Genomic DNA, 57,671 nt, shown 5'->3' on the forward strand with positions numbered 1-57,671 from the left:
CTGACTTCCATGCCGAACTCAGAAGTGAAACGAAATAGCGCCGATGGTAGTGTGGGGCTTCCCCATGTGAGAGTAGGACATCGCCAGGCTTTAAATTTTGGACACTTGCTGATTACAAGCGAGTGATACCACTGCGGAGTGGTAGTTCAGTTGGTTAGAATACCGGCCTGTCACGCCGGGGGTCGCGGGTTCGAGTCCCGTCCACTCCGCCACTTATTTGAGAGTCGTCTCATTAAACACGAACTGCAGGGGTGTAGCTCCAATTGGCAGAGCAGCGGATTCCAAATCCGCGTGTTGGGAGTTCGAATCTCTCCACCCCTGCCATATATCAAGGCTCTGACTTAGGTCAGAGCCTTTTTCGTTTCTAGCGAATAGTTGTCGACATCTGATGCACATTGATCTTAAGAGCATATTACATCGGTGACTTAAGCCATTCTATTTTCCATTGCAATAGATTGCGTCACTAAGCTTCGGTGTATCGTTTTACCCTTTCTTACTTCTCTTCATACTCCCATTATTCTTCGTTAGTGAGCTAGTTGATTTACTACTTGATCTATATGACGTGTATAGAAAAAGTTAGTGGTTACATTGGCTTGGATGATTACTGACTTGGTTCCTGTTATTATCATGAGTTAATGCTAATAATTAGGAAGTAAGTTTATGCCACATTTTCGATTCCGTGCTGTAGAGCCGCAAGCTGTTCAGGCACTATCAAAGCCTCTGACGGATGAACTTCAGCCTCTGATGGACTGTCCGCGTGAGGATTTTACTTTTGAGTATATCTACACTACGTTTTTCAATGAGGGCGAGGTGAGTGCTGCATATCCTTTTGTCGAAGTGCTTTGGTTTGATCGTGGTCAGGAAGTACAAGATAAAGTTGCTAAGCTTATTACACAGCAAGTTCGTGGTATTGCTGGTGCGGATATTGATGTTGCAGTTATCTTTTCAGCTTTATCCCCTAAAGCTTATTACGATAATGGCGAACACTACTAAAGGCTAAAAGCTATGAAGCTGAGTTTCATTGTATCTTTGGGTTTATGTTTCTCAGCTTCTGTATACTCTACTCCTTGGGAGTCTGTTGCTAACCCTACCCGAAACTCTTCTTCCTCTATTGGTAGTTATGCCAACGGTTGTTTGGATGGCGCATTACCTTTGCCTCTTGATGGCGTTGGTTATCAAGTTTTACGCAGTAAAACGAAACGCTACTATGGGCACCCTAAAACGATAGAGTTTATTGAAAACCTAGCGCTTCAAGCTCATCAAAATCTCAACACAACGCTGCTTATAGGTGACCTGTCTTTACCACGAGGAGGAAGGTTTTCTTCTGGCCATTCTAGTCACCAAACTGGGTTAGATATTGATATCTGGTTAAGACTCGCTGACCAACCGCTTTCTTATAACGAATTACAACTCCCTAAGCCAATGAGTGTGGTGGACTTAAAAGGGTATTCCATACTTAACCATCGCTGGGAAGATAGGCACTTTAGGCTGATTCGATATGCTGCACAGAGTGAGGATGTTGCACGAATTTTTGTACATCCTGTCATTAAGGAGCAGCTTTGCTCGCAAGAAGAAGGCAAAGAACGTTCTTGGTTACGTAAAGTTCGCCCTTGGTGGGGGCATCATTACCACTTCCACGTCAGGTTATCTTGTCCTGAGTCGAGTGGCTATTGTGTTGAACAAGCTCTGCCTCCCGCTGGTGATGGTTGTGGGGTAGAGCTTGCTAGTTGGGGACCGAAAGTTAAGCCTATCGATAAGCCTCCGTCTGCGAAAGTTATTGCTAAGCCCAAGCGAAAAAAAGCGATTCCACCGCAATGCCAATCACTTATCTCTACTAACTAGAGTGACTCTACAGGTTTATATTCCCTTACGTATCTCTTTTATGAAACTGGAGAAACATCATACTTTTGTCTACAGTGAATAATACCAATACAAAAACTAACCTAATTAGTTTTGGTGACATAATATAGAAATCTAAATTAAACAAAGAGTTGTAGTATAGATAAGTCGTAACTTCTCTGTTTAGAAAGATCTTTCGTCACGATACTTTGGTTTCTTAGCAATATGTCTGTCAGTTGGCTAGCGAAGCAATAACAAGGCAGACAAGTGTGTGAGGCGGGAATGGATACTTCTCCTGCTAGAAGAGTAAATCAAGGATAAAACCATGACTATGATTTGTGCAAAAGAATTTGCAGAGTGGTTAAGACACAGATTTAGCAGTGAAACGAAAGGGGTCTTATTGACTCGGGTTGATGTAAACCACCTGACAGGACGTCAGCGTCTTGATCCCGGATTTGTTAATGATGTGCATTACGAGCTGATGCAATATGGAATGGCTTTCGTTACGGACACGAGCCGAGAAAACTTTTATCTTGTGCCGGTTTCCCAAGCTGAAAATTGGCGAGATCGGTTAGAGTCTCATTTTGAAAAAGAGTTGTTTTGTAATATCTATCCTATTGAAAAGTCGGGTTAAAAAAAGGTTCAACTTTGTCTCCAAAGTTGAACCTACTTGTTCTTATGCTAACCCTTGAATAATCACGAATTTCTCCAGTAACTGCTCTTCTGTTTCTACATGCTCCGGGTCTGTGATAATGCATTTTGTAATCGGGCATACTGACTGACAGGTCGGCTTTTCGTAATGTCCCTTACACTCTGTACATAGAGCTGGGTCAATTTCGAAAATGCTTTCTCCCATGCTGATTGCCCCATTGGGGCATTCGGGATCACACATGTCGCAGTTAATGCATTTGTCAGTAATGAGCAAAGCCATGATTACTTACCAGTCGGGTTACGGGTGTCCTGCCCTGAGTTTAAGTTACGCATCAATAGACCGTATTCTAAATCTAGATCTGCTGGTACTGGAATGAAGACGAAGTGACCATTCCCTTTGGCATCCTCGATAGACTCTGACTTACGGTTTTCCATTGCTTCTAGCGTGAAAACAACATTACCTTTTGGCGTCATTAGCTCAAGACTATCACCGACAAGGAACTTATTTTTCACTTCTACTTCAGCCATATCGCCACGACGTTTACCAGTGAACTCACCGACAAACTGTTGAGCATCAGAGACTGAGTAGCCGTAATCGTAATTCTGGTAGGTGTCGTGAGTATGACGACGTAGGAAGCCTTCGGTATAGCCACGGTGAGCTAGGCTCTCTAGTGTGCCCATTAGGCTTTCATCAAATGGTCGGCCTGCTACAGCGTCATCAATTGCTTTGCGGTAAACCTGTGCAGTACGAGCACAGTAATAGAATGATTTAGTACGACCTTCGATTTTCAGCGAGTGCACACCCATCTTGGTTAGGCGCTCAACATGCTGTACCGCTCGCAGGTCTTTAGAGTTCATGATGTAAGTACCATGTTCATCTTCGTACGCTGCCATTTTTTCTTCTGGACGGTGCGCTTCAGAAAGTAGAACGACTTCATCCGTTGGTTTACCACGGCCAATTGTGGTTTCAGGGCGTTCGTCTTGTACTTCGACAGGCTGTGCTTCAGATGGGTCAAATTTCTCTACGATATCACCAGCGTCGTTTTCTTTGCCTTCTTCCACTTTGTATTCCCAACGGCACGCGTTAGTGCAAGTGCCTTGGTTAGGATCACGTTTGTTGATGTAACCAGAAAGTAGGCAACGACCAGAATAAGCCATGCATAATGCACCGTGAACGAATACTTCAAGTTCAGTTTCAGGACAATGCTCACGAATTTCTTCGATTTCTTCTAAAGATAGTTCGCGAGAAACGATCACACGTTCCACGCCATTCGCTGCCCAGAACTTAACAGTCGCCCAGTTTACAGCGTTTGCTTGTACAGAAAGGTGAATTGGCATTTCTGGGAAAGCTTCACGAACCATCATGATTAGGCCTGGATCTGACATGATCAATGCGTCAGGACCCATTTCTACGATTGGTTTAAGATCACGGATGAAGGTTTTTAGCTTCGAGTTGTGTGGTTGAATGTTACATACCACATAAAGCTTTTTGCCTAGAGCATGCGCTTCATCGATACCGATTTTTAGGTTTTCGTGGTTAAACTCATTGTTACGTACGCGGAGGCTGTAGCGAGGTTGGCCAGCGTAAACTGCATCTGCGCCGTAGGCGAATGCGTAACGCATGTTTTTCAGGCTTCCCGCAGGAGACAGTAGCTCAGGTACGAATGCTTTCTCAGTTGTCATTGCTCAATTCTCTTTTATCTGATCACAAGTCAGGCCAATTCCACCTAATGGAAATGGGGCGCAAATTTTACGTCAAAATGTGAACTGTGACTAGGGTAATTGTGCTTCAGATAGAAAAACGCCCTCAAAAAAAGTGAGGGCGTTATGGTTGACCTTTATACAATATTAAGCGTTGGGATTTGGTAAGCCGCCTAGCGCATCGTATAGGTTGGGTAGGAAAGCACTGAACTCCCCACACATCAGAGAGAAGTCTGCATCAAATCGAGCTGCTTGATCTTCACGTGGAATATCGTCATTTTGATCTTTCAATTCATCAGAGAATTTTAGACGCTTAATACCCGCATCTTCTGTCATGATGAATTCAATACGATCTTGCCAATTAAGTGCAAGCTTCGTTACGACTTTATCTGCTGCGATGTGGTTGCGGATTTCATCTGTGGTCAGCTCTTGCTTCTTACAACGAATCACGCCACCTTCTTCAAGCACGGATTTTAGCTCAGCTTCGTCCATCATGGTGATACCTTGAGGTGTGTCGCCCGTTTTCACCCACTCGGTTAGCGTTGTTTCAATCGCTAGTTCTGGAATGGCAGGAACAACAGGTAAACTACCCATGGTTTTACGAAGTAGTGCTAATACGTCTTCCGCTTTTTTGTAGCTGCTTGCGTCAACAAGAATGAACCCTTCTTTTGGCATGATGAGCACGTGAGTGTGGCTGCTGCGGCTAAATGCGCGAGGCAGTAAATCCATTACGATGTCATCTTTCAGGTTGTCTTTCTCTTTCTTCTTCAGAGGACGACCTTCTTGCGCTTCCATTGCTTCTACTTTTGCATTCAATGACTCTTTGATCACTGAGGCAGGTAGCATTTTCTCTTCTTTCTTGGCGCAAATCAGAATGCGGTTTTCTGACACGTGAGTCATCATGTCGCCATGTCTACCCATTGCACTGACCCAGCCAAATTTCTGTTTATCTTGACTGCCACATGGGGTGAATCGGAATTCAGACAGTTGAGTTTCTAGTTGTTCGGCGTTGAAAGTAACCTCGCGGTTAACGCGGTATACCAGACAGTTTTTAAACCACATAAATCTTCTCTAGGCTTGATGACAAGGGACTAATCATAGGGAATTTTTGTGCTGATGTCTTAATAGAAATGAAAAATATCCGAATGAACCTCAAAAGAAAGTTATATGAAAATTTGTTTTCAAAGGTCACAAAAGTGTCATAATTGGTAGTGATAATGCTTATGCATAGAGGGGCGCTTTGTCTCTTAAATTCATTAGCTCAACGAACATAAGGTTACTCAATTATGTCTAGAAGGATTCTGGTTGTTGAAGACGAAGCTCCTATTCGCGAAATGCTGTGCTTCGTACTTGAGCAGAAAGGTTACCAAGCGGTAGAAGCGGAAGATTACGATACTGCAGTAACCAAACTGGCTGAACCCTTCCCTGATTTAGTTTTACTGGATTGGATGTTACCAGGAGGCAGCGGCATTAACTTCATCAAGCATATGAAGCGAGAGGAATTAACGCGCAACATTCCAGTTGTGATGCTTACCGCTCGTGGTGAAGAAGAAGATAAAGTGCGCGGTTTAGAAGTCGGTGCGGATGACTACATTACTAAGCCATTTTCTCCTAAAGAGTTGGTTGCCCGTTTAAAAGCGGTGATTCGTCGTGTAACCCCGACCGCACTGGAAGACGTAATTGATGTGCAGGGATTGAAGCTTGATCCTGTATCACACCGTGTCACGGCTAATGATGCACCATTAGATATGGGCCCAACAGAGTTTAAAATGCTACATTTTTTCATGACGCATCAAGAGCGTGTGTATAGCCGTGAGCAGCTATTAAACAATGTTTGGGGTACTAACGTGTATGTTGAAGATCGTACGGTCGATGTTCATATTCGCCGCCTGCGTAAAGCATTGGAAGCCGCAGGTCATGATAAGCTGATCCAAACTGTTCGTGGTGCTGGATACCGCTTCTCGACAAAAGCATAAATTAACACGCAGCTTATCGGTACCATTTCTGGAGTTATGAGTGGTTGAAAGATTAACGTGGAAAAAGCTGGCCTGGGAGCTGGCTTTTTTTTACACCCCATGGGTGATAGTAGGTTGGATATTCGGTTATATGCCGTGGTTGCTTCTGGCAGCTACGGCATTGCAGCTTGTGTGGCATTTGCATAACCAAGTACGTTTATCTTCTTGGTTATGGGATGAAAAGCGCCTCACGCCACCGTCTGGTAGCGGTAACTGGGAATCTTTGTTCAATGGCTTGTATCGCTTACAGCAGCGCCAACGTCGTAAACGCAAAGAGCTTACTAATCTCATTCGCCGATTCAGAAATGGTGCGGAATCGTTACCCGATGCCGTCGTGGTGTTCCGTGCTGAAGGCAATATCGTTTGGTGTAACAAACTGGCTCAACACTTATTGGGTTTCCATTGGCCGGAAGACTCTGGTCAACCTATCTCCAACCTCATCCGTACGCCTGACTTTATCAAGTACCTCAACAAGAAAGACTTCTCTGAGCCATTGGAAATGCGTTCACCACTCAATGTCGAACGCATGCTAGAACTACGTATCGTACCGTATACCGAAGGTGAACATTTGATGGTGGTGCGTGATGTTAGCCAGTTAAAACAACTTGAGGGAATGCGCCGCAACTTCTTTGCTAACGTTTCTCATGAACTTCGTACACCAATGACGGTGCTGCAAGGTTATTTGGAGATGACAGAAGATCCTGACATGGTTGTGGGCCCAATGTGGAGCAAAGCGCATGGTGTTATGACGGAGCAGCTCAACCGCATGAACAGTTTGGTGAACCAACTACTGACGCTATCTAAAATTGAAGCGGCACCTATGCATGAGCTTGAAGAAGTCGTGAATGTACCTGCGATGCTCGAAGTACTAGAAAAAGAGGCGGTCAGCCTTAGCGGGGACAACCAACATAAATTGAAATTTGATGTTGATGCTAGCCTACGAGTACTGGGCGATGATGACCAGTTACGTAGTGCTATCTCTAACCTCGTTTATAATGCTGTCAAATACACACCGCCTGGCGCGAACATTAATGTTCGTTGGTTCCAGACATCTCAAGGCGCATGCTTAGAGGTGGAGGATAGTGGTGATGGTATAGAGCCTCAGCACCTCCATCGACTTACTGAGCGTTTTTATCGCGTCGATAAAGCAAGATCACGCGATACCGGAGGGAGTGGGTTAGGGTTGGCTATTGTGAAACATGCGCTGAGCCACCATGATTCTCATTTGGAAATTCACAGTGAAGTGGGCGTGGGCAGTAAGTTTTCTTTTGTATTGCCTGAACGTTTGGTGGTGAAATAATGGCATTAAGAGTCGCAAAAGTGTTCAGTCTACTGGCTCTTGCTTGTTCCAGTATGGCTGTCGCTCAAGATAAACCATTGCCGAATTATCATAAAACGACTGGGATTGTCGGGAATTTGCTCTCTGTCGGCTCCGATACGCTTGCGGGCATGACGACACTTTGGGTTGAAGAGTTTAAATCCATTTACCCGAATATTAATGCGCAAGTCCAAGCGTCTGGCTCTTCCACTGCTCCCCCAGCATTGACCGAACAAACAGCTCAGTTTGGTCCCATGAGCCGTCCTATGCGTTTAAGAGAGGTTGAAGCGTTTGAACGTGAACATGGTTACAAGCCAACGGCACTTAGAGTTGCGATCGATGCTATCGGTATTTTTGTTCATCAAGACAATCCAATTCAAGGGCTTAACTTTAGTCAGTTAGATGCTTTGTTTTCTGCCACGCTACGCTGTGGTGAAAGTCAATTTATCACGAACTGGCAGCAACTCGGTCTTGAATCACAGTGGGCAAAGCGCAACGTACAGTTGTTTGGTCGTAACTCCGTTTCTGGAACTTATGGTTACTTCAAAAGCAATGCCTTGTGTGGCGGAGATTTCAAGACCCGAGTTAACGAGCAGCCAGGCTCCGCGTCAGTTGTGCAAGCTGTAGCGTCAACCATCAGTGGAATCGGTTATTCCGGTGTCGGTTATCGAGTGGCAGGCGTACGCTTAGTTCCGGTGGCAAAAACGGGGAATGACTACGTGACGCCAACGCGAGAACATATTGTTAGTGGTAAGTACCCACTATCACGTTACTTATATGTTTACGTGAATAAGCACCCGGATTACCCATTAACACCAATTGAAGCCGAGTTTATTCGCTTTATTTTCTCCGCTCAGGGGCAAGCGTTGGTTGAGAAAGATGGTTATGTGCCCATTACGGCAGATTTTGCAGAAGAAGAGTTAAAAAAAGTCGGCCTGTAAGCCGACTTTTTGTTTAGGTATGAACAGCACGAGATCAGAAAGTGAGTGTCCACTTCACGCTGTCCCAACGTTCTTGTTCTTCCTGTAAATCAGCATGAAGCAATTTGTTGTTTTCTAGCCATGCTTTATCTGTGCACGTAAGAATCCATTCATCATTTTTGATGGATAAAGTGATGTCAGGCAATGGATCTTCGTTACGCTGTCCATTTAATACGATAGAAAGTCTTAATATTTTGATGAGGCTTATCACGTCACTTTGTTTGTAGAGGTTGAAATCTGGCAGTTCTTGCAGTTTGAGCGCTTTGCGTTGGAAGCGGGCTAATGTTGCGAGCACTAATTGCTGTTCACGGTTGAAGCCTTGTAGAGTGGAATGCAACAGAATATAGAAAGAGTGGCGATGGAAGCTACGTAAGTTGATACTTAATCCGACTTCATGAAGCAACGCTGCCCATTCTAGTAAGTCAAATAACTCACTCTTTTTCTTAATGCCTAGTTCAGAGCGCACCTGACATAACATCTCACGTGCATGGCCTTTAACACGAGCAGCATGCTCTAAGTCAACCCGGTGTTTGTTGGCTAAATTTTCAGTTGTGCGCATACGTATATCGGAGCGCGCAAAACGCTCTTCCATTTCGTACAACAGACCTTCGCGCAGAGCACCATCGGAGAAAAACATCTGCTCAATGCGAAGTGCTTTGAAAATGGCGGACAAAATCGCCACGCCTGCCGCGAATACGGGCTTACGTTCTTCTGTTAAACCTGTCAGTTCAATCTCTTCAATTGAATCAAAATTACACAGAGTTTCAATAAGCGTGTCCAGTCTCTTCGCGGTGATCAGGCCATCTTCAAAACCTAATCCTACTAGCACTTCTTGAATCGCTTTGATGGTTCCTGATGAGCCGAGCGCGATATCCCAGCCTTTTTTACGGTATGCTGAAGCGATGGACTCGAGTTTTTGCTCGGCGGCTAACATCGCTTTATTAAAGTTTTTGCCAGACAGTTTGCCGTTTTTAAAATATTGCTCTGTAAAGCTGACGCATCCCATCTGTTTACTGTTGAGAAGCTCAGGTTCAAACTCTTGTCCAATGATCATTTCGGTACTGCCGCCGCCAATATCAACGACCAACTTGGAGTTTGACTCTACTTGAGTGTGAGCGACACCTAAGTAAATCAAGCGGGCTTCTTCTTCCCCTGGGATGATTTCTATTGGGAAGGGCATCACTTCTTTCGCACGCTCAATGAATAGATGAGCATTTTTAGCGCGTCTTAGTGTGTGTGTCGCGGCGATACGCACATTCGACTCATCAAGCCCTTGCAGTCTCTCAGCGAACATGGCTAAGCACTCTAACGCACGTTCCATCGCGGAATGACTTAAGTTCAATTCACTGTCGAGTCCTGATGCTAAGCGAACACGCTGTTTATGACGGCTAACCAGTTGTAAGTCACTGCCTACAACCTTGGCCACCACCATGTGGAAACTGTTTGAGCCGAGGTCTATCGCGGCAATGTAGCGAGTATCTTGTTCAAGTATTTGAGGCATCTGAATTTTGTTTTCTAGTTTGCTTTTCTATATTTTTAAGATAGTCATAGATAGCGATTTGAGAACGAACTTTTTTGCGATTACCTCGTGGTACATAAGCGTTGCTCATTTCCTTATCTATAAAACGAGCCTTTACTGTATCGGTAAAATGGATATTCGTTATATCAATAATTCTCTGTTTCAAACGTGGATCACGGACTGGCGCCGCCACCTCAATGCGGTGATCGATATTTCTTGTCATCCAGTCAGCAGAAGAGATATAGACTTGCGGATCGCCATCGTTATGGGTAATCACCACGCGTGGGTGTTCCAAAAAGCGGTCAACAATACTGATGATGCGAATATTGTCGCTGATCCCCTCAATGCCCGGTACTAATGAGCACATACCGCGAATGATCATATTTATTTTCACTCCCGCCGTACTTGCTCCATATAGCTTATTGACGATGCCCTTATCGACTAGGTTATTGACCTTGATCGTAAGAGCGGCTTTCTTGCCGAGCTTGGCATTCGCAATTTCATTATCGATCAGGCGGTAGATTTGGGTTCGAGAATTACGTGGAGATACCATGAGGTGGTTGAACTTCACTGGGCGGTATGGATTCTCAATATAACCGAAGACATTACGAACTTCGTTAGTGATTTCTTGATCTGCGGTAAGGAGAGAGAAGTCGGTATAAATTCGTGCCGTCTTCTCATGGAAGTTGCCTGTGCCGATGTGCGCGTAGCGAATAATTTCTTCACCTTCACGGCGACTGATCATCAGTAGCTTTGAGTGAATCTTAAGGCCAGGCGCTCCGAAGATGACGTGCACACCAGCTTCGGTCAACACTTTTGACCATTCGATATTGGCTTCTTCATCAAAGCGAGCCTGCAGCTCCACGACCACTGTGACATTTTTTCCGTTGTGCACCGCATCAATTAATGAGTTCATCAAGCGAGAATCTTTCGCGACACGGTAAATGTTAATCTTGATACTAAGTACTTTCGGATCGAAGGAGGCTTGGCGTACCAACTCACTAATGTGGTCAAAAGTGTGGTAGGGGTAATAGAGCAGAATATCTTTCGCTTTAATCGCATCAAAGCTGTTAGCGTAACCTTCGAAATCGGCGCACTTCATTGGCGGAAGCGGTTTATTTTCAAGGTACTCTCGCCCAACATTTGGAAACGCAATGAAGTCTTTAAAATTGTGATAGCGGCCGCCGGGGATAAGGTTATCGTAATTAGAAATATTGAGCTTGTTACAAAGAAACTCTAACATTTGAGGCGGCATACCACGTTCGTAGACGAAGCGAACGGGCTTTGCTGTCAGTCGCTGATTGACACCTTCCGACATTTGTTCGAGCAAGCTGTATTCGATTTCGTTGCGTAAATCGTATTCGGCGTCACGCGTCATTTTCATCGCATAGCCGCTAAGCTCATCATAATCAAAAAAGCCTTTGAACAGCTCATCCAAACAGTGGCGGATAATATTATCAAGTAAGATGATGGTTTTTCGACGCTTTCCTTTCTGTTCTGGTACCATCACAAAGCGGGGAAGGTGATCGGTCGGAATTTCGATCAGAGCGTATTGGTAATGTTCTTCTTTACGTAGCTCTACGGCGATGTAAGCGTACTCGTCTTTGAGAAATTGCAGAACATCGATCTCATCTTTCATTAGCAGAGGGGTGATATGCGGCATGACCTCTCTACGGAAGTATTTCGCGATCCACTTTTGTTGCGATTCATCCAGTTGTTGTTCGTTGACCAAGAAAATGCGACGTCGCGCCATTTCTCGAATCAATTCGCTGTAAAGCTCATCAAATTGTTCGTTAAGCTTGAGTGCTTTCGACTGCATTTTGGTTAACAGTCGTTTAGGGCTATCGCTGCCACCGCGCTCTTGGCTGATTAGGATTCTGCGCTTCACGTCCGCAAAGCGTACTTTGTAAAATTCATCTAAATTGTTGGAAAAGATCCCAAGAAAGCGAATACGTTCGATCAAAGGGACGGTTTTATCGGCAGCTTCTTGTAATACTCGTTCGTTGAAAGACAACCAACTAAGTTCTTTTTCTATATATAGTTTTTCTGCGCTCATAACCTTACCTAGCCAAAAGTGAAGTAATACGTACTCATCTTGGAAAAATGGATGAGTGAGAACATTATGAGATTTTCATTACAGATTTATTTCATACCACGCATTGCATAAGAGTTGTATTCTTTTCAGGTGTTTAATGTGATCTGTAATATAATTGTCATCTTAACGACATATTCTAGTACTAAGTCAAAAAAGGTAGAGATTTAAATGGCACAAGCCGAGTTTTCATTGCAGGAAAAAGATAAGAAACGACTGATAAAAGATCGTTTAGTTCGACTTGCAGTGACATCCGGTGGTGTCGGCGTACTCGCGGCGCTTATTTTGATCTTTGTCTACCTCGCCATGGTGATCATTCCGCTTTTTTCTGATGCGGAGATCAAAACCAACCAAGCAATTCGAGCCACTCATATTGAAACACCACTGGCGATTTCAGTGGATGATTACGCTCAGCTCGCGTTCGTTCTAACCCAAAGTGGTGAGATTCAATATTTGTCGATGGACGATCCTACGAAACCTGCGGTGTATAAACAGCAAATCGTCCAGAAACCCGTCGCTTTCTCTCAATCTGCTCCTGGGCTAGGTTGGTATGGATTTGTTGATGGGCAGGGTAAAGCGCACCTTTTCAAGCCAGAATTTAATGCCACGTTGAGAGAAAATACACGTCCTCCGGAAGTGATTGAGCTAGACACCAGCATGGATCTGACACTAAGTACGCCTCAAGATCCTGTGACTCAGTTTGTATTTGCAGCTTCGACGCCGTTACCAACGATTGTTTGGCAGACGCAAAGCGGTGAAGTGAAAGCTCGCTGGCAAGTGGCTTCGTCTTTGGGTACGCCTCCGACAACGATCGATTTTACGTTCTCTTCAGGCTTTGATGCACCTCAGCAAATGTTATTGACACCTGATGGTGAAACGCTTTATTTGCGCGATGGCTCTGAGTTGATCGTGTTAAAGAAAACCGCACGTAAATTTGCTGTGCGAGAGGTGGTCGACCTCACTCAAGGTGATAAGAAGCACTCCGTTCGTACAATGGACCTACTGGCTGGTGCTTACTCGCTTTTGGTGACACACAACGATGGTCGGGTGTCGCAATGGTTTGATACGCTGCAAGAAGAGAGACGCACGTTAACGCATATTCGTGATTTTAAATTGGCATCAGAGCTTAAGTATTTGTTGCCGGATTCTCATCGAAAAGGATTTTATAGCTTTTACACCAACGGCACGTTGCAAAGCCATTATACAACCAGTGAAAAACTGGTGTTGTTTAAGCGTGCGTACAATCAAGCACCCGCAATCGCAGCAATGTCTAACAATGAACGCTACTTAATCACTTGGCAAAATAATGCGTTAAATATTGCGGAAGTGGACAATGCCTATCCGGAAATTTCATTGTCCTCATTATGGCAAGAAGTGTGGTACGAAGGGTATCCTGAGCCTGAATTTGTGTGGCAATCGACTTCGGCGAGCGATAACTTTGAAGCTAAGTTCAGCCTAGTACCTATTGCATTTGGGACGATAAAAGCGGCGATGTTTGCGATGCTGTTTTCAGTGCCGCTCGCAGTGCTAGGTGCTATTTATACGGCTTACTTTATGTCGCCACGTATGCGTCGTGTCGTAAAACCGTCGATTGAGCTAATGGAAGCACTGCCGACGGTGATCATTGGTTTCCTAGCGGGGCTGTGGTTCGCGCCTATTGTCGAAGATCACCTGATTACGATCGTCGTCATGCTGTTTGTTTTGCCCTTGAGCACCATGATTATGGGCGGGCTATGGGCATTAATACCGCAACCTTTGCGGAATCGTCTGCCTAATGGTTGGCATGCTTTAGTGCTCATGCCTGTCATATTGGTACTGATTGGGCTTGGAGTGTGGATTTCGCCTACGATTGAGCAGACGTTCTTTGGTGGCGATATGCGCTTATTCTTAACCGAGCATGGTATTGGTTACGATCAACGCAATGCATTGGTGGTGGGGTTAGCGATGGGGTTTGCTGTTATCCCGACGATTTTTACCATCGCCGAAGATGCCATTTTCTCTGTACCGAAGCATTTATCGGATGGCTCTTTGGCATTAGGGGCCACGCCTTGGCAAACTTTAATCTATGTTGTCTTGCTTACCGCAAGCCCAGGTATTTTTTCTGCCATTATGATGGGCCTGGGACGCGCTGTTGGTGAAACCATGATTGTGTTAATGGCAACGGGCAATACGCCATTAATGGATTGGAATATTTTGGAAGGATTGCGCAGCCTGTCGGCGACCATCGCCGTTGAGTTGCCAGAGTCGGAAGTTGGAAGTTCGCATTATCGCCTGCTGTTCCTAGCTGCATTGATTTTGTTTGTGTTTACGTTTGCAGTAAACGCGCTTGCGGAGTGGGTTCGTCAGAGACTGAGAGACAAGTACCGTGCGTTGTAATAATGGTTTGAATAAAGAGCGAGTAATGACGTGTTAAATTGGATTCGTTCTGGCGCACCGTGGATATGGCTAACAGGCGGTGCAGTCAGCATCAGTTTGTTGTCGGTATTAGGGTTGTTACTTCTGATCGGTTGGAAAGGCCTGACTTACTTTTGGCCAGCTCCCTTGTATCAGTGGAATGTTGCAGCATTGACGCCTGTACAAGGCGAAGTGCTACATGAAAATACTATTCTGATTGGTCAAGTGTATGAACGCAGTTTTGTACCGAAGAGTTATCTGCCTGAAAGCGCGGCGCAGAAATTAGAAGACGATGAAGACTTTGCTACGCGACTCAGTATCAAAATCGCCAACCGAGAGTTGTATCCCGCTGATTTTATCTCCGTATTGCAAATGCAGTTGGATGAGCCCTCGACGCCAAAAGAGTGGGCAGTGATCGAGCGCAGTAGTGGCGGTTACTTTTTTGGTAAGCTGGTGGCGTTTCAGGATGGAGACAACTTATACACCAACGATATTCAATCCGTCTTGAACAAAAAACTGGATGATGCAGAAACTCTGCGCCATGAGATTGACTCTTTGGTGGTCGATCAGCTTAAAGAGCTTGGTTGGAAGCTAGAGCAGTTGCGATTAGAAAAGCGCAAGCATGAGTTGAATGACACGCTGACAGAAAGCTTCTTAAAGGAAAACCAGACGAAAAAAGAGCGGATAGAGAAAGCTCTGGCGACGTTAGATTTACAGCTTGATGGCTTACGATTACAGCTTTCTGGCTATGCCCTGATTGTCGAGGATATGACGGGCTCACAAGTATCGATTCCGCTCGAAGACATTTTGGACTACTGGTACCCAAACCAAATGTCACTGCCTGATAAAGTCATGCACTGGGGGAAGCAGGTTTGGAAGTTTTTATCTGAAGATCCAAGAGAGTCTAACTCCGAGGGAGGCGTGTTCCCTGCGATATTTGGTACGGTTTTCTTAGTAATTATCATGTCGATCATTGTGATGCCACTTGGGGTGATCGCCGCTATCTATCTACATGAATACGCTAAGAATAACGCTCTAACCAGGGTTATTCGTATTGCGGTTATAAACCTAGCGGGTGTTCCATCGATTGTTTATGGCGTATTTGGTTTAGGCTTCTTTGTTTATACGATTGGTGCCTCTATCGATAACGTATTCTATGCGGAGAAGCTACCGGCACCAACCTTTGGTACGCCGGGTTTGTTGTGGTCTGCACTAACTCTTGCCGTGCTGACGCTTCCAGTTGTGATTGTGACAACAGAAGAAGGTTTAACTCGTATTCCGAGTTCAGTACGACATGGTTCTCTGGCGCTTGGTGCAACTCAGTTTGAAACACTATGGCGTGTGGTTTTGCCTATGGCGACGCCAGCTATTATCACAGGGCTGATCCTTGCGATTGCGCGTGCAGCTGGCGAAGTAGCGCCACTGATGCTGGTGGGGGTCGTGAAATTGGCATCCAGTTTACCGGTTGACGGGCAATTCCCTTATGTGCATTTGGATAGAAAGTTCATGCATTTAGGTTTTCACATTTACGATGTTGGCTTTCAAACCTCTAACATCGAAGCGGCGCGACCATTAGTTTATGCCACCTCTTTCTTACTCGTGACAGTGATTGTCGGGCTAAACTTAACAGCAATCAGTATTCGCAATAATTTACGAGAAAAATACAGAACGTTAGGACAAGATTAAGTATGTTTAATTTTGATAGTACATTAGGTTATGAGCCACCATTGGACGTTCATAATTTAACGGATGAACAAACAGCAATCTCAATCGAGAACCTTAATCTGTTCTATGGTCAAACTCAGGCGCTGCATGATATTTCGATGCGAATTCCCAAAGGGCGAGTCACCGCTTTTATCGGTCCTTCAGGGTGTGGAAAGTCGACGTTATTACGTTGCATCAATCGCATGAACGACTTAGTAGAAGGGTGTCGAGTCACAGGTAAAGTCCGTCTACATGGCAAGAATGTTTATCATCCTAATGTCGATGTTGCGACACTTCGACGCCGAGTGGGGATGGTGTTTCAAAGACCCAATCCATTTCCTAAGTCTATTTATGAAAATGTAGTTTATGGCTTACGCTTACAAGGTGTAAAAAACAGCCGCAGTTTAGATGACGCAGTGGAGCGATCCTTGCGCTCGGCGGCGTTGTGGGATGAGGTAAAAGACCGCTTGCATGAGAACGCATTTGGTTTATCTGGTGGTCAGCAACAGCGCTTGGTCATTGCGCGTGCGGTGGCGATTGAGCCGGAAGTCCTGTTATTGGATGAGCCGACATCAGCGTTGGATCCAATCTCAACTTTAACTATTGAAGAGCTTATCAATGAGCTTAAGACTCAATATACTGTCGTTATCGTTACCCATAACATGCAGCAAGCGGCGCGAGTGAGTGATCACACCGCATTCATTCATATGGGTAAGTTAATTGAATACTCTGACGCGGACTCGATCTTCACTTCGCCAATGAAGAAACAGACCGAAGATTACATTACGGGTCGATACGGTTAAGTCGCGACTCTATACGGAATAAGGAACATCATGCACTTTGGACGTCATATTTCAGGACAATTTAACGTAGAGCTAGAATCGATTCGTACTCATGTATTAACCATGGGTGGCTTGGTAGAACAGCAGCTTTCGTATGCTATTCAAGCCTTGCATAAAGAAGATATCGAACTGGCGCGTAAGGTTGTGCGTGACGATCATAAAGTGAATGCGATGGAAGTCTCGATCGATGACGCCTGCACACGCATTATTGCTAAGCGTCAGCCAACGGCAAAAGACTTGCGCTTAATCATGGCTATCATCAAAACGATCACTGATTTAGAACGTATCGGTGACGTGGCGACACGCATTGCTTACGTTGCCATTGAAAGCCCATCATCAAAAGAACGACAGTTCCAAGTGTCGTTAGAGCCTCTCTGCCGTCAGGCAATTAATATGCTGCATCAGGTTTTGGATGCGTTTGCCCGCATGGATGTAGAAGCGGCAGCAGAGGTGCACAAACAAGATGACAAACTAGACGCCGAATATGAAGCGGTGATTCGTCAGTTGATGACTTACATGATGGAAGACCCAAAAAATATCCCCAACATTCTGCAAGTGATGTGGTCGGCACGCGCGATTGAACGCGTGGGGGACCGTTGCCAGAACATCTGTGAATACATTATTTACTTCGTGAAAGGGAAAGATGTACGCCACCTAGGTGATCAAAGCATTGATGACGTACTGAAGTAACTGATTTCAATAAATAGACCAGCTTTTAGGCTGGTCTATTTATTAGGGAGAGGGAAAGTACATCAATATTTATCGGGCACGAAGGTCTGATCATCAATGGGCGCTCTGACATAACCTTCTTTATTGAGATCAGGTAATTCAATCGGTGGGTACTCAAGCGCTTTGTAATCAATCTGGCTAAGTAAATGGCTGATACAGTTCAAGCGCGCTTTCTTTTTAGAGTCAGAGGGCACGACCCACCAAGGACAGCTCTTCGTATCTGTGTAAGCGAACATTTTATCTTTTGCCTCAGAATACTCGACCCAGCGATGACGTGACTCCAGATCCATTGGGCTGAATTTCCAACGTTTGATCGGCGTATTAATTCGACCTAGAAAACGTTTTTCTTGCTCTTCGTCTGAAACCGAAAACCAATACTTAATCAGAATAATCCCAGAGCGTTGCAACATTCTTTCGAATTCAGGACAAGAGCGTAAAAACTCTTCGTATTCGTCTGGAGTACAGAACCCCATGACTTTTTCGACACCTGCTCGGTTATACCAACTTCGGTCAAATAAAACGATTTCACCAGCAGATGGTAAATGAGCGACGTAACGTTGGAAGTACCATTGCGTTTTTTCTTTTTCTGTCGGTGCAGGCAGAGCGACCACGCGACAAACACGCGGGTTTAGCTTTTCTGTGATGCGTTTAATCACCCCGCCTTTGCCCGCAGCATCACGGCCTTCAAACAGAACCACCACTTTTAACCCTTTGTGTTTGACCCACTCTTGAAGTTTTACGAGCTCAACTTGAAGGTTTTTGAGCTCCTTTTCGTATTCCTTTTTCTTCAATTTAGACATACACCTTTCCTCACTCCTTGATAAACAATATGTTAGCACTCAAAAGCTATGCGTGTGAGGTTACGGTCGTCTATTTGAGAGCTGCTACGACATCGGTAATGGCTTGTGTACTTGTGATGGGGATTAAGAAATCATCGACATCAGTTGCGCCCATTTTGCTTTGTTCAGCAATAAAGGTCATTTTACTAGGTCGAGTCGTTTTGCCTGACAGATGGATTTCAGGAACTTGAGTGTCTTCTACTAATGCACGTACGTTACTCGCATTAACGCCAGCACCCGCCATGATTGCAATGCGTCTTTGGGCTTGCTTAACCAAAGCTCTAAGCACATCGATCCCTTGCGGTGCTGAAGGCGCAAGACCGGAGGTTAAAATACGTTCACAACCTAAGCTGATCACTTCTTCCAAAGCTTTTTCAGCGTCACGACACTGGTCAAAGGCACGATGGAAGGTCACGCCTAAGCCAAGCGCTTGAGCAAATTCACACAGCGTAGCCGCGTAAGGCATATGAATACCCCCCTCTTGAGTGAGTACACCTAAAACCACACCATCCAAGCCCGATTGGTGAGCAGCTTCAATATCCCACCGCATCATTTCGATCTCTTCTTCACAGTAGAAGAAGTCACCTTGGCGTGGGCGGATCATGGCATAAACTGGAACACTAGAAAGCTTAGCCGCTTGCTGCATAAAGCCATAACTGGGTGTTAGCCCGCCTAAAGCCAAAGAGGAGCAAAGTTCAATCCGAGTGGCGCCGCCAGCAATGGCGTAGTGCAGAGATTCAATATTATCGATACAGACTTCTAGGTGAGTAACCACGTTCATTCATCCTGCTAACGTTACAAATAAGTGTTGTGGCTAAGATATTAACAGGGCCAGTAAGCAGAATCTGTATGGAGGGCATGAGAAATAGAGGTAAAGTTTACGCTGCAGCGTTACCTCATTTTGGCGGTTTATCTGAAGGTAAAAGAAAGCCCAGAGCATTTGCTCTGGGCTTTGATAGGACTTTACTTAGACTGATTGGCGTTTGCGGTTTTCCGCATTAGCTTTTTGCTTTATATACATCCAACCATCACACCCGTTGAGCTAGGGTGAAGGTCTATTATTTTTTGCCTAGGTCAGCTGCGTGCTCAGATAGGAACGCTGCAACACCTTTTGGAGATGCGTCCATACCTGCTTTACCTTCTTCCCATTGTGCAGGACATACTTCGCCGTGCTTCTGGTGGAAGTTAAGAGCGTCAACCATGCGTAGCATTTCGTCGATGTTACGGCCTAGTGGTAGGTCGTTCACTACTTGGTGACGTACAACGCCTTCTTCGTCGATTAGGAAAGAACCACGGAAAGCAACGCCTGCTTCTGGGTGCTCAACGTCGTAAGCTTTACAGATTTCGTGCTTAACGTCAGCAACTAGTGGGTACTTAACTTGACCGATACCGCCATCTTCGATAGCAGTGTTACGCCATGCGTTGTGAGAGAACTGAGAATCGATAGAAACACCGATTACTTCAACACCTTTAGCTTGGAAATCAGCTAGACGGTTGTCGAATGCGATTAGCTCAGATGGGCAAACGAAAGTGAAATCTAGTGGGTAGAAGAATACTACTGCTTTCTTACCTTTAGTGAACTCTGCAAAGTTGAAGTTTTCAACGATTTCACCGTTACCTAGAACAGCTGCTGCAGTAAAGTCAGGGGCTTGACGACCTACTAGTACCATTTTTTTGCTCCTAAAAAGTATGGTTAGTTCCAAACCGAATTCAGTTGTGTCGGTTTGGTCCGTGTTTGTACGAGACAAACTATAGTACAGATTGTAGTATTGAAAAAAGCGAAATAAATAGATTGAGTTAATCGAAAAAAACGATAATAGCAAAACTCTTAACTCGATCACTGGAACGGCGGTAGATACAAATACAATTATGAATAAATGGCCCAGTTTGAAGCAGTTGCATTACTTAGTCACACTGCATGAAACAAGACATTTTAGTGACGCTGCAGAGCGTTGTTTTGTCAGTCAGTCGACTTTAAGTAAAGGTATTCAAAACTTAGAGGAATTGATTGGTTGTCCATTATATGAAAAGAAAGACAAGAAAAGTCCACTGGTTTTTACCCAAACAGGAGAAATGGTAGTAAAGCAGGGGCGAGAGCTGTTAGCAAAAGGGCAAGATTTGGTCGAGCTTGGACGTATGTGCCAAGGCGACGATATGCAAGGCCAGCTAAAAGTGGGATGCATACCAACAATTGCTCCGTTTTTACTGTGTGATTTGGTGCAAGAGGTTAACTATCGTTTCCCACAACTGAATCTTTTATTAAGAGAAGACACGACAACAAACTTACTTCAAGCGCTTAGACACGGTGAGTTGGATGTACTCATTTTAGCGTTGCCAGTTGAAATTGACGGTATGGAAAGTCGAGTGGTGGGTAAGGATCCGTTTCGAATGGTTATTAGTGCGAATCAAGCCCAATCGGTGCCTGTGCCTATTCGTTACGCAGATTTACCTGACGAATCCGTCTTTTTATTAGAGAAAGAGCATTGCTTAACGGAACACGCGGTATCTGCTTGTAAATTAACAGATAAAGAAAAAATTAATCCGTTTACAGCAACCAGTCTTCATACTTTGGTGCAAATGGTTGCGAATGGTTTGGGAACAACGTTCATTCCTCAAATGGCTATCGACCACGGCCTGCTGCATAACCAGAATTTAGTCGTGATCGATCCCCCAGGAAAGCAAGCCTATCGCGAAATTGGCTTAGTTTGGCGTCCGAGTTCATCAAGAACGAAAACATTTAATCAGCTTGCAGAAGTCGTTTCCGAGCTGCTTTAGCTATTAGTATTAGCCTCTACATCTCCATTATTTATCTAAAAGCGCACTGAAAACAGTGCGCTTTCTAGTATTTTATTCTGTTGGTGAACTTTGACTTGTAAAATTTTACAGCTCTTCTTTGATGAAGCTTTCATAAAATAGTGAAATTTCACAATGTTAATTTTACACAAAACCTTGTATGTCTTGTTTGACCCTTGTTTGAATCCACCTTGCCAGCCCTTGTGAATACAAGGTGTTTGTTTGCCAGTCTATATTCATACACTCGTTTGAAATGATAAATCGACCTTAAAATTAATGTAATTTAATTACGTAATAACTTACAAGAATAGGTGTTCGATAGGCGGTTTTTACCCTGCCGAATAAAACTTCGAATTTTCTGTTTTGTTTATCTTGGGGGTTTCGTTAAACCCTTTGTTGAGATAGCTTATTTAAAGGCCGATAAGACTTATGTCTAGATTGAAAATACACATAACATTACGCAATCTATCGACATGGTTAGACGAGTTGAACACAAAGTTAAAGGATGTAATTTGTTGTTCATAACTTACAAATGTAGCTTTGCGCTGGCTGCCCAAGATGGATAAAGCACGTTAAGGATGAATGATTATGCTTACTCAGACAGAACAAAAAACACAACAACTAAAGCAAACCCAAGGCACGCTTGAGGTGAATGGAGTCGTTGCTCCAGAACATCAAGCAATTTTCCCTGTTGAAGCCCAAACCTTTTTATCTCTGCTGTGTGAAAAATTTGCCGAACGTGTTGAGCAGTTGATGGAAGCACGAGAAGAGAAGCAAGCGCGTATCGATGCAGGTGAACTGCTAGACTTTTTACCAGAGACACAAGACATCCGTGAAGGAAGTTGGAAGATCTTAGGAATCCCACAAGATCTGCAAGATCGCCGTGTGGAGATTACCGGACCAACTGATCGCAAGATGGTGATTAACGCACTGAATGCGAATGTAAAAGTGTTCATGGCAGACTTCGAAGATTCAATGTCTCCAGCATGGAGTAAAGTGCTGGATGGGCAAGTGAATTTACGCGATGCCGTGAATGGCACCATCAGTTACACCAACCCTGGCAATGGCAAGCATTATCAGCTGGAAGATGACCCAGCGGTGTTGATCTGCCGTGTTCGCGGCCTTCATTTAAAAGAAAAACACGTTACGTGGCACGGTCAGATCATTCCAGGTGCGCTATTCGATTTCGCTCTGTACTTCTATAACAACTACAAAGCGTTACTTCAAAAAGGCAGCGGCCCTTATTTCTACATTCCAAAACTGCAATCGCATCACGAAGCGAAGTGGTGGAGCGAAGTGTTCCATTTCACGGAAGACTATTTCGGTCTTGATACAGGCACCATCAAAGCGACTGTGCTGATTGAAACTTTACCAGCCGTATTCGAAATGGATGAGATTCTGTTCTCACTTAAAGAACACATCGTTGGTTTGAACTGTGGTCGCTGGGATTACATCTTTAGCTACATCAAAACCTTGAAGAAGCACCCTGAACGCGTACTGCCAGATCGCCAAGTGGTTACGATGGATAAGCCATTCTTGAACGCTTACTCGCGATTATTGGTGCGTACTTGTCATAAACGAGGTGCTTTCGCGATGGGAGGAATGGCCGCCTTTATCCCAGCGAAAGACCCGCAAGAGAATCAAAAAGTATTAGACAAGATCCAGACTGACAAATCGCTAGAAGCAAACAACGGTCACGACGGTACTTGGGTAGCTCATCCAGGTTTGGCTGACACCGCGATGGAAGTTTTTAGTGCTGTACTGGGCGAGCGCACCAATCAATTGGATGTGAGTCGTTCAGAGGATGCACCTATTACAGCGGCTGAACTACTCGAGCCTTGTGAAGGCGAGCGTACAGAAGCCGGAATGCGCCACAATATTCGTGTTGCGCTGCAATACATCGAAGCTTGGATTTCTGGTAATGGTTGTGTACCGATTTATGGCTTGATGGAAGATGCGGCGACAGCTGAAATCTCTCGCGCTTCTATCTGGCAATGGATTCAACACGGCAAGTCGCTAGATAACGGATTGAAGGTCACTAAGGATCTGTTCGAGCTCTATCTAAAAGAAGAGATTGAAGTAGTGAAACAAGAAATTGGCGAGCAGCGCTACCAAGCGGGTCGATTTGAAGAAGCGGCAGACTTGATGGCAAGGCTCACTACGAGCGATGAGCTGACCAACTTTTTAACAGTTCCTGGTTATGACTACCTGGATTAATAAAGAATAACTGTAACACCAATAACGTGAAGGATTTTCAAGGCAGATAGGGAAGTACTGCCTGAGAACGGAAACTCAACGCACACGCATAAAGTGCAAATTATAAAGAGGGATAGACCAATGACTAACTTAACTCGCCGCCAACAAATTGAAGCTCTGGAAAAAGACTGGGCAACTAACCCGCGCTGGAAAAATGTAAAGCGTACATACACTGCTGAGGAAGTGGTGGAACTGCGTGGCTCTATGGTACCAGCTAACACAATTGCACAACGTGGTGCAGACAAACTTTGGTCACTGGTCAACGGTAGCGCGAAAAAAGGTTACGTAAACTGTCTTGGTGCGTTAACTGGCGGCCAAGCTGTTCAACAAGCTAAAGCTGGTATTGAAGCGATTTACCTATCTGGTTGGCAGGTTGCAGCGGACAACAACACCGCTTCAACGATGTACCCTGACCAGTCTCTATACCCAGTCGATTCTGTACCGTCAGTAGTAAAACGCATCAATAACTCGTTCCGTCGTGCAGACCAAATCCAATGGTCAGCAGGTAAATCGCCTGAAGATGAAGGCGGTATTGATTACTTCCTACCTATCGTAGCGGATGCTGAAGCAGGCTTTGGTGGTGTGCTTAACGCTTACGAGCTCATGAAATCGATGATCGAGGCAGGCGCAGCGGGCGTTCACTTTGAAGACCAGTTAGCATCGGTGAAAAAGTGTGGCCATATGGGTGGTAAGGTATTAGTTCCTACGCAAGAAGCGGTACAAAAACTGGTTGCAGCTCGTTTGGCTGCTGACGTAGCGGGTACAACAACCTTGGTTATTGCTCGTACTGATGCGAATGCGGCGGATCTCATTACGTCAGATTGCGACCCATACGATAAAGACTTTATTGAAGGTGAGCGTACTCAAGAAGGTTTCTACCGCGTTCGCGCTGGTATCGACCAAGCCATCTCTCGTGGCCTGGCTTACGCACCATATGCAGATTTGATTTGGTGTGAAACAGCGACGCCATGTTTGGAAGAAGCACGTAAGTTTGCAGAAGCGATTCACGCTGAATACCCAGACCAATTGTTGGCGTACAACTGCTCGCCTTCATTCAACTGGGAGAAAAACCTAGATGCAGAAACCATTGCTAAGTTCCAACAAGAGTTGGCAGACATGGGCTACAAGTACCAATTCATCACGCTAGCAGGTATTCACAACATGTGGTTCAACATGTTCGAACTGGCACACGCTTATGCTCAAGGTGAAGGTATGCGTCATTATGTTGAGAAAGTTCAGCGTCCTGAATTCCAGGCGGCAGAAAAAGGCTATACATTTGTTGCACACCAACAAGAAGTAGGTACAGGTTACTTCGATAGAATGACCAATACTATCCAAGGTGGTAACTCTTCAGTGACCGCATTGACAGGTTCGACCGAAGAAGACCAATTCTAATTGGCAGAGAAACACTTCCTTAATCAGCGTCAGTAATGGCATTTTGAGCGGCAACCTTGCCGCTCTTTTTTCGTTTAAAACGTTTAAGAAACGAAATTTACACCCAAGATAACGCGTTTGCGTATTATTCTTCTGGCTCGATTTCTTCGGGTTCCACTTCTTCTTGCAGTTCCAATAAGTTAATCGCAATGGTCACAAAGTCACTGTCAGTAATGATGCCTACCAATCGACCCTTGGTGACAACAGGTAAACAGCCAACTTTGTGCTTTTGCATGTAGATAGCGCTCTCTTTAAGCCCCGCGATGGGTTCGGCCGTCATGATGTTGGTGTGCATCATTTCGTAGAGCGGTGTATCTAGAGTAAAAGATTGTTCAGCCTCATCTGGGTGCAAGCTCGATTCTTGAGCAGCAAGAATGTCGCGTTGAGTCACCAAGCCTTGTAAGTGGTTATTGGCATCAACAACCGGAATATGTCGAATATCAAGCGCATCCATCATGCTTTTTGCATCACGCAAGGTGTGCGTGCGCAGTAAGGTATGAGGATTACGAGTCATCATGTCTTCAACCTTGATCATAGAGACCTCCAGCGGCATTGTCCTTCTCTTAAATATAGAGAATATTTTTCTGTATATCTGGGAGCTAACTCGTTTTTCATCAATTAAATAGCACAATACACTTGCGCTTCTTTTTGTCTGCGTAATCTGTGTCTTATCGACGTTTTTATTAATTTGAATAAGTCGGTTTGTGTGCGAGTCAGTTGGCATTTTGGGTTGATATTGAATGGACTGCCAAGGTAATCCAATGAATTGAATCGCACATTTTTATTCGCTGGATTTTCCAAGATTCGTCTCTCGAAGAAGATACGCTCAGGCTTACCAAATTGAAGACAGCAACCTAAATGAAAAGAACAACGTGTAACAAACTCATTGCGCTGGCAGTGGCGGCATTCAGTGTGCAATCAGCACAGGCGATTGTGTTAGGAGATGAACTAACCGACTCTGTTGACCGCGTTACTTTACGAGCAAGTAATATGGCAGAGTTCCCACTGTGTGGCGGCACCATGCTGACGGAGCAGTGGGTGTTGACTGCGGCACACTGCGTGGTAATGGGGCAGGGAACGAATGAAGCCAGCTACTATGTGACCCCGCCGGGCGAGTTGTCGGTGAATGCGAATGTGCATGAACTTAATTCAGCAGGGCTTGATAACTTCTATCCGGTGTCTCACGTTGTGGTTCACCCTGATTACACGCGGATTTCAAAAGCTGAGACCGACAGTAGTGGTAACGTGAAACCTATCCAAACCGGTTTAGACTCAGACATCGCGTTGCTGTATCTCACGCGCCCAGTGGCAAACGCGAGCTTTGCTGATTTAGCAAACAAAGCCGACATGGAGAGTATCGAAGCGCGTTTGGCAGTGGATTGGAACGATAATTACCTGACCAATCAACGTGTCGAAAATGTGCAAGTGTTTGGGTGGGGAACCACTCAGCCGGATGCTTCTGAACCTTCCAATACGCTCAAAACCACCATTAGTACATTTTTACCCATCGACAAATGTTATGAGCGTTTAGAAATTGGCAGCAGTTTTCCGGGGATCATCGACTCAAGAGAAAACCAAACCAAAATTTGTACGCTACCAACGAAAAACCGAGTATTAGAGCCGGATAGCCACACCCAATATGGCAACTCTGCATGTAAAGGTGACAGTGGGGGGCCGCTGGTCGATGTGGCGACGGGAAAACAGATTGGTATTGTTAGTGGTGGACCTCTCATTCTTCCGACTTGTGGCTCTTTGACGATTCCAAGTTTCTACACCAAGGTGAGCCAATATTACGACTGGGTACAGTCTTACATTACTGCCGATGCGCCACCAAGTAGCTACATCATTGCACCGAACTTTATTAAAGAGGCTAATAACCAAGTCGGCGGAGATAAAGAGTGTCACGACGGTATCGCAACTAATAACTGTGATTTCAAAGGGTCAGATGATGATGGTGGCAGTCTGGGTCTGTGGCTATTGGGTCTATTCGTACCCTTGGCGTGGTGGCGAAGGCGTGAGGTTTGATAGGGCGATTTGAATAACAAACGAGTAAGCAGCGTTATGCGCTGCTTTGCTTTTTAATGTTCCATTTCTATCGGCTTAAACTGAAAAACAATGCCAAGTGATCGCGGTTTTTCACGTTTTATTACACTCTTCATCATGGCTTTTACAGTGATATTCTGGGGATTTGCTTGCTATTGCAGCATGTAAACATATACTAGTCTGCTGCGAAAAACTCGTCGCAATTTTATCGTCGTCCTAGACGTGATTTGACCAATATATAAGACAAGTAACATGCAAGTATCAGATTTCCATTTCGACCTTCCAGATGAACTTATCGCTCGTTACCCTCAGCCAGAGCGTACCGCTAGCCGACTATTACAAATGGACGGCAATACCGGAGAGCTAATTGATGGCACATTTACTGATGTATTGGGCCAAGTTCAACCCGGTGATCTCGTGGTGTTTAATAATACTCGTGTTATACCTGCTCGTCTTTTTGGTCGTAAAGAGTCGGGTGGTAAGCTAGAGGTGCTGGTGGAGCGCATGCTTGACGAGAAAAGCATCCTCGCGCACGTTCGCTGCTCTAAATCTCCAAAACCAGGTACAACCATCATTGTTGGCGAGAATGATGAATACTCAGCAGAAATGGTGGCGCGTCATGACGCTCTATTTGAACTGAAATTTAACGCTGATAAGACGGTATTAGAAATTTTGGAAGAAATCGGCCACATGCCGCTTCCTCCTTACATTGACCGCCCAGATGAAGATGCAGATAAAGAGCGTTACCAAACCGTATATAACCAGAAGCCAGGCGCAGTAGCGGCGCCGACAGCGGGTCTTCATTTTGATGATGTTCTACTAGAGAAAATTAAAGCGAAAGGCGCAGAGTTTGCTTACGTCACTTTGCACGTTGGTGCTGGTACATTCCAGCCAGTAAAAGTAGAAAACATCAACGATCACCATATGCACGCTGAGTACGTAGAAGTACCGCAAGAAGTCGTCGAAGCAATTAAAGCGACGAAAGCGCGCGGTGGACGAATTATTGCTGTTGGTACTACATCGGTACGCTCACTTGAAAGCGCAGCGCAAGACGCATTGAAAAAAGGGACTGAGTTGGTCCCATTCTTTGGTGATACAGAAATCTTTATTTTTCCTGGCTACGAATATCAGCTTGTGGATTGCTTGATTACCAATTTCCACCTGCCAGAATCCACACTGATCATGTTGGTGAGTGCATTTGCAGGTTATGAGAACACCATGAATGCTTACAAGCATGCGGTAGAAAACAAATATCGCTTTTTCTCATATGGTGATTCAATGTTCATCAAGAAGAAAACGATTTAGTAAAAAATAAGATTTACGAGTGCTAGCAGTAAGCTAGGAAATAGAGCAGAACCTCTGCTTTATCTCTCGCAAGGAAAAGCGACCGCTCCTTAAAGTAGGGTAGAGCCCTAAACACTCAGTCAGACTGTTTCTCTGACACCCGGAGGCATCGTGAAATTAAAATTCGATCTTAAGAAGAAAAACGGCAATGCGCGTCGTGGTCAACTGACTTTCGAACGTGGCACTGTTCAAACCCCAGCGTTTATGCCAGTTGGTACTTACGGTACGGTTAAAGGCATGACGCCAGAAGAAGTGAAAGGTACGGGCGCAGAAATCCTACTAGGTAACACGTTCCACCTTTGGCTGCGTCCAGGTCAAGAAGTCATGAAAATGCACGGCGACTTGCATGATTTTATGAACTGGCACGGTCCTATTCTTACTGATTCAGGCGGCTTCCAAGTATTCAGCCTTGGCAAGATGCGTACTATTACCGAAGAGGGTGTGCACTTCCGTAACCCAGTTAATGGTGACAAGATTTTCATGGACGCAGAAAAGTCGATGGAAATTCAAAAAGACCTAGGTTCTGACATCGTCATGATTTTTGACGAGTGTACGCCATACCCAGCGACACACGATGAAGCGAAGAAATCGATGGAAATGTCACTACGTTGGGCACAGCGCTCACGTGATCACTTCGAGAAGCTAGAAAACCCGAACAACCTGTTTGGTATTGTTCAAGGTGGTGTTTACGAAGATCTACGTGATGTGTCGGTAAAAGGTCTAACGGAAATCGGTTTTGACGGTTACGCGGTTGGTGGCTTGGCAGTAGGCGAGCCTAAAGAAGACATGCACCGTATTCTTGAGCACACTTGTCCGCAGCTTCCAGAAGACAAGCCTCGCTACCTAATGGGCGTGGGTAAACCAGAAGACTTGGTTGAAGGTGTTCGCCGCGGTATCGACATGTTTGACTGTGTAATGCCAACGCGTAACGCGCGTAATGGTCACCTGTTTGTGACTGGTGGTGTGATCAAGATCCGTAATGCGAAACATAAAACGGATACAACCCCGCTGGATCCGCACTGTGACTGTTACACTTGTCAAAACTACAGTAAATCGTACCTTCATCACTTAGAGCGTTGTAATGAAATTCTAGGTGCTCGTCTGAATACGATCCACAACCTACGCTACTACCAGCGTCTGATGGAAAGTATTCGTAAAGCGATTGATGAAGATCGTTTCGATGAGTTTGTTACTGAGTTCTATGAGCGTCGTGGCCGTGAAGTGCCACCACTAGCAAAAGAACAGTCATTGACGGACTAAAAAGAATTAAAGCCTTTGGCATGTCGCCAGAGGCTTTTGCTAATAAAGTAGGCTAACGCACGTTATTTTTGAGAGAGTGATCGCTATTAGTTACTCTCAGACTTGAATCTAAAATGCGAAAGCCCAACTTGTTGGATTATCAATAAAATATAATGAGGATGTTTTAATGTTTATTTCTCAGGCTCACGCAGCAGCAGAAGGCGCGCCAGCAGGCGGTGGTTTTGAAATGCTAATCATGCTTGGCATGTTCGCAGTGATCTTTTACTTCATGATTTACCGCCCACAAGCGAAACGTGTAAAAGAGCACAAGAACCTAATGGCTTCTATGGGCAAAGGCGACGAAGTTCTAACTAGCGGTGGCCTAGTGGGTAAAATCACTAAGATTGCTGAAGACAATGACTACATTTCAATCGAGCTTAACGCGAACAATGAAGTGGTAATCAAGAAAGACTTCATCACTGCAGTGTTGCCAAAAGGTACGCTTAAGTCTCTATAAAACAGCTAAAGGATCCTCGCTGTGCTAAACCGTTATCCATTATGGAAGTACTTGATGGTATTTTTTGCCATCATCACCGCTGCGTTATACGCACTTCCAAATATCTACGGTGAAGATCCGGCTATTCAAGTTACAGGGGCGCGTGGCGCCTCTGTAGATATGTCAACGCTGGATGCTGTCACTACTGCTCTTGATAAAGAGCAACTCTCTCATAAATCCATTGCTCTCGAGAATGGATCAATTCTTGTTCGTTTTAACGACACTGACACGCAAATCAGTGCTCGTGATGTCATCAGCGAAGCGCTTGGCAAAGACACAATTGTTGCACTTAACCTTGCTCCTTCTACACCCGATTGGCTAGAAGCGATTGGCGCGTCACCATTAAAGCTGGGTCTTGACCTTCGTGGTGGTGTCCACTTCTTAATGGAAGTAGACATGGACGCTGCGATGGAAAAGCTCGTTGGTCAGCAAGAAGAAGCTTTCCGTAGCGAACTTCGTGAGGCAAAAATTCGTTATCGTGCTATCCGCCCTTCTGGCAAAGAAGCGGTAGAGGTTCTGCTACGTAACGAAGAGCAATTAGCAGAAGCGAAAGCAATGCTAGAAAAGAATCACCCGGACATGCTCTTTGTCGAATCTGATTCAAATGGCCGTTACGCTCTTACTGCGACCTTTACCGAGCAACGTTTACAAGAGATCCGTAACTACGCTGTTGAGCAAAATATTACGATTTTACGTAACCGTGTAAACGAGCTAGGTGTTGCAGAGCCTCTCGTTCAACGTCAAGGTGCAAGTCGAATTGTTGTTGAGCTTCCTGGTGTTCAAGATACTGCTCGTGCAAAAGAAATTCTAGGTGCGACTGCAACGCTAGAATTCCGTGAAGTTGACGATAAAGCTGACCTATCCGCGGCAGCAAATGGTCGTGCGCCAGCAGGCAGTGAAATCAAAATGGACCGAGACGGTCGTCCGGTTGTGCTTAAGAAGCGTGTTATTCTTGGTGGTCAAAGCATTACGGATGCAAGCTCAAGTGTCGATGAATACGGTCGTCCACAAGTTAACATCTCGCTAGACAGCGAAGGTGGTAACAAGATGTCAGCGTTCTCTAAGAAGAACATCGGTAAGCTAATGGCTACCGTGTTTGCTGAGTACAAAGACAGTGGTCGTCGTACGCCTGAAGGCAAAGTCATCCTGGATAAGCATGAAGAAGTCATCAACCAAGCGACGATTCAATCGGCTCTTGGACGTAACTTCCGTATCACGGGTATAGACTCCGCAGCTGAAGCGCACAACCTTGCACTTCTATTACGTGCTGGTGCACTGATCGCACCTATCTCTATCGTTGAAGAGCGTACTATTGGTCCATCAATGGGCCAGCAAAACATCGATATGGGTATCCAAGCGTGTATCTGGGGTATGGTTGCGGTAATGCTGTTTACACTGCTTTACTACCGTGGCTTTGGCTTGATTGCCAACATCGCTCTAATGGCTAACTTAGTGTTGATCATTGGTGTTATGTCGATGATTCCAGGCGCTACCATGACGCTTCCGGGGATTGCCGGTATCGTGTTAACGGTCGGTATGGCGGTTGATGCGAACGTACTGATCTTCGAGCGTATCCGTGAAGAGCTTCGCGATGGGCGTAGTCCACAACAAGCGATTCACCAAGGTTACGCGAATGCATTCAGTACGATTGCCGATGCGAACATCACGACACTGATTACTGCAATTATTCTATTTGCAGTCGGTACTGGTGCAGTGAAAGGTTTCGCGGTTACTCTATCTATCGGTATCTTAACTTCAATGTTCACCGCCATTATTGGTACACGTTGTATCGTGAACCTGATTTACGGTGGCAAACGCGTTGATAAATTGTCGATCTAAGGCTGGGAATTAATATGTTTCAAATTCTAAAAGCAGAGAAGACGATCGGCTTTATGCGTTGGTCGAAAGTAGCATTCGTTTTTTCAATCTTTATGATTGCTGCTTCTATATTCACTTTGTCAACTAAGTGGCTAAATTGGGGCCTAGACTTCACTGGCGGTACGCTAATTGAAGTTGGCTTTGAAAAACCTGCGAACCTTGAAAAAATCCGAACCGCTTTAGATGCGAAAGGTTTTGGTGATGCGACAGTACAAAACTTCGGTAGTGCTCGTGAAGTAATGGTTCGTCTTCGTCCACGTGATGACGTTTCTGGTGAAACGCTAGGCAACCAAATCATTGGTGCTATCAAAGATGGTACTGGCGAAAGCGTAGAAATGCGTCGTATTGAATTCGTAGGTCCTAACGTTGGTGATGAGCTAACAGAAGCTGGCGGTCTAGCGATCCTCGTGTCGCTGATCTGTATCTTGCTTTATGTCTCGATGCGATTTGAATGGCGTCTAGCGGCTGGTGCGGTTATGGCATTGGCTCACGATATCATTATCACGTTAGGTGTTTTCTCATTCCTACAAATAGAAGTTGACCTAACCATCGTCGCGGCACTATTAACGGTAGTCGGTTACTCGCTCAACGATACCATCGTTGTGTTTGACCGTATTCGTGAAAACTTCCGCAAGATGCGTAAAGGTGAGCCAGCCGATATCATGGACGCTTCAATCACCCAAACGTTGAGCCGTACACTGATTACATCTGGTACGACGTTGTTCGTGGTAATTGCACTGTTCATGCAGGGTGGTGCGATGATTCACGGCTTTGCAACCGCACTTTTACTCGGTATCACTGTAGGTACTTACTCTTCTATCTACGTAGCATCAGCACTGGCTCTAAAACTGGGTATCCAGAAAGAGCACTTGATGCCACCTCAAGTAGAAAAAGAAGGTGCAGAGTTCGACGAAATGCCATAAGGCAGATTGAGAGTCGACAACAAAAAACCGCTGAGCAATCAGCGGTTTTTTTGTATCTGAATCGAGTTGTGTGCTTGCAGAACCTCACTGTATGGAGAGCCTTACATTGCCGCTAAGTAGATACGGTTCAGTAGATACAAGAAAGCCCCGCTCATTGAGCGGGGCTTTCTAAAGTCATCAGCGTGACGGGCTAAATATGACTTTCAAATATTACTTAAGGATCGCGCTGTTACCGTTTTCGCGGATGTGCTTAAGGATAGATTTTACGCCACGAGCGCTTGAAGCAACAATGTTACCAGACTTCATGTACTCAGTGCCGCCAGCAAAGTCAGTTAGGATTGCGCCAGCTTCACGAGCAATAAGCTCACCTGCTGCCATATCCCAAGGTTTTAGACCTAGCTCGAAGTAACCATCAACACGGCCAGCAGCCACGTAACATAGGTCAAGAGCAGCAGAGCCGCTACGACGGAAATCAGCACATTCAGTGAATAGCGCACCAACGATCTTGATGTAAGACTCAGCGTGTTGTTTCTGTTTGAATGGGAAACCAGTAGCTAGAACAGTACCTTGAAGGTCTTTTAGTTGAGCAACACGGATACGCGCACTGTTTAGTTGAGCGCCTGCACCACGTTGTGCAGTGAATAGCTCGTTTTGCATTGGATCGTAAACACAAGCAACTTCAGTTTTGCCTTTGATACGAACAGCGATAGAAACCGCGAAGTGTGGGTAACCTTTTACAAAGTTAGTGGTGCCATCCAGTGGGTCGATGATCCATTGTACGTCTTTATCTTTACCTTCGATAAGACCTTGTTCTTCAGCAACGATACAGTGCTCAGGGTAAGACTGCTTGATAGTATCGATGATGATGTATTCTGCTTCTTTATCTACATTAGTGACAAAGTCATTAGTGCCTTTAAGAGTAGATTCTACTTTATCAGTGTTTTCTAATGATTTAGCAATATGATTGCCTGCCTTTCGCGCAGCGCGAATAGCAATGTTTAGCATTGGATGCATACGAATTTCCCAACGGATGTTAAAGAACAAATGAAAGCGGCGGCGAGTATACCAGAGATCAGTAAAAAGGGAAGTGGTTATTTTTTGTTCTAAAGTCAGTGGTTTTATTGTATTTAGCTTGAGGCGAACGAGAACAATGACCAAGAATGAGAAGAGAGGCCTGCTTCGCCCTAGGGTGTGTTAAAAAACTATGGTAACATTCTGCGGTTTTAATTTAGGTAGCAAACACAGATGTTGGATCAAGTAAAAATTGTACTCGTAGGTACCTCTCATTCAGGCAATATTGGCTCAGCAGCTCGAGCTATGAAAGTGATGGGTTTAAGCCAACTAGTATTAGTCGATCCACAATGTGAAGTGGATGAACAAACTCTTGCTTTGGCTGCGGGTGCTGGTGATATTGCTCAAAATGCAAAGGTTGTCAGTACACTAGAAGAAGCGGTTGAAGATTGCAGCCTTGTGGTGGGCTCCAGTGCTCGCTCTCGTACATTAGAATGGCCAATGCTTGAGCCACGTGAATGTGGTGAGAAATTTGCGGTTGAGGGTAGAAAACATCCTGTCGCGCTCGTGTTTGGTCGTGAAAGAACTGGTCTAACAAACGAAGAGCTGCAAAGGTGTCACTACCATGTTTGCATTCCTGCTAACCCTGAATATAGCTCGCTTAACCTAGCGATGGCTGTACAAACTCTGAGTTACGAAGTACGAGTTGCGCATTTGAACTTAGAGCAAAGCCAGTTTGCCCCAAATGAGCCGGAAGAGTACCCACGTCATAGAGAGCTCGAAATGTTCTTCGAGCATCTTGAAAAGGTGATGGTTGAGACCCAGTTTATCAATAAAGAGCAACCAGGGCAGGTGATGAATAAATTGCGTCGCTTGTTCTCTCGTGCTCGGCCAGAAACCCAGGAGCTCAATATTCTACGCGGCATTTTGACCTCGATAGAAAAGAAGCTCTGAGTAAAGAATAACCACTTTAGGTGTAAGGATGAATACCTGAGTAAAATGGTCAAATAAATACTTGACCAAATTACTCAGGTATGGAAAAATCTTAACCATTACAAACCATGTGGATACGGTGTGGTATGAAACTTACATCTAAAGGAAGATATGCGGTGACAGCCATGCTGGATGTGGCACTGCATTCGCAACAAAACCCTGTACCTCTTGCTGACATCTCAGAGCGTCAGGGGATCTCGCTCTCTTACTTAGAGCAGCTATTTTCAAAATTGCGTAAAGCAGGTCTCGTTGCCAGCGTTCGTGGTCCTGGTGGTGGTTACCGACTTGGTGCCGACGCACACAGTATCGCTATTGGTACCGTGATTGCAGCCGTTGATGAGTCAGTCGATGCAACCAAATGCCAGGGCAAAGGAGATTGCCAAGGCGGAACACGTTGCCTTACTCACACGCTATGGCGCGACTTAAGCTCTCGCATTAGTGACTTCTTGAATAACATCACTCTTGGTGAGTTGATGACAGACAATGAAGTCCTCGAAATTTCTGATCGTCAGGACATTGATCTGGCGGTAACCCATGGGCTATCAAACAAAAATACAACCGCCGCGCCCATCGGTGTAAACGTCCGCTCTTAGCGGTCAGCTTTTTACATTGGAGTAGAGAATGAAACTGCCGATTTATCTTGATTATTCCGCTACATGTCCAGTTGATCCACGTGTTGCTGAAAAAATGGTTCAGTACATGACAATGGATGGCACATTTGGCAACCCAGCGTCGCGTTCGCACCGTTACGGCTGGCAGGCAGAAGAAGCGGTCGATACTGCTCGTGAGCAAATTGCTGACCTTCTAAATGCAGATCCTCGCGAAATCGTATTTACATCTGGTGCGACAGAATCAGACAACCTTGCGATTAAAGGTGCAGCGCACTTTTACTCGAAGAAAGGCAAGCACGTAATCACTTGTAAAACAGAGCACAAAGCCGTTCTTGACCCATGTCGTCAACTTGAGCGTGAAGGCTTTGAAGTGACTTACCTTGAGCCAGAATCAAATGGCTTGATCGATCTAGAGAAGCTTAAAGCGGCAATGCGTGATGACACAGTGCTTGTGTCTATTATGCACGTAAACAACGAGATTGGTGTGGTTCAAGACATTACAGCGATCGGCGAATTGTGTCGTGAGCGTAAAATTGTTTTCCACGTGGATGCAGCGCAATCTGCAGGTAAATTACCAATCGACGTTCAAGAGATGAAAGTTGACCTAATTTCGCTTTCTGCTCACAAAGTTTATGGCCCTAAAGGCATCGGTGCACTTTACGTTCGTCGTAAGCCTCGTATTCGTCTTGAAGCGCAAATGCACGGTGGCGGCCATGAGCGTGGTTTCCGCTCTGGTACACTTCCTACTCACCAAATCGTTGGTATGGGTGAAGCATTCCGCATTGCAAAAGAAGACATGCAAAAAGATTACGATCACGCTTTAGCGCTTCGTAACCGTCTTTTTGATGGCGTGAAAGACTTAGAAGCAGTGACGGTAAACGGTGACCTTGAGCAACGTGTACCACACAACCTAAACATCAGCTTCGCATTCGTAGAAGGTGAATCACTACTAATGTCGCTTAAAGATCTAGCGGTATCTTCTGGTAGTGCTTGTACGTCTGCAAGCCTTGAGCCTTCTTACGTTCTTCGTGCCCTAGGCATGGATGATGAATTGGCTCACAGCTCGGTTCGTTTCTCGTTTGGTCGTTTCACGACTGAAGAAGAAATTGATTACGCAATTGAACAAATCCGCGTTGCAGTGACTAAGCTACGCGACATGTCTCCTCTATGGGATATGTACAAAGAAGGGATTGATTTGAGCACTGTTGAATGGGCTCACCATTAATCTCAGGGATTGAAATAGAGGATTCGAGGTAATTTATCATGGCATACAGCGAAAAAGTAATTGATCACTACGAGAACCCACGTAACGTTGGTTCATTCGATAAAGAAGACCCATCAGTAGGTAGCGGCATGGTTGGCGCTCCAGCTTGTGGTGACGTAATGAAGCTTCAAATCAAAGTGACACCGGAAGGGATCATCGAAGATGCGAAGTTCAAAACATACGGTTGTGGTAGTGCAATCGCATCAAGCTCACTAGTAACTGAGTGGGTAAAAGGCAAGTCAGTTGATGAAGCAGCAGCAATTAAAAACTCTGAAATTGCTGAAGAGCTAGAGCTTCCACCAGTGAAAGTTCACTGTTCAATTCTTGCTGAAGATGCAATCAAAGCAGCGGTTGCAGACTACAAGAAAAAACACCAAGAATAATTATTCCGTAATATAATGGGAGCTTTGACGCTCCCATTCCAATCGAAATTTAGACAGACTAAGGTGCAGTATGGCCATCACAATGACAGAATCAGCGGCAAGTCGCGTAAGAGCATTCCTAGATAACCGAGGCAAAGGTATCGGTTTACGTCTTGGAGTGAAGACGACTGGTTGTTCAGGCATGGCATATGTACTTGAGTTTGTTGATGAGCTTAACGAAGAAGATGAAGTTTTTGAACTCTCTGGAGTGAAAATCATCATCGACAAAAAAAGCTTAGTGTACCTAGACGGTACCGAATTGGATTACGTGAAAGAAGGGTTGAATGAAGGTTTTGAATTCAACAACCCTAACGCGAAAAGTGAATGTGGTTGTGGTGAAAGCTTCAACGTCTAATTGATTGTCCTTCTGGGCAAGCGAGTCCGGAAGGCTTTACTAGGACCCGAACTTAATGAATCACTTTGAATTATTTGGGCTACCAAGTCAGTTTAAGCTGGATGGTAGCCTTCTTTCTTCTCAGTTCCGAGAACTACAAAAACGCTTCCACCCGGATAACTTTGCAACGGGATCTGAACGTGACCGTTTGATGGCGGTGCAAAAGGCAGCGCAAATCAACGATGCCTATCAAGTTCTGAAAAATCCTATCTCCCGTGCCGAGTACATCCTCGCAGAGCAGGGAGTTGAGATCCGAGGTGAACAGCAGACAATGCAAGATCCAATGTTCTTAATGGAGCAAATGGAGCTGCGCGAAGAACTGGAAGAAATTGCTGACAGCACCGATCCTGAATCGGCGCTTTTTGACTTCGATTCTAAGGTCAGCAAAATGTACAAACAGCATCTGGCAAACGTCGAGCAAGAGCTTGATGATGGTCTTTGGGCTGAAGCCGCAGACCGAGTTCGTAAGCTAAAATTCATTGCCAAACTAAAGAACGAAATTGAACTAGTCGAAGACAAACTCCTCGGCTAGTTAGCGTGACAAGGACCTATCATGGCACTACTTCAAATCGCAGAACCGGGCCAAAGCTCGGCACCTCATGAGCATAAGTTAGCAGCGGGTATCGACTTAGGTACTACCAACTCTTTGGTTGCTTCTGTACGTAGCGGCGATGCAACTCCACTTGCGGACGAGCAGGGCCGTACTATTTTACCTTCAGTCGTTAATTACACTGAGGAAACGTTAACGGTTGGCCACGAAGCCAAAGCCAAAGCAGAGCTTGAACCAGAGAACACTATTATCTCTGTAAAACGTTTGATCGGTCGTTCATTAAAGGACATTCAGTCCCGTTACTCTTCACTTCCTTATCGTTTTAGAGAGAGTGAAAATGGTCTTCCGATCCTGCAAACGCCTCAAGGTGACAAAAACCCGATTGAAGTATCTGCGGACATTCTAAAAGCGCTAGGTAAGCGAGCAGAAGAAACGTTAGGTGGTGAGTTAGCGGGTGTTGTGATCACTGTTCCTGCTTACTTTGATGATGCTCAGCGTGCAGGTACGAAAGATGCCGCGAAATTAGCTGGCCTTCATGTGCTGCGTCTGCTGAACGAACCAACTGCCGCGGCAATTGCTTATGGTCTAGACTCAGGCCAAGAAGGGGTGATTGCGGTTTATGACCTAGGTGGCGGTACATTTGATATCTCTATCCTACGTTTGTCGAAAGGCGTATTTGAAGTATTAGCAACAGGTGGTGACTCTGCGTTAGGCGGTGATGACTTTGACCATCTGTTAGCGGATTACCTAATGGAGCAAGCGGGTCTCGAAGCCCCACTTTCTGCTGAAAAAAACCGTACGCTACTGAACATTGCTACTGCGACTAAGATTGCTTTCTCTGAGCAAGACAGCGTTGACGTTGATGTGTTTGGTTGGAAGGGCACCGTTACTCGTGAGCAGTTCGAAGATCTGATTCGCCCATTAGTGAAGAAAACACTAATGTCTTGTCGTCGTGCATTAAAAGATGCTGATGTTAACGCAGACGAAGTACTCGAAGTTGTCATGGTTGGTGGTTCAACACGCACATTGCTGGTTCGTGAAATGGTAGGCGAGTTTTTTGGCCGCACACCGCTAACAAGCATTAATCCTGATGAAGTTGTCGCAATCGGCGCGGGTATCCAAGCTGACATTCTAGCGGGTAACAAGCCTGATTCAGAAATGTTACTTCTTGACGTGATCCCACTGTCGCTTGGTATTGAAACCATGGGTGGTCTGGTTGAGAAGATCATCCCTCGCAATACCACGATTCCTGTTGCGCGTGCGCAAGAATTTACCACATTCAAAGATGGCCAAACGGCCATGAGTGTTCATGTGGTACAAGGTGAGCGTGAAATGGTTGATGATTGTCGTTCACTGGCTCGTTTCTCATTGAAAGGCATTCCACCGATGGCGGCGGGTGCGGCACATATTCGTGTGACTTACCAAGTTGACGCTGACGGCCTTCTTTCTGTTACGGCAATGGAAAAGAGCACCGGTGTTCAGTCAGAGATTCAAGTAAAACCTTCTTACGGGTTAAGCGATAATGAAGTGGCGGATATGCTGCGTGATTCAATGACGCACGCTAAAGAAGACATGCAAGCTCGTGCGCTAGCTGAACAGCGTGTTGAGGCCGACCGTGTGATAGAAGGCTTGATTGCAGCCATGCAAGCTGATGGTGACGAACTACTATCAGAACAAGAGAAACAAGATCTGATAAAAGCCATCGAAGCCTTGATTGAGCTGCGTAATGGTGATGATGCAGATGCGATTGAGCAAGGCATTAAAGATACCGATAAAGCGAGCCAAGATTTCGCATCGCGCCGTATGGATAAATCGATTCGAGCTGCGCTGTCAGGTCAATCAGTAGACGATATATAAGAGATAAGTAGTTATGCCTAAGATTATTGTATTACCACACGACGATTTGTGCCCAGAAGGCGCAGTGTTGGAAGCAAACACTGGTGAAACCGTTCTGGACGTAGCGCTAAAAAATGGTATCGGTATTGAACATGCGTGTGAAAAATCATGTGCTTGTACCACCTGCCACGTGATCATCCGTGAAGGTTTTGATTCGCTAGAAGAAAGTGAAGAGCTGGAAGACGACATGCTGGATAAAGCGTGGGGTCTAGAGCCTGAATCACGTCTAGGGTGTCAGGCGAAAATTGCTGATGAAGACTTAGTGGTAGAAATTCCTAAGTACACGCTAAACCACGCTTCAGAAGATCACTAAAACTATCTTCCCAATATAGGGAAGAAGCAAAAGGAAGATGAGCAATGAAATGGACAGATTCTCGCGATATCGCGATTGAACTTTGTGACAAGTTTCCAGATGTTGATCCGCAAACGGTGCGTTTTACCGATCTTCATCAATGGATCATGGAGTTAGATGAGTTTGAAGATGACCCAAACCATTGTAACGAAAAGATTCTGGAAGCCGTTATCATGTGCTGGATGGATGAAGCAGACTAAGTCTGTAAAACACAGCCTAGTTAACAATTCTTACTAAAAAAAGCGGACCTTTAGGTCCGTTTTTTTATCCAATTGACATTTTTGCCCTACATAATGCTAACATCCGTGAGTTATTAAAAAGAAGCAGCGTAGGCAACGCTGCTATAAGACAAGGAGAAACCATGTCTACACAGATGTCTGTATTTTTAAGTCAAGAGTCGGCAGCACCACATTGGGGTGAAAAAGCACTGCTTTCATTCGCTGAAAACGGCGCAACTATTCATTTAGGTGAAGGTCACGATCTTGGCGCAATTCAACGTGCAGCTCGTCAGCTAGATGGCCAAGGAATTCGTTCTATTTTTCTTTCCGGTGATAACTGGGATTTAGAGAGCGTTTGGGCTTTCCACCAAGGTTACCGTAACCCAAAAAAACATGGCTCAGTTGAGTGGTCTGCATTGTCTGAAGAAGATCAAGCAGAGCTTCAAGCGCGTATTACCGCGACTGATTTTACCCGCGATATCATCAATAAAACCGCAGAAGAAGTTGCCCCTCGTCAGCTAGCGACAATGGCCGCTGAATTCATCAAATCTGTTGCGCCTAAAGGCACAGTGACAGCTCGTATCGTCAAAGACAAAGACTTGTTGGCAGAAGGTTGGGAAGGCATTTACGCCGTAGGCCGTGGTTCGGAGCGTACTTCTGCGATGCTCCAGCTAGACTACAACCCGACAGGTGACGAGAACGCACCAATATTCGCGTGTCTTGTCGGTAAAGGTATCACCTTTGATTCGGGTGGTTACAGCTTGAAGCCTTCTAACTTCATGAGCGCAATGAAAGCAGACATGGGTGGCTCAGGCACCATCACCGGTGGTCTTGCACTGGCGATTCTTCGTGGTTTGAACAAGCGTGTAAAACTGATCCTTTGTTGTGCAGAGAACATGGTTTCTGGTCGCGCACTCAAGCTTGGCGATATCATCACCTACAAAAACGGTAAAACCGTTGAAATCATGAACACCGATGCAGAAGGTCGTTTAGTGCTTGCTGATGGCCTTATCTACGCCAGTGAACAAAAACCTGAGTTAATCATTGATTGTGCAACACTAACAGGTGCGGCGAAGAATGCTTTGGGTAATGATTACCACGCACTAATGAGTTTCGATGACGAGTTATCGCATCAAGCGCTCACTGCGGCAAACCAAGAAAAAGAAGGTTTATGGCCGCTACCACTTGCTGACTTCCACCGTGGAATGCTGCCGTCAAACTTTGCTGACTTATCGAATATCAGTTCTGGTGACTACTCTCCGGGTGCAAGCACAGCAGCAGCATTCTTGTCTTACTTCGTAGAAGACTACAAAAAAGGCTGGTTGCACTTCGACTGTGCGGGTACATACCGTAAAGCCGCGTCTGATAAATGGGCTGCGGGAGCTACGGGTATGGGCGTTCGTACACTTGCTCGTTTCCTCAATGAGCAAGCTGGTAAATAAGATTGATTGCGGCACTCCTTGTTTGAGTGCTGCTCTTACCCAGTAAGTCACTTTAAAAACACAACTATTATTACAAGTACAGAAAGGAAATTTTATGGCTCTAGAAAGAACATTTTCAATCATTAAGCCGGATGCGGTAGAGCGAAACCTAATTGGTGAAATCTATAACCGTATTGAAAAGGCTGGCCTACGTATTGTCGCTGCTAAAATGGTTCACCTGACTGAAGATCAGGCAAGCGGTTTTTATGCAGAGCATGAAGGCAAAGAGTTTTTCCCTCCATTAAAAGAGTTCATGACATCTGGTCCTATTATGGTTCAGGTGCTGGAAGGTGAAAATGCGATTGCACGTTACCGTGAACTGATGGGTAAAACTAACCCAGAGGAAGCGGCATGCGGTACGCTTCGTGCCGATTACGCACTTAGCATGCGTCACAATTCAGTTCATGGTTCCGATAGCCCTGAATCTGCAGCGCGTGAAATTGAGTTTTTCTTCCCTGAGTCAGAGGTTTTCTCTCGCTAATTAGGCGTGATACTTCACTTGTTAGTGATGCTCTGATACAGAAAAGCCTCGGAACTTTCCGAGGCTTTTTCATTTCATATACCTAAGTTGAGTGGCAATGTTGACTGCATAAGTGATCTCTTACACGCTAACTAGTCTGACTATATAATGGGCTTTAAAGCCCAGTAACGTGAGTTATTTTTAGTCTTTTCCCTTTACGATTTCTACGCTTTTACTTTTGATAGTGTAATAGCCACTTATAGCGTAAGGGGTGCTTGAAATTTAATCATTTTGATTTTAATGCCTTAGCAAACTCAGGGTTTTACACCCCTTGTTGTGGCTGCATAAAGGCTGTACAATTCGCGCCCTTATTCTTGTTTCAGTCATTGAGAGGCAACATGACCACTGAAAAAATCAATCTACTCGACTTTGATCGCAAAGGCATGCGTCAGTTTTTCGCAGAAGAACTCGGCGAGAAAGCGTTTCGTGCCGATCAGGTTATGAAGTGGATCTACCATTTCGGTGTAGATGACTTCGAAAAAATGACAAACATTAACAAGAAGCTGCGCGAAAAGCTTTTACACAAGTGCGAAATCAAGGCACCAACAGTCGCAGAAGCTCAGCACTCTTCTGATGGTACGATCAAGTGGGCGATGAACGTTGGTGATCAGGATGTAGAGACGGTTTACATTCCAGAAGATGATCGTGCAACGCTTTGTGTGTCTTCTCAAGTAGGTTGTGCGTTGGAATGTAAGTTCTGCTCAACAGCACAGCAGGGCTTTAACCGTAACTTGAAAGTTTCAGAGATCATCGGTCAGGTGTGGCGCGCTGCACGTGAAATTGGTCTTGAGAAAGAAACAGGTCGCCGCCCAATTACTAACGTCGTGATGATGGGGATGGGTGAACCGCTTCTAAACATGAAGAACTTGATCCCGGCATTAGAACTAATGCTGGACGATCTTGGCTTTGGTTTGTCAAAACGTCGTGTGACTGTATCTACATCAGGTGTGGTTTCTGGTCTTGATCAGATGACAGGCAAAATCGATGTCGCGTTGGCAATTTCCCTTCATGCGCCAAACGATAAGTTGCGTAGTGAAATCATGCCAATTAACGATCGTTGGGATATTCAAGATTTCCTAGCATCAGTTCGTCGTTACATCGCTTCATCGAATGCAAACCGCGGTAAGGTAACGGTTGAGTACGTACTTCTTGATCATGTGAATGATGACATGGACCATGCTCGTGAACTGGCTGAACTGATGAAAGACACACCATGTAAGATTAACTTGATTCCGTTTAACCCGTATCCAGGTTCACCTTACAAGAAACCAAGTAACTCACGTATCGATCGCTTCCAAAAAACATTGATGCAATATGAGCATACAGTAACGGTTCGTAAGACTCGTGGCGATGACATTGATGCAGCGTGTGGTCAGTTAGTCGGTGATGTGATTGACCGAACTAAACGTACTGCAATGTTAAAAGCGTCGCGCGGTGCTGATACCATTGAAGTAAAAGCCGTATAAACGACCGGAATTCAAAAATAGCCAGAGCCATTTGCTCTGGCTATTTTGTTTAGCGATAAGGGCATTTCTGCCAAGATTTATGACGACAACTCTCCAACTCGAGGTTATTTGGGTATAATTTCGAATTCCTTTGTCAAAGTTTGGACAAAAGCTTGAGCTATCTGTTAGTTTGAGTGTAAAGAGTTTTTGTCTTCGTTACACATTCGCTTATCATGATATGTGACATTAACGATGACACCGATAATTCTCAGCATTTTCTCACATACGCTTTGCTGATTTTTGCAAAACGGGTATTCACACTCAAATCGCTGAGAGTTTCTTAAAATTATTATTTTGGTTAACGCGTTTAGGCTAGCTATCTTTTAAAGAGGCTTAAGAACAATAACGAAAATACATAACCACGTTAGCCACTAAAACAGATTAAATACCACCATTATGACAGAACACGAAAATACGAATGAAGTGCCACTTTCTATTGAAGCTGGCACATTACTGAAAAACAAACGCGAATCTCTTGGGATGAGTCAAAAGCAAGTTGCTGATCGCCTGAGGCTTCGCGTTTCTGTTATTGAAGATATTGAAAATAACCGATTTGAGTCTCAACAAGTTGCGACATTTACGCGTGGTTACTTGCGTTCTTACGCGAAGTTCGTGGGCCTTGATGAGAAGATGGTTTTGACTGCGTTAGAGCAGACAGCAGATGTACAGCCACAAGAGCAAGAAATTGAAATGCAGAGCTTCTCTCGCAAAACAAAAGATGAGAAGCACAATAGCCGTATCATGCTCCTGACTTGGGTTATCGGGTTGGTCATTATTGGTATTTCTGCAGCTTGGTGGTGGCAAAACCAGCAAGAGAATAGCCTAACGAAGGAAGTTACGGATTCAAGTGTTGAAGCGCCGAAGCCCACAGCGCAAGAGTTAGCTGATATCGATTTAATGACGGCTGAGGAGTTAATCGCAAGTACTCCTGAAGAAGTTGTTTCAACAAGTAATGATGTTGTTGAAACGAGTGAAGTACCAGTCGAGCAGGGTAGCAACCCTCTGCTTGCTGAAACTGAAAATACAACAAGCGTAGATTCTGAAGAACCTGTTGCCGTGATTGAAACTGCGGAAGAGGAACAGCCTGCGCCAGTCGTACCTGAAGGCATGACACTTCTTACTATGAAGTTTAAAGCGGACTGTTGGATTCAAGTAAAAGACACCAATGGTAAAACGCTGGTAAGTGGTACTCATAAACCAGGACAAGATGTAGAACTTACCGGAAAAGCGCCGTTTAAAGTGATATTAGGCGCACCGGAAGGGGTTACAATGACATTTGCAAGTGAACCTGTCGACCTTTCTGGGTATACTTCAGGCAAAGTAGCTAGATTCACTCTACCGTTATAAAAAATTATGCAACACGAATCTCCAATTATTCGTCGTAAATCGACGCGTATTTATGTGGGTGATGTGCCAATTGGTGATGGTGCGCCAATTGCCGTACAGTCAATGACTAACACTCGCACGACTGACGTAGAAGCGACAGTCGCTCAAATCCGAGCACTAGAAAAAGTCGGTGCAGATATCGTTCGAGTTTCTGTACCTACTATGGACGCAGCAGAAGCTTTCAAACTGATTAAACAGCAAGTTTCTGTACCATTAGTGGCTGATATTCATTTCGACTATCGTATCGCGCTGAAAGTGGCGGAGTACGGTGTTGACTGTTTACGTATCAACCCAGGTAACATCGGCAATGAAGAGCGCATTCGCGCTGTTGTTGACTGTGCTCGCGATAAAAACATCCCAATCCGTATTGGTGTCAACGGTGGATCTTTGGAAAAAGATTTACAGATGAAATACGGTGAACCAACGCCAGAAGCTTTGGTTGAATCGGCGATGCGTCACGTAGATCATCTCGATCGTCTTAACTTTGACCAATTTAAAGTTAGCGTGAAAGCTTCAGACGTCTTCCTTGCAGTGGATTCATACCGTCTGCTAGCGAAGAAAATCGATCAGCCTCTTCACTTGGGTATTACAGAAGCGGGCGGTGCTCGTGCTGGTGCTGTTAAGTCATCTGTTGGCTTAGGTATGCTGTTATCTGAAGGGATCGGCGATACGCTGCGTATCTCTTTGGCTGCCGATCCAGTTGAAGAAATCAAAGTCGGTTTCGACATTCTTAAATCTCTGCGTATTCGCTCTCGAGGCATCAACTTTATTGCTTGCCCAAGTTGCTCGCGCCAAGAATTTGATGTGATTGGCACAGTGAACGCACTTGAGCAGCGTTTAGAAGACATCATCACGCCAATGGATGTGTCTATCATCGGTTGTGTGGTAAACGGCCCTGGTGAAGCAGAAGTTTCTCACTTAGGTCTAGCAGGTAGTAACAAGAAGAGCGCATTCTACGAAGATGGTAAACGCCAGAAAGAACGCTTTGATAACGATGACCTTGTGAATCAGCTAGAAGCTAAGATCCGTGCGAAAGCAGGCATGATGAATGGCGAAAACCGCATCGAAGTTAAAGTACAAGATTAATCTCAACGAGAATTACGGTAAGTATTGTGGCAAAAACAATTCAAGCAATTCGAGGCATGAACGATTGCCTCCCAACTCAGTCTCCACTGTGGCAGAAACTAGAAAACACAGTGAAAAATGTAATTAGCGCATACGGTTATAACGAAGTGCGCATGCCAATCGTTGAAGAAACAAACCTATTCAGCCGCGCTGTTGGTGAAGAGACAGACGTCGTTTCAAAAGAAATGTACACCTTTGATGATCGTAACGGAGACAGCCTAACACTTCGCCCTGAAGGTACGGCGGGTTGTGTACGTTCATGTATTCAAAACAGCCTGATCAACCGTGACGAACAGCGTCTGTGGTACATGGGGCCTATGTTCCGCCATGAACGTCCGCAGAAAGGTCGTTACCGTCAATTCCATCAGTGTGGTGTTGAGGTGTTTGGTCTAAATGGTCCAGATGTTGATGCAGAGCTTATCATGATGACGGCGCGCTTATGGCGTGAACTGGGTATCAATGAACATGTTCGTCTTGAGCTTAACTCTATCGGTTCTCAAGAAGATCGCGCAGACTACCGTACTGCACTGGTTGCGTTCCTTGAGCAACATATTGATGTGCTAGACGAAGATTGTAAGCGTCGCATGCACACGAACCCACTGCGTGTTCTGGATACGAAGAACCCTGATGTTCAAGCTATTTTAGGTGATGCACCTCGCCTTTCAGATTACTTAGGTGAAGAATCTAAAGCACACTTCGCAGGTCTATGTGAACTTTTAGACGCCGCAGGTATCGAATACACAGTTAACGAACGTCTAGTTCGTGGTCTGGATTACTACAACCGCACGGTATTTGAATGGATCACTGAAAGCCTAGGTGCTCAAGGCACAGTATGTGGCGGTGGTCGTTACGATGGCCTTGTAGAGCAATTAGGTGGTAAACCAACACCAGCAGTTGGCTTTGCAATGGGCCTAGAGCGTCTTGTTCTGATGCTAGAAACACTAGAACTAACAGACGTTCGTCGCAGTGTGGATGTTTACGTAGTAACAGCAGGCGAAGGCACCATGATGGCAGGAATGAAGCTAGCAGAGCAGCTTCGTGAGTCCATCCCTGGCGTTCGTGTGATGAATCACTTCGGTGGCGGTAACTTCAAGAAACAGTTTAAACGCGCAGACAAAGTTGGTGCTGTTGTAGCATTAGTTCTGGGTGAAAACGAAGTTGCGGATAATACCGTAGTACTGAAAGATTTGGCCGGTGGTGAGCAAGAGACTTACAACCAAGCAGAAGTTGCAGAAAAGATCGCAGCACTGATTTAAGTCTTTTAGTAATCTAACAAAATTACATCCTAGTTCGTAAGCTAAGGCTCCCAAATGTGGAGCCTTTAAACGAAATAGGAACAATGGCAGCTAAGCTGCCATTTACATGTTTTAAGAGGACAGGAAGTGGAACTTTACGATACTGAAGAACAACAAGTTGAAGCCATTAAAGACTGGTGGAAGGAAAACGGCAAAGCCGTCATCATCGGTGCGGTTGTTGGCTTAGGTGGTCTATTTGGCTGGCGTTACTACCAGGATTCTGTGATTCAGGCGAGTGAAGCAGCTTCTCAAAGCTACACGACAGCAATGAATGCTTTGCAAGATAAAGGTACTGATGCTCAAGCTGACGTGAAAGCTTTTATTGAGTCAAATGAAGTAAAAGAATATTCAGTATTGGCTGCGCTACAACTTGCTAAAGCACAAGTTGAAGCTCAAGATCTTTCTGCTGCATTAGAGCAATTGAAGTGGGCGCAAAGCAACACTCAAGATGCTGCGCTATTACCATTGATTAGTTACCGTATTGCACGCATTGAAACGGAAATGGGTAACTTTGACGCTGCAACGGCTGAACTAAGTAACGTCACTGATGCAGCATGGACAGGTCGTATTGCTGAACTGCGTGGCGATATTGCGATTCGCCAAGGTGACAAAGATGCCGCATACGCTGCGTATACTGAAGCTCAGCAAGCGGCAGACGCAAGCCCGACACTACAAATGAAATTGGACGATCTGGCGAAATAAGGACCGCATTGGATGAAAAGAGTCTTTAACAAAGCCTTGTTAGGGGCGTTAACAATGGGAATTCTTGCCGGTTGTGCTGGTGAGAAAGATACTATTGTAATGGCGCCACTACCTCAGGTAGACAGTGAGTTTACAACCAGTAGTGAGTGGAGCACATCGGTTGGCGATGGTGTTGGTCATTACTTTTCAAAGCTATCCCCTGTATTTGCGAATGATACATTGTTCGTGGCAAGTCGCGATGGCTTAGTAAAAGCGCTGGATCCTGAAAACGGTAAACAACGTTGGCAAACGGACCTAGAAGAAGATGTCATTGCTCGTCTCTCTGGTGGTATCACTGCAGCATACGGAAACCTTTACATTGGCTCTGAGAATGGTGAAGTCATCTCTCTTGACCAAGAAACAGGTGAGATTGTTTGGCGTGTAAAAGTTGGTGGTGAGGTACTGGCGAAGCCAGTTGCAGATTCAGGCCTTATTATCATCAATACTAGCCGAGGCATGTTGATTGCACTTAATGAGAGTACAGGTGAGCAACGCTGGGCATTGAGTACAGAAGTGCCGAACCTAACTTTACGTGGTGACAGCACTCCGACTGCAATTGGCGGCGGTGTATTTTGGGGAACGGCAAATGGCCGACTCGCAGCTGCTATCGTTGAGCGTGGTCAGCTGATTTGGCAACAGCCTGTTGGTACGCCAAAAGGCGCGACAGAAATTGATCGTTTGGTTGACGTTGATTCATCGCCAATTGTGCTAGGTGGTACTCTTTTCACCATTGGATACAATGGTCAACTTATCGCCATTGATTTGCGTTCAGCGAACCCGATTTGGAAGCGTAATTACTCATCTGCAACAGACATTTCTACAGATGGTAGCCGCATCTTTGTGATAACGGAAAAAGATCATGTTGTTGCCGTTGATTCACGAAGTGGGACTGAGTTGTGGGAAAATAGCTTGCTTGAGCACCGACAACTTACAGCGCCAGTTATTGTCGGCAATTATCTCGTTGTCGGTGACACGCTTGGTTACCTTCACTGGATGGATCGTTCAACGGGCGAATTTGTTGCGCAGCAGTTTATCGATGATAGCGGCTTGGCCGTTGGCCCGACGTTATTGTCGGATGGTTATGTGATTACAACTCGCAACGGCGATGTAAAGAAACTAACCATTAACGAATAATATCGTGATATAATTCACATTCGGCTCCTGGCTGGTGACAGCTAGGAGCCGTTTTGTTGTTTGAATTTATTAACCCTGACGTGGTTATAGGTAAAAAGCTGGTTTGATTTGGCATCGAGCAAGTCGTTACCTATAACTACAGAAGAAAGATTATTGTAGAGGTTGTTATGGTACCTGTTGTAGCTCTAGTAGGGCGTCCGAACGTAGGTAAATCTACACTATTTAACCGATTGACTCGCACTCGTGACGCGTTGGTTGCGGACTTTCCAGGCCTAACGCGAGACCGTAAGTATGGCCAGGCGAGACTTGGTGAAGAGCACGAATTCATTGTGATTGATACCGGCGGTATTGATGGCACAGAAGAAGGCGTGGAAACAAAGATGGCAGAACAGTCATTAGCCGCGATTGATGAGGCTGATGTTGTATTGTTCCTTGTTGACGGTCGTGCTGGTCTGACTCCTTCAGATGCAGCAATTGCTGCGCATCTGCGTAAAATTGAAAAGCCAGCGATGCTGGTGGTAAACAAAATAGATGGTATTGATGCCGATGCGGCGTGTGCTGATTTTTGGCAGCTCGGCGTGGATGATATGTATCAGATTGCGGCCGCTCATGGCCGTGGTGTGACCGCTTTGCTTGAGCGAGCTTTATCTCCATTCTTTGATGATCTACTAACAAGTGAATCTGAAGACGGTGAGATTGAAGACCTGACTGGATTCGAAGACGAAGAGCCTCTTGTTGAAGATTACACTGAAGAAGACGCAGAAGCTGAATTCAAGCGCCTTCAAGAGCAGCCGATTAAGTTGGCGATCATCGGTCGTCCTAACGTAGGTAAATCGACACTGACTAACCGTATTCTGGGTGAAGAACGTGTAGTTGTATACGATATGCCTGGTACAACGCGTGATTCTATCTACATCCCGATGGAGCGTGATGGACGCGAATACGTACTAATTGATACCGCAGGTGTTCGTCGTCGTGGTCGTATCAATGAAACGGTTGAAAAGTTCTCTGTTGTTAAGACGCTGAAAGCGGTAGAAGATGCAAACGTCGTTCTACTGGTGATTGATGCACGTGAAAATATTTCAGACCAAGACCTAAGCTTGCTTGGTTTTGCACTGAATGCTGGCCGCTCAATTGTCATCGCCGTTAACAAGTGGGATGGTCTAGACAGTGACGTGAAAGAAAGCGTGAAGAAAGAACTGGACCGCCGTCTAGGATTCGTCGACTTCGCGCGTATCCACTTTATCTCTGCGCTGCACGGTACTGGCGTTGGTCACTTGTTTGAATCTATCCAAGAAGCATATAACTCGGCGACAACGCGTGTGGGTACGTCAGTACTGACGCGTATCATGAAGATGGCAGTGGATGATCACCAGCCGCCAATGGTTCGTGGTCGTCGTATCAAACTCAAATACGCACACGCAGGTGGTTACAACCCACCGATCGTTGTTATCCACGGTAACATGGTTCGTGAATTGCCAGATTCGTATAAACGTTATCTGATGAACTACTTCCGTAAGTCTCTGGAAATTATGGGAACACCGATTCGCATTAACTTCCACAACAGTGATAACCCATACGAGAATCGTACGAATAAGCTTACGCTATCACAAGAGCGTAAACGTAAGCGTATGATGTCGATGGTGAAAAACCGCAATAAATAATGAAATTCGAATACCCAAGTTTCTACTTGGGTATTTTTTTATCAAAAGTAATCGTAAAAATGACTATCACAGCAACAAAGACTCGTTTTTGTCATCAAATATGGCAATTAGAAGCACAAATACAGCTCGTTCAATCTACGGAAGAAGTGACTTACGTTATTACAGATGTCACGCCGTTCCATCCCGTTAGTCACATATGGCCGGATCACCCTGCAGACAAAGGAACGTTGAAGGTGAATGCGGCTGAGTATGACGTGGTAGATTGCCAAGTTGGAGCAGTGGAGCAGGAAAGTGGTGCTCTGTATGTGGGTAGTGACATTCCTGTAAAGCGTGATGCTGAAGGTTGGGTGTTTGTCGTCGTGCATGTTTTATCACGTACGGAATCACTTGCAATTAATGACTTGGTGACATTAGCGGTAGATAAAGACTATCAAAATGCTTTGAGCCGAGGCCACACTGCAGGACACTTAGCGTATTTGGCGTTGAATAAAGTACTAGCGGAAGACTATTGGCGAAAAGACGCAGACCGCAAAGACCCACATGGTTATTATGACTTTAATAGCTATGCGCAAGTTACGAGTTATGTCACTCCAGACAAGTGCCTCGATACGTACCGTTTAGGCAAAACACTCCGTAAAAGAGGATTAAACAGTGCAGATATGCTGAATGACCTCCAGGCGATTGCAGAAAAAGTGAATGGCCAACTGGTTGAATGGCTTCAAAGAGATACGATGATCACCATGGAATGCCACGGCGACAGATTAACGGATTCTCGCTATTGGAAGTGCGATTTAGGGGAAGGTCAATTAGCGGTAATCCCTTGTGGTGGAACGCATGCGAGCCATTTAAATGAGTTTGCTTTTATCCAAGTTAAACTCGTTGAGCTCGACGCTCAAACTATCGAAATGCACACCAATGTAAATGCTGCTTTCTGAATAAGATCTTTTTATTAAATTCTAATTTTTTGTTTAATTAAATTAATTTAAGGGCTTTTGTTCTGTATTAAATTGGAATGCAGAATATGTAACTTATGCTTTCGGTGTGTGGTTATATAAATATTCTTTTAAGGGGTGATCGCTGATCAAGGAGTAAATATCAGACGATCAGTATAAGATCCTACGTATCAAGTATGGTTAGCGCCTCGTGAAACTTGTTGGGGTGGTGATGAAGATCAACATACTTGTTCGTTATTTTGAGTAGCATGCGTTACTCGAAATTGCTTAGTTTAGAGAGAGGAACGGGATATGCAGCAGAACATTTGCCCGACTTGCAATGTCGAACTGGAATGGACAGGACAATATCATTGCGCACAGTGTGAATCGGATTTTAAAAAAGTAGGTTTTTGCCCTGATTGTGAGGCGGAGCTGGAGAAGCTGCAAGCATGCGGTGCTGCGAGTTACTTTTGTAATGTGTGTAATGAACTCAAATCAAAATCACGTGTCCGATTTGAGTTCCAGAAAATCAGTTAACCAGAGTTTGTATTCAGTTAACGGTAGAGCGAACGTCGCCTTCGGCTAATCGAGTAATCAATACATCTCCCGACTTAACATCTGAAGATTGCGTAATCACTTTACCTTGCTCAGTTTGAGTAATTGAGTAACCTCGTTTCAATGTCGCTAGCGGGCTGACGGTGTCTAACTTCTCTGCAGCAATCGCGAGTTGATGGCGCATAGTCAGTAACTTGCGATCCATTGCATCCATGAGCTTTTGCTCAACACGTTCTAGCTTCGACTTCTGCTCGGCAAGGCGTGTTACAGGAGAATTTAATTGCAGCCGATAATGTTGACGCTCGATTCGCTGTTGGCGCAAGGCAATAAAACTACTCATCGCTCGCTGTAAGCGCATGTCCAACTCATCTAACTGTTGCGTCTGACGTTGCAAGCGATAGCTTGGGTGCTGTCTCTCTAGACGGTGCACTAATTGCGCAGATTGCTGCTTTTGTTGTGCTAGGTAGTAACGCATCGCGCTCGCTAACTTATGCTGGCGGGTAACTAAAGCTTGATCTTTGTGGCTGTTATCACGACTTACTAGCTCAGCGGCCGCTGATGGAGTAGGTGCGCGTACGTCGGCGACAAAATCTGCTATTGTCACGTCGACTTCATGTCCAACGGCGCTAATAATAGGAATTTGGCTTGCTGCAATCGTGCGAGCTAATATCTCGTTGTTAAAGCACCATAAGTCTTCTAATGAACCACCACCTCGGCCCACAATTAGCACATCACATTCATCACGGCTGTTAGCGCGACCAATGGCTTGTGCGATTTGAATGGCTGCATCTTCACCTTGTACCACTGTCGGATAAATCACAACGGGTAGGGAAGGATCACGACGTTTCAATACGTCTAAGATATCGTAAAGCGCGGCACCAGTTTTCGATGTGATGACGCCAACACGTTTTGGGTGTTCAGGCAAAGGTTGCTTATTGGTTTGAGCGAACAACCCTTCTGCGGCAAGCTTCATTTTCAGCTCTTCAAACTCTTGCTGAAGACGGCCGTCACCTTCCGGTTGCATGCTTTCGATGATCAATTGGTAGTCACCGCGAGGCTCATAAAGAGAAAGACGAGCTTTTACTAGGACTTGATTACCGTTAGCGGGCTTGAAAGTAACGCGGCGATTGTTACCACGAAACATGGCACATTTAACTTGAGCGCGAGAGTCTTTAAGAGTGAGGTACCAGTGACCAGAGACAGGAGCTGAGAAGTTGGATATCTCTCCGACGAGCCAAACGATCCCCATTTCGTTTTCAAGGAGTAAACGAACTTCTGCGTTGAGACGAGAAACAGTAAAGATGTTTTGATTGGTCTTGGAGAGCACAGCTAATCTCTTAGACGTGAGTATGGAAATTAGCGGCAATATAATACATAGCAAGGGAGTAATTGCAAGAAAAAAATTAAAAAATTTGTGGTCAAGCGATTGCGTTAACCGTATAATCCCTCCGCAATATCTAATCCAAATGTAGCTTGTTGCTAACACAGGTTACCCTCATTATGCGAAACGATGAGATTGGATTGTTCTTTTTACTCCTCTAATTGTGAGATATTGCAAATGCTAAGAATTGCCAAAGAAGCGCTGACATTCGATGACGTACTACTTGTGCCAGCACACTCCACCGTTCTCCCAAACACAGCTGATCTTCGCACTCAGCTAACTAAGAACATCACCCTAAACATCCCAATGATTTCAGCGTCTATGGACACTGTTACTGAAGCTCGTCTAGCGATCGCGCTAGCGCAAGAGGGTGGCATTGGCTTTATCCACAAGAACATGTCTATTGAGCAGCAGGCAGCCGAAGTTCGTAAAGTTAAGAAGTTCGAAGCTGGTATGGTGACTGACGCGGTTACAGTAAACCCTGACGCGACCATCGCTGATGTTGTTGCACTCACTGAAAAGCATGGTTTTGCAGGTTTCCCTGTTGTCACTGAGAGCAATGAGCTTGTTGGTATTATCACTGGTCGTGACGTTCGTTTTGTGACGGACCTTTCTAAGAAAGTATCTTCAGTAATGACGCCAAAAGAGAAGTTGGCAGCGGTTAAAGAAGGTGCTACACGAGAAGAAGTGCAAGAGAAAATGCACGAAGCTCGCGTAGAGAAAGTATTGGTTGTGAATGATGAGTTCCAACTAACCGGTATGATTACTGCGAAAGACTTCCACAAAGCAGAACGTAAACCAAACGCATGTAAAGATGAGCGTGGTCGCCTACGTGTTGGCGCAGCAGTTGGTGCTGGTGCTGGTAACGAAGAGCGAGTTGCTGCACTAGTTGAAGCTGGCGTTGACGTTCTACTTATCGACTCTTCACACGGTCATTCTGAAGGTGTTCTAAGCCGCATTCGTGAAACACGTGCAGCTTACCCAGATCTAGACATCATCGGTGGTAACGTAGCAACAGGTGCTGGTGCTAAAGCACTAATCGAAGCTGGCGTAAGCGCAGTGAAAGTTGGTATCGGCCCTGGTTCTATCTGTACAACTCGTATTGTAACGGGTGTGGGAGTTCCACAAATCACTGCAATCGCAGATGCGGCAGAAGTGGCTAATGATTATGGTATTCCAGTTATCGCTGACGGTGGTATCCGTTTCTCAGGTGATATCTGTAAAGCAATCGTAGCAGGCGCATCATGTGTGATGGTTGGTTCTATGTTTGCAGGTACTGAAGAAGCGCCGGGTGAAGTGATTCTATACAACGGCCGTTCTTACAAGTCTTACCGTGGCATGGGTTCTCTTGGTGCAATGTCTCAAGGTTCTTCTGACCGTTACTTCCAGTCTGACAACGCAGCGGACAAGCTAGTACCAGAAGGTATCGAAGGTCGTATCGCATACAAAGGCCGTCTAAAAGAGATCGTACACCAACAAATGGGTGGTCTACGTTCAAGCATGGGTCTAACTGGCTCTGCAACTATCGAAGATATGCGTACGAAAGCTGAATTTGTACGTATCTCTGGTGCTGGTATGCAAGAGTCTCATGTACACGATGTTCAAATTACTAAGGAAGCTCCGAACTACCGTCTAGGGAACTAATTACCTAACGGAAACGTTTGCTTTTTCCTTGAAGCATTAAGAAGAGGCGAGTACACTCGCCTCGGTTTTAATCACTTAGCCTTAAAAAGACTGCTCAAAATGACTAAAAATATCCATGACCAACGTATTCTGATCTTGGACTTCGGTTCTCAGTACACTCAATTAGTAGCACGCCGCGTACGTGAAATCGGCGTTTACTGTGAACTATGGAGCTGGGATGTAGAAGAAGCGGATATTCGCGAATTCAACCCAGATGGCATTATCCTATCTGGTGGTCCAGAAAGCGTAACGGAAGAGAACTCTCCACGCGCGCCTCAATATGTGTTTGATTCTGGTGTTCCTTTACTTGGTGTATGTTACGGCATGCAAACTATGGCGGAACAACTAGGTGGCAAAGTAGCAGGCTCTAACGAACGTGAGTTTGGCTACGCTCAGGTTAAAGTTTCTGGTGAATGTGCCTTATTTAAAGATCTTGAAGCAACTCAAGACGTTTGGATGAGCCACGGCGACAAAGTAGTAGAGATCCCAGCCGATTTCGTAAAAGTTGGTGAGACAGACACTTGTCCTTATGCTGCGATGGCGAACGAAGAGAAGAAATACTACGGCGTTCAGTTCCACCCAGAAGTGACACACACAAAAGGTGGCCTACAAATGCTTGAGAACTTTGTTCTTGGCGTATGTGGCTGTGAGCGTCTATGGACATCGGAATCTATCATCGAAGACGCGGTTGCTCGCATTAAAGAGCAAGTGGGTGACGACGAAGTTATCCTAGGCTTATCTGGTGGTGTGGATTCATCTGTTGTTGCGATGCTGGTGCACCGCGCAATTGGCGACAAGCTAACGTGTGTATTTGTTGATAACGGTCTACTTCGTTTAAATGAAGGTCAACAAGTGATGGATATGTTTGGCGATAAGTTCGGCCTAAACATCATCAAAGTTGATGCAGAAGATCGTTTCCTTGAAGCACTGAAAGGCAAGTCTGACCCTGAAGAGAAGCGTAAGACAATCGGCCACGTATTCGTAGATGTATTCGATGAAGAGTCGAAAAAGCTGAAAAATGCAAAATGGCTAGCGCAAGGTACCATCTACCCAGACGTAATCGAGTCTGCGGCATCTAAGACTGGTAAAGCGCACGTGATAAAATCACACCACAATGTGGGCGGTCTACCAGATGAAATGGAAATGGGTCTTGTTGAGCCACTACGTGAGCTGTTCAAAGATGAAGTTCGTAAGATTGGTCTAGAGCTAGGCCTGCCTTATAACATGCTTTACCGCCACCCATTCCCAGGTCCAGGTCTAGGTGTTCGTGTTCTTGGTGAAATCAAGAAAGAATACTGTGACTTGCTACGTCGTGCTGATGCTATCTTCATTGAAGAGCTTCACGCTGCAGACCTATATGACAAAGTATCTCAAGCGTTCACGGTATTCCTACCAGTTCGATCTGTAGGTGTAATGGGAGATGGCCGTAAATACGACTGGGTTGTATCACTGCGTGCAGTAGAAACCAT

The 57,671-nt window shown here is 45.2% G+C and carries 52 protein-coding genes and 2 tRNA genes (1 of these 54 running past the window's edge); 43 read left to right on the forward strand and 11 right to left on the reverse strand.

Annotated features, from left to right (window positions below; all coding sequences use genetic code 11):
- Positions 1–135: 135 nt before the first annotated feature.
- The 5 genes from NL643_RS19640 to NL643_RS19660 all read left to right on the forward strand — a co-directional run bounded on the left by NL643_RS19640 (position 136) and on the right by NL643_RS19660 (position 2,473).
- Positions 136–212, forward strand: a tRNA-Asp gene (locus NL643_RS19640).
- Between the two features lie 35 nt (positions 213–247).
- A tRNA-Trp gene (locus NL643_RS19645) sits at positions 248–324 on the forward strand.
- Between the two features lie 336 nt (positions 325–660).
- Entirely contained in the window at positions 661–993 is a 333-nt protein-coding gene (locus NL643_RS19650; RefSeq protein WP_005391613.1) for a DUF1904 domain-containing protein, read from the forward strand.
- Positions 994–1,005: 12 nt separating this feature from the next.
- Complete coding sequence (gene mepA / locus NL643_RS19655) at positions 1,006–1,842, forward strand: penicillin-insensitive murein endopeptidase (protein WP_065646336.1); 837 nt, start codon at positions 1,006–1,008, stop codon at positions 1,840–1,842.
- Positions 1,843–2,164: 322 nt separating this feature from the next.
- Positions 2,165–2,473 carry a hypothetical protein gene (locus NL643_RS19660; protein WP_005391608.1) on the forward strand — a complete coding sequence of 103 codons (309 nt, stop codon included), beginning with the start codon at positions 2,165–2,167 and terminating at the stop codon, positions 2,471–2,473.
- Positions 2,474–2,515: 42 nt separating this feature from the next.
- Here NL643_RS19660 and NL643_RS19665 read toward each other — a convergent pair whose 3' ends face one another.
- The 3 genes from NL643_RS19665 to rdgC form a co-directional block, all read right to left on the reverse strand.
- Entirely contained in the window at positions 2,516–2,770 is a 255-nt protein-coding gene (locus NL643_RS19665; protein WP_046874349.1) for a YfhL family 4Fe-4S dicluster ferredoxin, read from the reverse strand.
- Between the two features lie 2 nt (positions 2,771–2,772).
- The gene (gene yegQ / locus NL643_RS19670; RefSeq protein WP_006741904.1) at positions 2,773–4,173 is read right to left on the reverse strand and encodes a tRNA 5-hydroxyuridine modification protein YegQ; all 1,401 of its coding nucleotides are present in this window, start codon (positions 4,171–4,173) and stop codon (positions 2,773–2,775) included.
- A 165-nt stretch (positions 4,174–4,338) separates the two neighbouring features.
- Complete coding sequence (rdgC, locus tag NL643_RS19675; RefSeq protein ID WP_253645016.1) at positions 4,339–5,253, reverse strand: recombination-associated protein RdgC; 915 nt, start codon at positions 5,251–5,253, stop codon at positions 4,339–4,341.
- Positions 5,254–5,477: 224 nt separating this feature from the next.
- Here rdgC and phoB point away from each other — a divergent pair, with 224 nt between their 5' ends.
- Genes phoB through NL643_RS19690 form a run of 3 tightly spaced genes read left to right on the forward strand, consistent with a single transcriptional unit; the run spans position 5,478 to position 8,465 of the window.
- Positions 5,478–6,167 (forward strand): phosphate regulon transcriptional regulator PhoB, encoded by a 690-nt coding sequence (phoB, locus tag NL643_RS19680; protein WP_005381752.1) that lies wholly within the window; start codon positions 5,478–5,480, stop codon positions 6,165–6,167.
- A gap of 40 nt (positions 6,168–6,207) precedes the next feature.
- Positions 6,208–7,506 carry a phosphate regulon sensor histidine kinase PhoR gene (phoR, locus tag NL643_RS19685; protein WP_005383667.1) on the forward strand — a complete coding sequence of 433 codons (1,299 nt, stop codon included), beginning with the start codon at positions 6,208–6,210 and terminating at the stop codon, positions 7,504–7,506.
- Positions 7,506–8,465: a PstS family phosphate ABC transporter substrate-binding protein gene (locus NL643_RS19690; protein ID WP_253645017.1), complete on the forward strand. Its 960-nt coding sequence runs from the start codon at positions 7,506–7,508 to the stop codon at positions 8,463–8,465. The genes phoR and NL643_RS19690 overlap by 1 nt, the downstream gene beginning before the upstream one ends.
- A 34-nt stretch (positions 8,466–8,499) precedes the next feature.
- Here NL643_RS19690 and ppx read toward each other — a convergent pair whose 3' ends face one another.
- Both ppx and ppk1 read right to left on the reverse strand, forming a co-directional pair.
- Positions 8,500–10,005 (reverse strand): exopolyphosphatase, encoded by a 1,506-nt coding sequence (ppx, locus tag NL643_RS19695; RefSeq protein ID WP_065646333.1) that lies wholly within the window; start codon positions 10,003–10,005, stop codon positions 8,500–8,502.
- Complete coding sequence (ppk1, locus tag NL643_RS19700; protein WP_253645018.1) at positions 9,989–12,079, reverse strand: polyphosphate kinase 1; 2,091 nt, start codon at positions 12,077–12,079, stop codon at positions 9,989–9,991. The genes ppx and ppk1 overlap by 17 nt, the downstream gene beginning before the upstream one ends.
- A 207-nt stretch (positions 12,080–12,286) precedes the next feature.
- Here ppk1 and NL643_RS19705 point away from each other — a divergent pair, with 207 nt between their 5' ends.
- The 4 genes from NL643_RS19705 to phoU are packed head-to-tail and all read left to right on the forward strand — an operon-like array spanning position 12,287 to position 17,745.
- The gene (locus NL643_RS19705; protein WP_253645019.1) at positions 12,287–14,491 is read left to right on the forward strand and encodes an ABC transporter permease subunit; all 2,205 of its coding nucleotides are present in this window, start codon (positions 12,287–12,289) and stop codon (positions 14,489–14,491) included.
- 30 nt (positions 14,492–14,521) lie between these two features.
- Entirely contained in the window at positions 14,522–16,195 is a 1,674-nt protein-coding gene (pstA, locus tag NL643_RS19710; protein WP_253645020.1) for a phosphate ABC transporter permease PstA, read from the forward strand.
- A gap of 2 nt (positions 16,196–16,197) precedes the next feature.
- Positions 16,198–17,016 carry a phosphate ABC transporter ATP-binding protein PstB gene (pstB, locus tag NL643_RS19715; RefSeq protein WP_005381745.1) on the forward strand — a complete coding sequence of 273 codons (819 nt, stop codon included), beginning with the start codon at positions 16,198–16,200 and terminating at the stop codon, positions 17,014–17,016.
- Positions 17,017–17,046: 30 nt separating this feature from the next.
- Positions 17,047–17,745 (forward strand): phosphate signaling complex protein PhoU, encoded by a 699-nt coding sequence (gene phoU / locus NL643_RS19720; protein ID WP_005381744.1) that lies wholly within the window; start codon positions 17,047–17,049, stop codon positions 17,743–17,745.
- A 62-nt stretch (positions 17,746–17,807) separates the two neighbouring features.
- Here the strand turns inward: phoU and ppk2 are convergent, their stop codons facing one another.
- The 3 genes from ppk2 to NL643_RS19735 form a co-directional block, all read right to left on the reverse strand.
- Positions 17,808–18,584, reverse strand: a complete 777-nt coding sequence (gene ppk2, locus NL643_RS19725) for a polyphosphate kinase 2 (protein WP_085343051.1) — start codon at positions 18,582–18,584, stop codon at positions 17,808–17,810.
- A gap of 70 nt (positions 18,585–18,654) precedes the next feature.
- On the reverse strand, positions 18,655–19,404 hold the full coding sequence (locus NL643_RS19730; protein WP_253645021.1) for a copper homeostasis protein CutC: 750 nt from the start codon (positions 19,402–19,404) through the stop codon (positions 18,655–18,657).
- Between the two features lie 277 nt (positions 19,405–19,681).
- Positions 19,682–20,293 carry a peroxiredoxin C gene (locus NL643_RS19735; RefSeq protein WP_005381738.1) on the reverse strand — a complete coding sequence of 204 codons (612 nt, stop codon included), beginning with the start codon at positions 20,291–20,293 and terminating at the stop codon, positions 19,682–19,684.
- Between the two features lie 199 nt (positions 20,294–20,492).
- Between NL643_RS19735 and NL643_RS19740 the strand changes: the two genes are divergently transcribed.
- The 3 genes from NL643_RS19740 to aceA all read left to right on the forward strand — a co-directional run bounded on the left by NL643_RS19740 (position 20,493) and on the right by aceA (position 25,067).
- Positions 20,493–21,398, forward strand: coding sequence for a hydrogen peroxide-inducible genes activator (locus NL643_RS19740; RefSeq protein ID WP_005383681.1), 906 nt, complete (start codon positions 20,493–20,495; stop codon positions 21,396–21,398).
- A 606-nt stretch (positions 21,399–22,004) separates the two neighbouring features.
- Complete coding sequence (gene aceB, locus NL643_RS19745; protein WP_253645022.1) at positions 22,005–23,633, forward strand: malate synthase A; 1,629 nt, start codon at positions 22,005–22,007, stop codon at positions 23,631–23,633.
- Positions 23,634–23,753: 120 nt separating this feature from the next.
- Positions 23,754–25,067: an isocitrate lyase gene (aceA, locus tag NL643_RS19750; protein ID WP_005391585.1), complete on the forward strand. Its 1,314-nt coding sequence runs from the start codon at positions 23,754–23,756 to the stop codon at positions 25,065–25,067.
- Between the two features lie 124 nt (positions 25,068–25,191).
- Here aceA and NL643_RS19755 read toward each other — a convergent pair whose 3' ends face one another.
- A complete protein-coding gene (locus NL643_RS19755) occupies positions 25,192–25,641 on the reverse strand; it encodes a CBS domain-containing protein (protein ID WP_005391583.1) in 450 nt (149 codons plus the stop codon).
- A gap of 323 nt (positions 25,642–25,964) precedes the next feature.
- On the opposite strand from NL643_RS19755, the gene NL643_RS19760 reads away from it, so the two are divergent.
- The 6 genes from NL643_RS19760 to secF all read left to right on the forward strand — a co-directional run bounded on the left by NL643_RS19760 (position 25,965) and on the right by secF (position 33,089).
- On the forward strand, positions 25,965–27,131 hold the full coding sequence (locus tag NL643_RS19760) for a trypsin-like serine protease (protein WP_253645023.1): 1,167 nt from the start codon (positions 25,965–25,967) through the stop codon (positions 27,129–27,131).
- Positions 27,132–27,401: 270 nt separating this feature from the next.
- Entirely contained in the window at positions 27,402–28,454 is a 1,053-nt protein-coding gene (gene queA / locus NL643_RS19765) for a tRNA preQ1(34) S-adenosylmethionine ribosyltransferase-isomerase QueA (RefSeq protein WP_046874341.1), read from the forward strand.
- Positions 28,455–28,604: 150 nt separating this feature from the next.
- Positions 28,605–29,753, forward strand: coding sequence for a tRNA guanosine(34) transglycosylase Tgt (gene tgt / locus NL643_RS19770; protein ID WP_005391577.1), 1,149 nt, complete (start codon positions 28,605–28,607; stop codon positions 29,751–29,753).
- Between the two features lie 166 nt (positions 29,754–29,919).
- Positions 29,920–30,249, forward strand: a complete 330-nt coding sequence (gene yajC / locus NL643_RS19775) for a preprotein translocase subunit YajC (RefSeq protein ID WP_005381725.1) — start codon at positions 29,920–29,922, stop codon at positions 30,247–30,249.
- Between the two features lie 21 nt (positions 30,250–30,270).
- Entirely contained in the window at positions 30,271–32,127 is a 1,857-nt protein-coding gene (gene secD, locus NL643_RS19780; RefSeq protein ID WP_006741889.1) for a protein translocase subunit SecD, read from the forward strand.
- Between the two features lie 14 nt (positions 32,128–32,141).
- The gene (secF, locus tag NL643_RS19785; RefSeq protein ID WP_005391572.1) at positions 32,142–33,089 is read left to right on the forward strand and encodes a protein translocase subunit SecF; all 948 of its coding nucleotides are present in this window, start codon (positions 32,142–32,144) and stop codon (positions 33,087–33,089) included.
- Between the two features lie 210 nt (positions 33,090–33,299).
- On the opposite strand, the gene suhB is transcribed toward secF, so the two are convergent.
- On the reverse strand, positions 33,300–34,103 hold the full coding sequence (gene suhB, locus NL643_RS19790) for an inositol-1-monophosphatase (protein ID WP_012842115.1): 804 nt from the start codon (positions 34,101–34,103) through the stop codon (positions 33,300–33,302).
- 231 nt (positions 34,104–34,334) lie between these two features.
- Here suhB and trmJ point away from each other — a divergent pair, with 231 nt between their 5' ends.
- The 20 genes from trmJ (at position 34,335) to NL643_RS19890 (ending at position 53,120) form a co-directional block, all read left to right on the forward strand.
- A complete protein-coding gene (gene trmJ, locus NL643_RS19795) occupies positions 34,335–35,054 on the forward strand; it encodes a tRNA (cytosine(32)/uridine(32)-2'-O)-methyltransferase TrmJ (protein ID WP_124008553.1) in 720 nt (239 codons plus the stop codon).
- A gap of 125 nt (positions 35,055–35,179) precedes the next feature.
- Complete coding sequence (iscR, locus tag NL643_RS19800) at positions 35,180–35,686, forward strand: Fe-S cluster assembly transcriptional regulator IscR (RefSeq protein WP_005381720.1); 507 nt, start codon at positions 35,180–35,182, stop codon at positions 35,684–35,686.
- A gap of 28 nt (positions 35,687–35,714) precedes the next feature.
- The gene (locus NL643_RS19805) at positions 35,715–36,929 is read left to right on the forward strand and encodes an IscS subfamily cysteine desulfurase (RefSeq protein WP_005391556.1); all 1,215 of its coding nucleotides are present in this window, start codon (positions 35,715–35,717) and stop codon (positions 36,927–36,929) included.
- A gap of 38 nt (positions 36,930–36,967) precedes the next feature.
- Positions 36,968–37,351 (forward strand): Fe-S cluster assembly scaffold IscU, encoded by a 384-nt coding sequence (iscU, locus tag NL643_RS19810; protein WP_005381718.1) that lies wholly within the window; start codon positions 36,968–36,970, stop codon positions 37,349–37,351.
- Positions 37,352–37,421: 70 nt separating this feature from the next.
- Positions 37,422–37,745, forward strand: coding sequence for an iron-sulfur cluster assembly protein IscA (iscA, locus tag NL643_RS19815; RefSeq protein ID WP_005391554.1), 324 nt, complete (start codon positions 37,422–37,424; stop codon positions 37,743–37,745).
- Positions 37,746–37,800: 55 nt separating this feature from the next.
- A complete protein-coding gene (gene hscB / locus NL643_RS19820) occupies positions 37,801–38,316 on the forward strand; it encodes a co-chaperone HscB (RefSeq protein ID WP_203343553.1) in 516 nt (171 codons plus the stop codon).
- A gap of 21 nt (positions 38,317–38,337) precedes the next feature.
- A complete protein-coding gene (gene hscA, locus NL643_RS19825) occupies positions 38,338–40,191 on the forward strand; it encodes a Fe-S protein assembly chaperone HscA (protein ID WP_046874339.1) in 1,854 nt (617 codons plus the stop codon).
- A 13-nt stretch (positions 40,192–40,204) separates the two neighbouring features.
- Complete coding sequence (fdx, locus tag NL643_RS19830; RefSeq protein WP_005391548.1) at positions 40,205–40,543, forward strand: ISC system 2Fe-2S type ferredoxin; 339 nt, start codon at positions 40,205–40,207, stop codon at positions 40,541–40,543.
- A gap of 44 nt (positions 40,544–40,587) precedes the next feature.
- Positions 40,588–40,782, forward strand: a complete 195-nt coding sequence (gene iscX / locus NL643_RS19835) for a Fe-S cluster assembly protein IscX (protein WP_005391546.1) — start codon at positions 40,588–40,590, stop codon at positions 40,780–40,782.
- A gap of 161 nt (positions 40,783–40,943) precedes the next feature.
- Positions 40,944–42,242 carry an aminopeptidase PepB gene (gene pepB / locus NL643_RS19840; protein ID WP_005391544.1) on the forward strand — a complete coding sequence of 433 codons (1,299 nt, stop codon included), beginning with the start codon at positions 40,944–40,946 and terminating at the stop codon, positions 42,240–42,242.
- A 94-nt stretch (positions 42,243–42,336) separates the two neighbouring features.
- Positions 42,337–42,762, forward strand: coding sequence for a nucleoside-diphosphate kinase (ndk, locus tag NL643_RS19845; RefSeq protein ID WP_005391542.1), 426 nt, complete (start codon positions 42,337–42,339; stop codon positions 42,760–42,762).
- A gap of 377 nt (positions 42,763–43,139) precedes the next feature.
- Entirely contained in the window at positions 43,140–44,267 is a 1,128-nt protein-coding gene (locus tag NL643_RS19850) for a bifunctional tRNA (adenosine(37)-C2)-methyltransferase TrmG/ribosomal RNA large subunit methyltransferase RlmN (protein ID WP_005391540.1), read from the forward strand.
- A 435-nt stretch (positions 44,268–44,702) separates the two neighbouring features.
- A complete protein-coding gene (gene rodZ, locus NL643_RS19855; RefSeq protein WP_253645024.1) occupies positions 44,703–45,653 on the forward strand; it encodes a cytoskeleton protein RodZ in 951 nt (316 codons plus the stop codon).
- A gap of 6 nt (positions 45,654–45,659) precedes the next feature.
- The gene (gene ispG, locus NL643_RS19860; protein ID WP_253645025.1) at positions 45,660–46,778 is read left to right on the forward strand and encodes a flavodoxin-dependent (E)-4-hydroxy-3-methylbut-2-enyl-diphosphate synthase; all 1,119 of its coding nucleotides are present in this window, start codon (positions 45,660–45,662) and stop codon (positions 46,776–46,778) included.
- A 26-nt stretch (positions 46,779–46,804) separates the two neighbouring features.
- Complete coding sequence (gene hisS / locus NL643_RS19865; RefSeq protein WP_046874336.1) at positions 46,805–48,073, forward strand: histidine--tRNA ligase; 1,269 nt, start codon at positions 46,805–46,807, stop codon at positions 48,071–48,073.
- Positions 48,074–48,199: 126 nt separating this feature from the next.
- Entirely contained in the window at positions 48,200–48,814 is a 615-nt protein-coding gene (locus tag NL643_RS19870) for a YfgM family protein (RefSeq protein ID WP_005391529.1), read from the forward strand.
- A 12-nt stretch (positions 48,815–48,826) separates the two neighbouring features.
- Positions 48,827–49,987 (forward strand): outer membrane protein assembly factor BamB, encoded by a 1,161-nt coding sequence (gene bamB / locus NL643_RS19875; protein ID WP_005391528.1) that lies wholly within the window; start codon positions 48,827–48,829, stop codon positions 49,985–49,987.
- A gap of 167 nt (positions 49,988–50,154) precedes the next feature.
- On the forward strand, positions 50,155–51,651 hold the full coding sequence (gene der / locus NL643_RS19880; protein WP_046874335.1) for a ribosome biogenesis GTPase Der: 1,497 nt from the start codon (positions 50,155–50,157) through the stop codon (positions 51,649–51,651).
- Between the two features lie 59 nt (positions 51,652–51,710).
- Positions 51,711–52,586: an alanyl-tRNA editing protein gene (locus NL643_RS19885; protein ID WP_253645026.1), complete on the forward strand. Its 876-nt coding sequence runs from the start codon at positions 51,711–51,713 to the stop codon at positions 52,584–52,586.
- A 309-nt stretch (positions 52,587–52,895) separates the two neighbouring features.
- On the forward strand, positions 52,896–53,120 hold the full coding sequence (locus NL643_RS19890; RefSeq protein ID WP_012842112.1) for a zinc ribbon domain-containing protein: 225 nt from the start codon (positions 52,896–52,898) through the stop codon (positions 53,118–53,120).
- A gap of 13 nt (positions 53,121–53,133) precedes the next feature.
- On the opposite strand, the gene xseA is transcribed toward NL643_RS19890, so the two are convergent.
- Entirely contained in the window at positions 53,134–54,465 is a 1,332-nt protein-coding gene (gene xseA, locus NL643_RS19895; protein ID WP_253645027.1) for an exodeoxyribonuclease VII large subunit, read from the reverse strand.
- Positions 54,466–54,696: 231 nt separating this feature from the next.
- On the opposite strand from xseA, the gene guaB reads away from it, so the two are divergent.
- Complete coding sequence (guaB, locus tag NL643_RS19900; RefSeq protein ID WP_005391524.1) at positions 54,697–56,163, forward strand: IMP dehydrogenase; 1,467 nt, start codon at positions 54,697–54,699, stop codon at positions 56,161–56,163.
- A gap of 99 nt (positions 56,164–56,262) precedes the next feature.
- Positions 56,263–57,671, forward strand: partial view of a glutamine-hydrolyzing GMP synthase gene (guaA, locus tag NL643_RS19905; protein ID WP_005391523.1) — the 5' portion only. The gene runs 145 nt beyond the window's last position; 1,409 of the gene's 1,554 nt are visible here — the first part of the coding sequence; it begins with the start codon at positions 56,263–56,265; its stop codon lies beyond the right edge, outside the window.

The organism is Vibrio sp. Y42_MX_L11 (genome assembly GCF_024181785.1).
Lineage (GTDB): Bacteria > Pseudomonadota > Gammaproteobacteria > Enterobacterales > Vibrionaceae > Vibrio > Vibrio diabolicus.

Coding starts and splice junctions, on each gene's coding strand:
- NL643_RS19650 (WP_005391613.1), top strand. CDS start 661: ATGCCACATTTTCGATTCCGTGCTGTAGAGCCGCAAGCTGTTCAGGCA.
- mepA (WP_065646336.1), top strand. CDS start 1,006: ATGAAGCTGAGTTTCATTGTATCTTTGGGTTTATGTTTCTCAGCTTCT.
- NL643_RS19660 (WP_005391608.1), top strand. CDS start 2,165: ATGACTATGATTTGTGCAAAAGAATTTGCAGAGTGGTTAAGACACAGA.
- NL643_RS19665 (WP_046874349.1), bottom strand. CDS start 2,770: ATGGCTTTGCTCATTACTGACAAATGCATTAACTGCGACATGTGTGAT.
- yegQ (WP_006741904.1), bottom strand. CDS start 4,173: ATGACAACTGAGAAAGCATTCGTACCTGAGCTACTGTCTCCTGCGGGA.
- rdgC (WP_253645016.1), bottom strand. CDS start 5,253: ATGTGGTTTAAAAACTGTCTGGTATACCGCGTTAACCGCGAGGTTACT.
- phoB (WP_005381752.1), top strand. CDS start 5,478: ATGTCTAGAAGGATTCTGGTTGTTGAAGACGAAGCTCCTATTCGCGAA.
- NL643_RS19690 (WP_253645017.1), top strand. CDS start 7,506: ATGGCATTAAGAGTCGCAAAAGTGTTCAGTCTACTGGCTCTTGCTTGT.
- ppx (WP_065646333.1), bottom strand. CDS start 10,005: ATGCCTCAAATACTTGAACAAGATACTCGCTACATTGCCGCGATAGAC.
- ppk1 (WP_253645018.1), bottom strand. CDS start 12,079: ATGAGCGCAGAAAAACTATATATAGAAAAAGAACTTAGTTGGTTGTCT.
- NL643_RS19705 (WP_253645019.1), top strand. CDS start 12,287: ATGGCACAAGCCGAGTTTTCATTGCAGGAAAAAGATAAGAAACGACTG.
- pstB (WP_005381745.1), top strand. CDS start 16,198: ATGTTTAATTTTGATAGTACATTAGGTTATGAGCCACCATTGGACGTT.
- phoU (WP_005381744.1), top strand. CDS start 17,047: ATGCACTTTGGACGTCATATTTCAGGACAATTTAACGTAGAGCTAGAA.
- ppk2 (WP_085343051.1), bottom strand. CDS start 18,584: ATGTCTAAATTGAAGAAAAAGGAATACGAAAAGGAGCTCAAAAACCTT.
- NL643_RS19730 (WP_253645021.1), bottom strand. CDS start 19,404: ATGAACGTGGTTACTCACCTAGAAGTCTGTATCGATAATATTGAATCT.
- NL643_RS19735 (WP_005381738.1), bottom strand. CDS start 20,293: ATGGTACTAGTAGGTCGTCAAGCCCCTGACTTTACTGCAGCAGCTGTT.
- NL643_RS19740 (WP_005383681.1), top strand. CDS start 20,493: ATGAATAAATGGCCCAGTTTGAAGCAGTTGCATTACTTAGTCACACTG.
- aceB (WP_253645022.1), top strand. CDS start 22,005: ATGCTTACTCAGACAGAACAAAAAACACAACAACTAAAGCAAACCCAA.
- aceA (WP_005391585.1), top strand. CDS start 23,754: ATGACTAACTTAACTCGCCGCCAACAAATTGAAGCTCTGGAAAAAGAC.
- NL643_RS19755 (WP_005391583.1), bottom strand. CDS start 25,641: ATGATCAAGGTTGAAGACATGATGACTCGTAATCCTCATACCTTACTG.
- NL643_RS19760 (WP_253645023.1), top strand. CDS start 25,965: ATGAAAAGAACAACGTGTAACAAACTCATTGCGCTGGCAGTGGCGGCA.
- queA (WP_046874341.1), top strand. CDS start 27,402: ATGCAAGTATCAGATTTCCATTTCGACCTTCCAGATGAACTTATCGCT.
- yajC (WP_005381725.1), top strand. CDS start 29,920: ATGTTTATTTCTCAGGCTCACGCAGCAGCAGAAGGCGCGCCAGCAGGC.
- secF (WP_005391572.1), top strand. CDS start 32,142: ATGTTTCAAATTCTAAAAGCAGAGAAGACGATCGGCTTTATGCGTTGG.
- suhB (WP_012842115.1), bottom strand. CDS start 34,103: ATGCATCCAATGCTAAACATTGCTATTCGCGCTGCGCGAAAGGCAGGC.
- trmJ (WP_124008553.1), top strand. CDS start 34,335: ATGTTGGATCAAGTAAAAATTGTACTCGTAGGTACCTCTCATTCAGGC.
- iscR (WP_005381720.1), top strand. CDS start 35,180: ATGAAACTTACATCTAAAGGAAGATATGCGGTGACAGCCATGCTGGAT.
- NL643_RS19805 (WP_005391556.1), top strand. CDS start 35,715: ATGAAACTGCCGATTTATCTTGATTATTCCGCTACATGTCCAGTTGAT.
- iscU (WP_005381718.1), top strand. CDS start 36,968: ATGGCATACAGCGAAAAAGTAATTGATCACTACGAGAACCCACGTAAC.
- iscA (WP_005391554.1), top strand. CDS start 37,422: ATGGCCATCACAATGACAGAATCAGCGGCAAGTCGCGTAAGAGCATTC.
- hscB (WP_203343553.1), top strand. CDS start 37,801: ATGAATCACTTTGAATTATTTGGGCTACCAAGTCAGTTTAAGCTGGAT.
- hscA (WP_046874339.1), top strand. CDS start 38,338: ATGGCACTACTTCAAATCGCAGAACCGGGCCAAAGCTCGGCACCTCAT.
- fdx (WP_005391548.1), top strand. CDS start 40,205: ATGCCTAAGATTATTGTATTACCACACGACGATTTGTGCCCAGAAGGC.
- iscX (WP_005391546.1), top strand. CDS start 40,588: ATGAAATGGACAGATTCTCGCGATATCGCGATTGAACTTTGTGACAAG.
- pepB (WP_005391544.1), top strand. CDS start 40,944: ATGTCTACACAGATGTCTGTATTTTTAAGTCAAGAGTCGGCAGCACCA.
- ndk (WP_005391542.1), top strand. CDS start 42,337: ATGGCTCTAGAAAGAACATTTTCAATCATTAAGCCGGATGCGGTAGAG.
- NL643_RS19850 (WP_005391540.1), top strand. CDS start 43,140: ATGACCACTGAAAAAATCAATCTACTCGACTTTGATCGCAAAGGCATG.
- rodZ (WP_253645024.1), top strand. CDS start 44,703: ATGACAGAACACGAAAATACGAATGAAGTGCCACTTTCTATTGAAGCT.
- ispG (WP_253645025.1), top strand. CDS start 45,660: ATGCAACACGAATCTCCAATTATTCGTCGTAAATCGACGCGTATTTAT.
- bamB (WP_005391528.1), top strand. CDS start 48,827: ATGAAAAGAGTCTTTAACAAAGCCTTGTTAGGGGCGTTAACAATGGGA.
- der (WP_046874335.1), top strand. CDS start 50,155: ATGGTACCTGTTGTAGCTCTAGTAGGGCGTCCGAACGTAGGTAAATCT.
- NL643_RS19885 (WP_253645026.1), top strand. CDS start 51,711: ATGACTATCACAGCAACAAAGACTCGTTTTTGTCATCAAATATGGCAA.
- NL643_RS19890 (WP_012842112.1), top strand. CDS start 52,896: ATGCAGCAGAACATTTGCCCGACTTGCAATGTCGAACTGGAATGGACA.
- guaB (WP_005391524.1), top strand. CDS start 54,697: ATGCTAAGAATTGCCAAAGAAGCGCTGACATTCGATGACGTACTACTT.